Raw genomic sequence first — 49,989 nt, 5'->3', positions numbered from 1 at the left:
ACTCCAACAATGGATCATGGGTTTACCCAGCTATATCAGGGTTACCTACCTAATTTGAGCTGCGAAAGTTGAGTAAATATATATAGTTCAAGTCACACTCCTAATGATGTATAATGTTCGTGGGCAGCATCCGCTTGCCCCAACCACACACGAAATCCATGCTGCGGCATGGGAGAGGTTCGCGAACTCCCTCTATAAAAAACTAAGGTGGGAAACAGTACCTTTGGTATTGTTTTGTTTTTTTGTGAGCATGTTCAAGAACTCTCTTTCTTCCACTTAAAAAAAAGGAGATGGAGAGCATGAAACAAGAAAAGGCCGTCGTTGTGTTCAGCGGAGGTCAGGACAGTACAACCTGCCTCTTTTGGGCCAAACAACAATTCGGCGAAGTAGAAACCATCACGTTTGACTACGGGCAACGCCACAAGCTGGAGATCGAATGCGCCCAGCAAATTGCCCGGGAGCTTGGCGTGAACAACACGGTATTGGATATGAGCCTGTTGAACCAGCTCGCACCCAATGCCCTCACCCGCACCGACATTGACATCACTCAGGAAGAAGGCCAGCTGCCCTCCACCTTCGTCGACGGTCGCAACCTGTTGTTCCTCTCGTTCGCAGGCGTCTTTGCCAAGCAAAAAGGCGCACGCCATCTGGTGACTGGCGTATGCGAGACGGACTTCAGCGGGTATCCGGACTGCCGCGACTCGTTTATCAAATCGCTCAATGTGACGCTCAATCTGGCGATGGATTACCCGTTTGTGATCCACACGCCGCTGATGTGGCTGAACAAAGCACAGACGTGGAAGCTCGCCGACGATCTGGGTGCCTTCACCTATATCCGCGAAAATACACTCACCTGCTACAACGGCATCAAGGGTGACGGCTGCGGGGAATGCCCTGCCTGCCACCTGCGAAAAGCCGGACTGGACACCTACCTATCCGAAAAAAATGAACAAGGGACCACTGTCTGATGAGCGCCAACTTCGATTTTCGTATCGTCGACCGCATGCAGACTTTGGGTACCCATATTGATAGATCACAGCTTCGCTACCACAACAAGCGCGTTCTTGTGAGCAAGGAGTTTACCTTCGACGCGGCACACCACCTGCACGCCTACGAAGGAAAATGCAAGAACCTGCATGGACACACGTATACCGTCGTATTTGGGATCAGCGGCTATCCGGACGAAATCGGACTGGTCATCGATTTTGGCGACATCAAGCAGATTTGGAAGGAACACATCGAAATCTACCTGGATCACCGCTATCTCAACGAAATGCTGCCTGCGATGAACACCACGGCAGAAAATATGGTCGTCTGGCTGTTCGAACAGATGGAGCAGCAGCTGCAATCAGAAGCTTATCGCGACCGCTACAACGGAGCTCGTGTCGAATTCGTTCGCTTGTTCGAGACGCCGACCAGCTATGCCGAAGCGAGACGGGAGTGGATGATGGAGTGAACCCTATTCCTGTTTTGGAGATTTTCGGGCCGACTATTCAAGGCGAAGGCATGGTCATCGGGCAAAAAACGATGTTTGTGCGCACCGCAGGGTGTGACTACCGCTGCAGCTGGTGTGATTCCGCCTTTACCTGGGATGGCTCTGCTCGGGATGAGATCCAGCTTCTGTCCGCCGAAGCCATCTGGCAAGAGCTGTACCGGCTGGGCGAAGACCGTTTTTCTCATGTCACGATCTCTGGCGGCAACCCCGCGCTGATCGAAGGCATCGGGGCATTGGTGTCGCTGCTGCAGGAAAAAGGGATTCGTACAGCCGTGGAGACACAAGGCAGCAGATGGCAGGATTGGCTCATGCAAATCGATGACGTCACGATCTCACCCAAGCCGCCAAGCTCCGGAATGAAAACGGATTTGGACATGCTCGATCAGATCGTCCATCGGCTCGTCGATGGCGGTCATGTTGGGGTCAGTCTGAAAGTCGTTGTGTTCAATGACGAGGATTTTGCCTATGCGCGCATGATCCACAGCCGCTACCCTGCGGTGCCTTTTTACCTGCAGCCAGGCAATGGCGATCTGACGGACGCCGACACCGACCTACTGCGCGAAAAACTGCTGAAGTCTTTTGAATGGTTGATCGATCAGGCCATGTCAGCAACAGACATGAACGATGCCAAGGTTCTGCCGCAGCTGCACGCCTTGGTCTGGGGCAACAAGCGTGGCGTATAGCGATGATAATCAAGGAAGAAACGAGGGAATAAGATAGATGGCAAACCACGAAGAACGAGACTTGTCTTCATTGACTCTCCTGGGCAACCAGGGAACGACCTACAACTACACGTACGATCCGGGTGTATTGGAGACCTTTGACAACAAGCACCCGTACCGGGATTACTTCGTCAAGTTCAACTGCCCGGAATTCACCAGCCTCTGCCCGATCACCGGGCAGCCTGATTTTGCTACGATCTATATCAGCTATGTCCCGGACATCAAGATGGTGGAGAGCAAGTCGCTCAAGCTGTATCTCTTCAGCTTCCGCAATCACGGGGATTTCCACGAGGATTGCGTCAACATCATCATGAATGACCTGATCAAGCTGATGGAGCCCCGTTACATCGAGGTATGGGGCAAATTCACTCCACGTGGTGGTATTTCGATCGACCCGTACTGCAATTATGGCAAGCCGGGCACGAAGTACGAGGAGATGGCGCAATTCCGGATGATGAATCATGATCTGTACCCGGAGAAAGTCGATAATCGGTAACGAACGCGCATGAGGCTGACCCTGGAGGTCAGCCTCATGCGCGTTTATTGCTGTGCTTCAAGCAGGGATTCCTTGAACTTTGCCAGCGTGCTTTCCTCAATCCCGCAGCCTTCGCGCAAATAGACGGCAACAGACCCGTATTTTTTCAGCATAGTCTGGTAGACCTCATCCAAAAATCGCTGATGAGCCGTTAGGATCAGTTTCGTGCGCGCAGGCGAAACCCGCTTCAAGGTAACCCCATTCACAATCTTAGCTACCGTTTCCAAACGGGTCTCGTAGTAGTGATTCGTCAACAGGTATTCCTGTAAAACCGTCTCATACGGCACACCTGCGAACAATTGGATCAAAGCGGCGATATATCCTGTCCGGTCTTTTCCAGCTGTGCAGTGAATCAAAGCCGGCAGATTTTCCTCTTGGGCGAGCAAAGTAATGAGAGCTTTGATCTGAGAAGTGCTTTTGAAAGCCATATGCTGATAATACCCGCTGCTAAACTCCAAAAAACGCTCCCCGCCCGACCTTCTGAAAAAGAAGTCGAGTATCATCCTCCTGCTGGCTTGAGTCTCATCTTGGTGAAGTGGAAAATTGAACAAATGGAAGCTTTCATTGGATGCATGCCGTAATCGCTTGGATCGATGCCTTTTGGGCGTGCGCAAATCACAGACGACCTTGATGTTATAGGTACTCAGCTTCTCTGTATCTTTTTGGCTCATTTTCGAGATATCATCTGACCGGTACAGAAGCCCTGCTTTCATGACTCTACCATCAACCGTCTGCAGGCCGCCGATGTCTCTGAAATTAGCCAGCTTCTCAAAATGGTGAAGATCTTCTCTCAGCCGTGTATTCATGTTTATTCCCTCTAAACGCCAGGAGCTCTCAGGCTGTTTTGGATTTCCCTTTCAAACAGCATGCTCCTTTTTTCTTCAAAATGAATCTTCTATCTGTATACCACGCGATTCCAATAGCGCCGATCAGAGTCAACAGCAGGTTGCCGTATGTCTCATAGGGAAGCGCATTTCCCTCAAGCTGGTAATTTTCCGCCCGAAATTCCAGTCGTTTTACTGCATGCAGGGCTGTGAGCAAGTCCTCTTGCTTGGCTAAATCCTCAAACTGAGCCTCGAAGATAAAACGATTCGGATCACTGTGCACCAGGAGTGGCTCCAACCCATTTCCGATTTCCTTCCACCCCTCGATTTCATCTGTTGCGAGGGTCGTTGCTTGAGTACCGGGAACGATCATTTTATCCAACGCAGGGAGAGTCGCCCATTCATAGCGCGGCAGCAGATTCAGACCATGCTTCGACACGACTGGCTGACCTGCGCTGGTAGCCGATAGGATCCGAGTCGTTCCGGTGTCAGAATAAATATCCAGGACCGATGCAATCGCCATCTCTTCGACACCGTTGTAGAGGAGCATGCCCGCTTTTGTCTTATTCCACTGAAATGCGTTGTTCAGGATATAGGTCGAGTATTTCATGTCGATGGAAAAAGGCTCAACCTTCGGATTCTTCACGAAATCATAGGATGGGTAGTTTAGGTCTTTCGCTATTTTTTCTGCCATTGGTTCCCCTAGCTGCTGGCTGATAACGTAGAGTGTGGCATCAATTCCTGAAGAAACTCCCGCAGAGGAAATGATTTTGCCCTCATCATTCGTGATGTAGCGTCGATCCGTCACCCAGTTCACGTTTGGATACAGCCTTATCAGATCAGCAACCGTCTGCCAATGAGTCGTGACCGTCTTTCCGTCCAGCAATCCGGTGGCTGCCAGATTACCGGAACCAGCGCAAATGCTGAGCAGGGTCGTATCCTTATGCTTTTGAATCCACTCTCGAATCGGTTCAAATTTTTGTGCGTCCTGGGTCATCATAAATGGAATCGCGATTATATCCGCGCTTTTTCCCAACAACGCATCCAGCTCCGCAAACGAATAGTGAGGAACGATATCAACACCGCCTGTTAGCGACCTCACCTGGTTATCCTCCGCAACAGCATAAACATTGTACGCACCTGTCATGGATAAAAGCTGATAGGGAATGGTGAAATCCATGCTCTCTGTCGCTTCATTTCCCAGTAAAACAGCCACCGTAGGTTTATTGGGATCATGCACAGGCTTCTGGATCCCCTCCAAGGAAGGAACGGGCTCCTGGCGAATCGAGCCCCAAAACAGCCCTTGGGAATAGACTAATCCGGAAACTCCTATTCCCCCTACTAACAGGATGATGATCATTGCATAAACGACTGAGCGCAGCAAAAATTTCCACATGGTAACCGATCTCCTTATGATTTATTGTCACTATGATCATAAGAAGAAAAGGGGATCTGCAACGCGCAAACATCGGTCGGTGTCACGCAAAAATCTGCGCTCAGCACGCAAAAGCTGGTGTGCCACGGCAAAGGGATGCCAGAGTGGCTAAAATAAATCCTCAGCTGGGAGAATCCCTAGCTTTTTGGCTTTCTTGATCACCTCAACGCGTGAACTCACCTGCAGCTTCTGGAATAGCTCAGTCAGGCTGTATTCCAATGAACGCTGACTGATCATGAGCGTTTTCGATATTTCCTTGTTGCTCTTTCCCTTGGCCAATTCACGCAAGAGCTTGTCTTCTTCATGGGTAATTGTGGTTTCTTCGCGCCCGGCTTCCCCTTGGACTACAATTTCCTGACGTCTCAGCTGCTTGAGCAGATGCATGGGAACGATCGCCTCTTTCCTGGCGGCACAGCGGATCGCTTGAATCAGCTGTTCTCTTGTGGAGGTTTTGGCGACAAAACCTGAAACCCCGGACTCCATCAATAAATTGAAATGGGGAACGATCTCAAATCCTGAATAAATCAAAATGACGGCATCCGGGACATACTGGAGCACTTTGCGCGCCAAGTCAGCACCATTGATGTTAGGCATATATAAATCAAATAAGATCACATCGAATTTATGGAGACGAATCAGATCTGTGACACCATACACATCCGTCTCAATCATTACATTCATATCCGGCTCTGATTCGATCAGCATTTTCGTACCCTCTACGACCGAACGATGATCGTCAACCAATAAAATTTCCATCGCATTCACCTTGCCATCATCATTTTGGGAAAGCGTATTGTCACGTGAAACCCCTCTTTTGGGGCTGTATGAAATTGCACAATTCCTTCCAGACTTAGCACCCTCTTTTCGATGCCCGCTATCCCCATGTGCTGGAACGATCCCTCAAAGGCGGTGAGGTCCATCCCAACCCCGTCGTCTGAATAGGAAAAGGTGATGTGCTCCTCTGTGCTGCCTAGTGTCATGGCCACTTGGGTGGCATGAGAATGTTTGGATGCATTGTTTAACAATTCCTGGACAATCCGATACACCCCCAGAATCTGTTCTTCATTCAGGTGGACATCCAGCTGATCCGTGGAAAAGTGAATCTCGTAATTCGAAAACATCCGTGCATAGGAAAACAAGCTTTTGAGCGATTCCACCAAACCCATTTTCAGCAAGAACGGCGGACGCAGCTCATTGCAGGTAATGCGAATTTGATGAATCACGTCCAGCAATCCTTCCGTAATCTGGAGTAAAGCCTGATTCATATCTTGGGAAAACGTATTCGAGGACTGCAAGGTTTCGAGCTTGCGATACCAGATGATCAGATCCTGCAGCACAGAATCATGCAAGTCGCTGGAAAGGGAAGCTCGCTCCTTTTCCGAAAGCTTGAACAGCAGTCTCAGCATCCATTTGGGCGTCTCATTCTTTGCGACCATCTCCTCAAGGCGCTTCATCAAATCTTCGAGCAGATGGAGATTATCGTATAGAATCGTCACGTAATGAACCGCCGTTTCCAGCCATTCTTTTTCCATTTTCTGAAGCGAATGCTCCGTCATGATCCGCAGATAGACCGGATGTTTCTTTTCACCGATTTTGATCCATATGTCATGCTCGTTCTTCTCGTCTTGCTCCATTCCTCTCGGTACTTCTTCGATCGATACCTGGCTGATCGGAAGAATCGTCCCTGCTTCCTCGATCAGCCTTTCCTCCAATTCGGATACCTTCATCACGTTGGCTAGATCTGAAGAGAAACGATTCAAGCTTTGCTGAAGCGCTTTATACCTTTCTTCGCTTTTAATCAGTTCTTGCTCGTCTCTTTTCCTTTTCGTAATATCCTTTACGATTCCATGAATGCCATTTAATTTCCCAGAAAGAAAAATCGGCACGAAGGTGATGCTCACAATTTTTTCCTGGTTCCCGATGTACGCCAGACGACATTCAATATCCCTGGGCTCCCCCTGCTCCATGACCTGAAAGAGCGTTTCGTAGACAGCGACATGATCCTCATCGTAAATCAACCCAAGAAAGCAGCGATCTGGCAGTTGGTCCAACGTGATGCCCGTAATCGCTTCAAAGGATTGATTCGCATTCACGAAATAAAAATGGCTCAATTCAATGGAAAATACGCCATCCAGGTTATGGTCAAAGAGCGACTTATACCTTTGCTCACTCTCTTCCAAAGCGAGCTCAGAACGTTTCTTATCCGTGATATCCAGCACGATCCCATCCAACCGCTCAACCGCACCCGCTGCATCCACTGAAGGATGCACCATGAGTCTGCCCCACCCCGTCTCCCCTTCTCTATGGATAAAACGAAATTCTTGGTTGATCGGTATCCCCAGGTCGAGCTTTTCCTTTATTTCTCCCATAAGAATGACGTTGTCCTCAGGGTGGATGTGGTCGTGCAACCGAATGGGATTATGGATGATTTCCTTTTTGGGGATGCCAAATATCTTTTCGATGCTTTCGGAGCAAAACGTGTATTGACGAAAATCCTTGTCAGTTGACCATACGGCTGCATTCACATTATCCAAGATATTATCCAGCAGCTCCTCGGACTTTTTCCGTTCAGTCACATCTCGCACGACTGCCACAACGTATTTGACCTCTCCCTCATCGCCCAGCACCGGTTTTACACGAGCCTCCAGGTGAATCAGTGAACCTTGCGCATGGAAGATCCGATACCCGATATCCACTGTTCGATTGGACTGAACCACCTCGATGTAAGCGTCACGGACTCGTTCCCTGTCAGCCGGATGAATGATATCAAAGGCATCCATCCCTACATATTCTTCGACGCTGTACCCCGAGAAATCTTGAAAAGAAGGAGAGACGTATCGGGCAACGGCTTGGTTATCCACCAGAACAATCGTATCGTACGTGTTGTCCGCAATAATTTTGTATTTCTCGTCAAAGGTGTCCGACGTTTCTTCCCGTACCATGACCGTATACCCGATCGTCTGACCGTCTTCGCTTAGTATGGGAATGGGATGCTGCTTCGAGCGAAGAGCCTCATCGTGACTCACTCGATCCAGTGTCCCAAAACGAATCTTACATGCCTCGTTCTGCCAAAGGACTCGGTCGTGCAGATCGATCACATAGATGGGGTCTGGCATGTGGTGAAGCAGCAGCTTTGCACCTCTAATCACATCGCAATACGCATCCATTATCCTTTCTCCTTCATGGCAAAAATTCGTCCTTCTCATTTTCAAATGAATTAAAGTCTCCTGGGCCTATCGAGATTTCTCTTATACGTGTTCGTGAACGCAAAAATCAGCGGAAGAAGCACCACGGTTGGCAAGAGCCAGATCCATAAGCTAGCAGCTTCAACCTGCAATAAACGCGGTATACCAAAGACCAAAAAAGCTGTCAGGGTGGAGATACAGCATGACATCATGCCTACAATATGTTCCACCACCCAATGAGACTTCTTCACCGGTACGGTCAGCCAATACAACAGCTGGGTTCCGCCAAGGAAAATTCCAAGCAATGGAAAGAACTGAAGCAACGCACGTTCGATAACCAAGCCGTACAGGGAAACGCCGATCCCTGAGCCAAAAAGGATGAGTGGGAACAGCAGATCACTCCATTTCCGATGAACCACCTGCCTCTTTTTATGATAGAGTACGCGTATGCCATACCAAGCGGTCGCGGAACTCAAAACAGCCACGAACAGCAGGAACCAGGAGTACGGGATGGCATCCGGGTCTGGACCAGCATCCCAAGCAATGCGATACATTCCCATAAAAAAGGCTGTCAAGGAGACGATTCCCATCGCTATCACATACAGCCAGCCTACTCTATGATGGGTTCGCCCTCCTTTCCTGGTCACGATCGGAATCCAAAACACACATAACGCAAAAAACCCGCTGACGATGTGAAGCCAGCGCATGATGTCAAAGCATAGCTGCACCTCTTCCCCTCCTGTCCAGATCTTCAGATAGGATCATGATAAGGCAAAAGAAGATGCGAAGCCGCGCAAACATTGCAGGCTATCCCGCAAATTTTTGCGGAGTCCCCATAAAAACAAAGCTCTGACCTTCCCTTGCTGTCCAGCTTCGCCAATATTTTCTTCAGCGTTTCGTGGATCATCAATAAAGCCATCAGAACAAAGCCAAGCATGATGAACGTGATGATTTCCTGTGTAAAAATCGAGACCACAGCCAAAATGATGGCATAGATGATATTCAAGCTGTTTTTAAATAGATCCATTTGTACAACTCACCTTTCTGCTCTCTTTTTCTGCTCTTGAATCTCGTGTTCTTCAACATAGTTTCGATTGGCGCTTCCTTCGTAGTAGTTCCTGATGTCAGACACAACTTCCAGATTTCACAGGGCACTCTACCTCATCTATCTGTTTTACGGTGGGGTCCTGATCGGCAGCTACGGTTAGCCGTTGAACCTCTTTTCCAAATAATCCAGTATATTGGCTCATCGTCTACTCCACATCCATTTCCTGCATCAACTCTTTGTCAGGATTATTCAACTGTACGGTGACCACATCTTCGCCATCGATGACGGATGTATGGACTACGGACACAGGTCGGTCGTCCTCGTAAGTTACGTCAGAAATCTGACCAGATAGATTTCTCTAACGCTAACCATCATCGCCATTGAGCGTATTACTGTCATTTTCTCATCACACGATCCTGGAAAAAAAGAGAGGAGCAGCTCGTTTCGAAGCCTGTTCCTCTCTTCGTTATGTTACCATAGAAAAAGCCTATCTCTCACAATGCGAGGTGACTTCCCATGAGTCAATTTGAAGCAGGTACATTTCTTGCCTATTTGGCGTTTTCCATCTTCTTTTTGGTAGCCTACAAGCTCCAGCAAATCTCCCTGTTCGCCCTAGTCATGCTTCTGGTTGCTACAGCCGTCGTCATCGGTATCTTCTACACGCTGGTCATGCAGTACTGGTACGCCTAGCCATTCTCCCTATTTGCCGGTACGGCTGGTTTTGAACAGCTCTTTTCCAAGTTCATCCAGATAGCCGAAATGCTGTTTGGTGGTAAACACGAAAGGCGGGGAGTCAACACCTGTCCAGAAGCTTTGCAAAAAGACGTGATCGGTTGCTTGAATGGATTCATACACGGGCTGCGTCATCGGGTTCAGATCCGTCGAAAGCAGTCCGTAAAGCCCCGTCTGCCGATCCTGAACCGCGATTGCCCGATCTTTTTCATCATAGGAGGCGACCAGCTGCATAGAGCGGTAATTTCCGTTTGTCTTTTTTTGCAGGGTATCTGTGTAGGCATCCCATCCACTGTCGTGCTTTACCAGAATGACGCCGAGCTGGGCGATTGTGTCGAAGCTGAATACTGCCTCCTCCAGCATGCGCAAGCCCTGTTCCCCAGCATCCGCCCACAAATCAAATCTTCCATCTGCTCGTGTCACGATCAAGAGCTGCTTATCTTTCAAAGTCCGTACCTGAATGTCTCGATAATCAAAAGGACTGATAGGCGTGAGCTGATCTCCTTCCAACTTCAGCAACGCCAACCCGGTCTGATTCTCTTTTTTTCCAATGCTGTAGACCTCGTCTCCGATCTTGACCAAAGTAACAGGCATTCCGTATGGCGAGTCCGGTTGTGCCAATACCTTCATTTCCTGCGTGAGGAGCTTGCCACCAGCCGTGAACAAGTCTGCCAGGTCCGAATCTGCATTCATTCCGACTACGAGATTGGACTGCTCATCCAGATAGAGAGCGCGCGTGTAGGCTTTGCCGATCTGCTGATCCGTCTCGCGGTCGATCAGAACAGTTTTGTTGTCCAGCGATACCCTTTTGCTGAGACGATCTGTCAGGTCTTGAACAAGCCACTTATTTGGATCAACCAGCTTTCCGTCAAAGCCGTAGTAGAGGATTTTCCCATCCGGTTCTGTGACTCTTACCTTGCCGTTATTTTGTTCATAGTGAATCACTCGATTTTGCTGTGGAGACAGGAGCAGTCCCTTTGTTTCCGAATAAAGACCGATTTTGTTTCCGTCCTGGATGCTGAGCATGCTGTAGCTTCCGAGGGTGGTCAGTGTATCAAACCAGAATTGCGGCTCCTCCATCGGCAGCTCATAGGCGGGAAGGAGTCCTTTTTTTCCATCTTGGCGGACGAGCAGTCGCGCCGCCGGAGGTCCTTCCACGCGTGGATATTGGAACGGAATGACCACATCTCCGCCTACTTTGACCACACCGTACATACCTGTTTGCAAATCTTGCCCGAGGACATAGTCATTGTGCACGATTTCAGCACCCGGCTTGAACGAATACGACCATGTTTGTGACGAGGAGTGATACGTGACCTTCCCAGCGCTCTTCGTACTAAACACTTCGTCCGTACCGGATTCAATCCCGACCTCGGCATAAAGCGGCTCAGCCAGCATTCTGCCATTGCGCCACAAACCAATGCCTTGCTCACCTTTTACTTGCACATACCCGTGATTCCAAAAAGTAAGCTTCTTGTATTTCGGCTCTAGCACATAGGTACCGCTGCTGTCTACCAGTCCTTCCTTGCCTGCTACTCGTACCCGGATGTAGGCTGACTTCGCTCCATCTTGAGGTAGGTATTCCGCATGGTTCAGGGTAAATTTCGGCTGCAGGGTGACGGGATCGTACAAGGTCAATTGATTGGCCGTTTGGGTCAAAACGTAGCGCACCTGTTTTTCTTTCGGCTCGTCCTCATTCTCTACGAAGGTCAAATCGGCGAAGGAAATTTTGCCTGCAAAAAGAGGAATCAGCACCTTGCCCGAGGGATCCAGCATCGTTGTTTTCTGTCCCCCCATGACAACGGCATCAGGGTAGGCTTCCGACAGAAAGTACGTATGGGCACCGACGAATTTCTCAGCAGAGAGCTGCTGGGTGGTCAGATTCAGATGTTGGAACCATCCTCCTTTTTGGACAATGGCGATCTTTCCGTCATTCGCCAGCTCGATGGAGTCCCAGATGACGGGGGTGAGCGTCTTGCCAGTCTTTCCATCCAGAATCCCATATTTCCCTGCTGTGCTCACCACTACATAATGCTTATATGGATGGATGCTATCGTAAATGGCTTTGGTGACCAGCTTTTCTCCATTGGTAAAGCCAATTTTGTTGTTGCTCAGGACATAGGGTTGAATGGTAGAAAACTCAGCCGCTTGCACAGGGAAGGTCGATACCTGTGCGAACAACAGAGCAGTCACGCCAATCTTGGCTATGCGGCTTTTCATGCTTTGCCTCCTCCTTCTCGTTGCTTCCAATACTTTTCAGACGTCGAGAAAAGGAAAAGGTTTCATAGGAGCGATTCCTATGCTACAAATCTTTGATGCGGTACCAATACGGATACACTTCCTGGTAACCCAGCTTCGCATAGAGTCCTAAAGCGGGCCGGTTATCCGCTATGACCTGCAAATAGGAAATCTCGGCTCCGTTATCCCTTCCCCATTGCAGCAGATGCAGAACCAGCTGCTCACCAAATCCCTGCTTGCGACAACATGAATCGGTGACGATATCGTAGAGACCGATATATCCGCTATCCAGCACGCCCAATCCGCATGCGACCACTTCGTTCTCATGATACAAAGCGATATAACAAGTTCGTGGAATGATCTTGCGCAGCGTCTGGGACATGGTTTGCTTTTCGCTACCGCTTTTTTCAGACAATCGGCAAAAGGCTTCCAGCCATTCATCCGTACATGCCTCGTACATCCGCACAGTCTGCGAGGCAGGCACTGCGACATCTGTCAGCGATAAGGCTTGGACACTGGTACGCCCATCTGCCCGGTATCCTTTTTTCGCCAGATAAAAATCCAGTCCCGCAGGCTGCGAAGACGGTGTCAGCTTGAAGATCGGCGGCAGCTGTTTGCTTGCGTAGCTGCTTTCACAGGCTTTTATTTTACGCTCCAGCTCTTCTTCGACCGGATAAAGCGGATAGACGGAATTCGCTCGCTTCGTATAGCCCGCCGCAAACCGCATGACCCAGCCGTCAGCGATGATGGTTTCCAAAGCAGGCCATGCCCGTATGGACAGCTCCTCTAGTTTTGTGATCATGCAGGTTCATCTCCTTCTTTTATATAAATTCATTCATCCGTATAAATATACACACTATACCATCATAAACCCTTCCATTTCACTCTGGAAGGGTTTGTTTGTTATTGATGATCGTACGCCTTCACCACAATGACGGCGTTGTGTCCGCCAAAACCAAAGGAATTCGATAACCCGATATTCAGTGAAGCTTCACGCGCTTCATTGGGTACATAGTCCAAATCACATTCCGGATCTTTCTGCTCCTGATTGATAGTCGGAGGAATGATATTTTGCTGAACGGTTTTCACCAATGCAATGGCCTCAACTCCAGGCTCTATCCGTTTTTCTGAAAGCAAAACGGGCCAAGCTCCTGCCTGAATCAGTTGGTTTGACTCCAGGCACCCGTCGTCGAACACCGGGGCTCAGACGAGAAGAGGTCGCCCAGCTGGCAGGCGTCAGTACAACCTGGTATACGTGGCTGGAATAAGGGCGAGACATCCGAATGTCACCCTCGGTATTGGACTGCATCGCAACGGCCTTACAGCTGACCATCGATGAACGGAAGTACCTCTACGCTTTGGCATTGGAATCCGGTACAGGCGTCACAGACAAAGAGGAAGAACCACCTACTGTCCTACCATCATCACGGACAGACGAACTTTTATTGTCGGATGGAATGAGGCTGCCGCCAATGTCTTTTTAGATTTTGGGCAAGTTCCCATGGAACAGCGCAATCTGATCCGACTGCTGTTCACAAGAAAAGAGCTTCAGCGGTTGGCGGTAAACTGGGAGCACTTTATTCGGGGCTATCTGGCCATCTTTCGCGCTTATTACGGCCAGTACGTGGAGGATGACTGGTATGATGCATTCATTGAAGAGATGAAGGCGGTTCATCCCGATTTCGAGCCTCTCTGGCAGCAAAGTGAGGTACAGTCTGCTCCTGAGGTACTGATTGAATTTCGCCATGCAAAAGCTGGCAAGATGCTGTTTCATTTAACCTCTGTGCAGGTTCAAGGAAGCGCTGATCTGCGTTGCAGCATTTACACCCCTGATCCCGATTCCCCGACAGAGGGCAAGCTGCGAAAATTAATGGAGCCAAAAGCATAGAGCAGCCCCGAAACACATCGTGTACTCGGGGCTTTTCTTATTCGTTCATGGTACGTAACTTCTATGGGTTCCAGGAGCCCTGCTGCTTGCCAATCACCCTGATCAGCCTCTTCCTTAAAAAAGGTAGCCTCATTCGTCTCCAGCTGGTCAACCGATTCTGCCAGAAAACGCTTCAGCCATCTTTCATTCCAAAACGTCAGGTGAGCCAGCAGCTCCCAGATGGAATGGTTAACCCCTTCCTTCCATTTTGCCTGCTCGGCTGTGAGTCCTTTTACGACTTCACTGACAGGCGGGTACCAGCCCTTTACATTGTGAAACAGCATGATTTGTTCCGCAAAAATGTGACTTTTTTTACTCGTCATCCGCATACTCCTCTGCTGGTTTGTCTACCGTCTTCACTCTAGCATATTTTGGTAATTTTTTGTTGATTACCCGAGATTGGATTCGCAAGCAGCAAACCCAGTAGCACGTCTCGCAGCTCAGCTGGATTACTGAGCATCGGCAAGTGACCCGAATTCAAATGAACGACCTGGTCCGGTGCGAAGTGACGAATCATTTTATCCTGCAAGGCCAACGAAAATTCCTTGTCCTGCCCAAGCCTGACGTAGTATCGAGGTACCTGTGGCAGTGGAGCGTCGATCCCATCCGTGTAGACCCGGACAGACTCGGGCACAAACCCTCGCACCACCTCTGCTGTCTGTTCTGCAGTCAAATCGTTGCATATCCCCGCACGGATGACAGACTCGGGCGGTCTCGTTCCGAGCTTGCGCAGGACCAGGGAGAAAATCATTCGCTTGATGAGGGGCAGTGTCGATAAAAAAGATCCTCCCCGCTGTGGAATTGCAGCACCAATCGCCACCAATCCCACCATGCGCCCCGCATATGCTTGTGCCACCTGAAGGGCGAGTGCTCCGGCCAACGAATGAGCCACCAGAATGAAGGTTGTAACACCCCATGCCTCGATCTGTTGTTGAATGCAAGAAACATAGTCATCGGCAGTGAGCCCTTTTCTCGTCACATCGTCGCCATCTCTCATGGGCAAATCGACCAACAGCACAGGATGTTCCCATCCGTCCACTACCTCCTTCCAAACACTTCCCCGTAGCCCTGCTCCATGAATAAAGACCACACCGATTTTCTCTTGACCTGACATTTCCATATCCGTTACCCCCTATCGAATGCTCCAAACGGAGTTGTTACCGTCACTATACCGTTTAAACAAGACAGATTTCGTCTTATTTACATGATAAAATGAAAAAAACTCCTTGAAGGGATGCGCGGAAATGCCAAAATCGCAACGGCTGATCCAATTAATCATGATGATCAACGCCAAGAAGAGTTTTACGGTGCAAGAACTGGCAGATGAGCTGGGCTTGTCCACTCGCACCATCACGCGAGACCTTCTGGAACTAAGCGAACTGGGTGTCCAGCTCTATTCGGTCCAAGGTCGGGGAGGAGGGTATCGCTTGCTGCAAGAGCGAATTCTGCCGCCGATCTCCTTTACCGAGAGTGAAGCACTCGCCATGTTCATCGCTTGTCAGTCCCTCGAATTTTTCGGATCGCTGCCTTTCGACGAAGGAGCCAGATCCGCTCTTCATAAGTTCTATCACTACCTGCCTGCCGATGTTCAGGAACAGATCGATCTGCTCAGGCACAAAGTGGCGATCTGGAGTCCGCAGCGTCCCATGCTCCCCGAAAATCTGCGTGTTTTGCTGCAAGCCCTCACACAAGGAGCTGTTGTCACGATCGAGTACAGCTCGAGCGAGGGTACATCCAAGCGTGATATTCAGCCTTTTGCCCTGTACGCCAGTGCCGGATACTGGTACTGTCCTGCGTATTGCTTCAAGCGACAGGATTATCGACTGTTCCGCGCAGATCGCATTCATTCTGCTCAATTGAATGAAGAAACAGCGGGTCTAGAAGAAGTGCACAAGCGGACATTAGTGGATATTCCTGATGAAAACTCGGAACAAGTCACGTTCGTCGTACATCTGACGAAAAACGGTGTACGCTTACTGGAATCCGATTCTTGGCTAGGGCAAGCGATCATACGCAACACAGATGGCAGTGGCAAGGCGGTGGTGCAGGTCGCTAAGAAACATATCCCGTTTAACGCTGATTTCTTCTGGAAAATGGGCACTGATGCCCAAGTGGCAGCGCCAGAAGAAGCCGTTGCCTACATCAGGCAGAAAATCCGTGACATGGCTGCTCTCTATGTTGCAAAGGATGGGCCTCATCCCTGATGGAATTGGATGTTCCCTTCCAAACAGCATGAGCCCTTCCTCCTTGCCTGATCATTAGCCATATCCTCGACAAAAATAACCCCCGATCTCAAACAGATAGAGGGTTAAAGGAATGTATTTCATTTTCAAATTATTGTTTCTTCAATAGTTCTTCCCACTCATGGAAAGACAACTTATCGGTAATATGTTTGAGATGATCGGGAACTTCAATATAACACATCAATTCAAGACTGTTTCCATCTGGGTCATCAAAATAGACGGAAGCATTCCCTTGATTCGGACGAATAAATGGGTCAATAGTGCTTCTTCTCCCAAATGGTACTGCCTTTACTTGAATGGATTCCAACCACTTCAAAGATTGCTTTAAATCGTCGTATGTTACCTGAAAAGCAATATGCCGCAAAGAAGGATGGTAAGAAGTCTGATACTCTTCCCCTTCCCATAAACCGATCCAGCTTTTTCCTTCCTCAATCCAAAAGAAGGCCGTGTCATCATCTCGCCAAGCAAATTTCAGTCCCAGTCTTGTGTAAAATTCAATGGAGACTTCCAAGTTTTTTACAGGTAAATGAGCCTCGTACAATCCTCTGATCAAGTAACATCCCTCACTTATCACTAATAGTTGTCAAGCTTTGTTGTTCCTCACCCTTATTTTTATCTGGATATTGTAAGGACCGATGATTGAAATTTTGTATCAAACACATTCACTCCCAGGTGTTTCGGGCAAATGAATGAGACTTACTTGCTTCACATAGTGCAACCAGATTACTTCTACATCCTGTGGGCTTGTTCTCCAGTTACTGAAAGCTGCCCGATCATTTTCACTGCAAGTTCTTTCTCGTCATCTAGGAGATGACCCAAAAAATCAATATATGCTACAGTCGGGTAATAAGTTCCTTTTTGCGCTCTCAGTTTTGGAAAAAGCTCATTTCCCGCAAAAGCAATGAAGTGACCGGCTGTGTGAAAACGGGCATTGGCCACCCTTAATAACGGATTTATTTCCAAAGCAACGTCATGTCCAAGTTGGAGATGTCCGATCGTAATCTCGCCATCGTGAAGAACGATACCATCTCTATTGCGACAGCGTTCACTTCAAATTCTGTTTGAACTGATACGTATCATACAGATAGCATATCTCCGTCTTCGTAGGAAAGAAGTTACCTTATTTATTCCAGATATATTCGTACGATGGCGGTGCATCAATGGGTACATGAAGTTCCTTTGCTGCCGTTTTTGGCCAGTAAGGATCTCTTAGCAATTCTTGGCCAATAAATATCAAATCAGCATGCCCTTGAACCAATATATCTTCGGCCTGTAATCCACTTTTGATAAAACCAACTGCCGCTGTATGAACCTGTACTTCTTTTTTAATCTGTGATGCAAAGGGAACCTGATACCCTGGACCGGGTTTTTCCGGAAAGTTAGGTGGAACGACCCATCCCGAACTGCAATCGATTAAATGAACACCCTGTTCTTTCATCATCTTTCCATAGAGAATATAGTCATTTATGGAACATCCTTCAGGGTGGTAATCGGTCGCTGAAATCCTAACAAATAGTGCTCCGTCCCATACCTTTTCAATTTCCTGGATGACTTCTTTCAGAAATTGGTACCTTTTTTCAGGATTGCCTCCATAGTTATCATCGCGTTTGTTCGATAACGGAGATAAAAATTGATTAATTAAATACCCGTGTGCAGCATGGAGCTCCAATACATCGAATCCAGCTTGTTTTGCTCGTCTAGCAGATTCTTTAAAGGATAAAATCACTTCATGAATTTGTTCTTCCGTCATCGCTTCAGGGACGATGCTGTTTTCATCGTAAGGGATTGCGGAAGGAGCCACGATCTTACCTGGTATTTTAGATTTTCTACCCCCATGACAGAGTTGAATCCCTATCTTGGCTCCTTGTTCATGCACCATTGTTACAAGCTCTTTTAAACCTGAGATTTGTTCATCTTCCCAGATCCCTAGATCATCCCGATCTGTTCTCCCATCGAGTGACACTGCGGTTGCCTCCACCATGATGAGTCCTACCTGTCCAACAGCCCTGCTTGGGTAATGAATTTTATGCCAATTCGTAACTTTTCCATCTTCTGCTTTGCAAGCATTCATGCCCATTGGTGACATGACTATTCGGTTTTTTAGAGATACACCACCAATCGTAATTGGCGAAAAGAGGATACTCACGTTACCACCTCATAAGTTGAACTGTATCTATGTTCAAAAAAAATTGAACTAAAGTATTAGTAACATAGTTCAGGAAAAATTACAACTATTCCCTATAATCTACATTTAATGAAAAACGTACGTTTCTAGCATCAACTTGACGTCATCAAAAACTCCCGTTCGTACTCCATATTTATCTTGGTTTGAAAAAGGAACATGATGGAGAGTGATTAAACCCGCTGTTCGCAACAAAGACAAATGATAATGCACGTTACTTTTCGACAACTCCGTTAACTCAACCAAGTCAGAAAAGCTTCTATTTCCTGATGCAAGGATTTTCAAGATACGGAGTCTCTTTTCGTCTGATAACGCTTTCGTCATTCTCATTAAGCCACTTGGAGGCATAAAATCGGTTACTTCCCTTGTCTCAACTGGATATAGAATGATCATGAACCCTTTATAATCATTAAATATGACATTCGCTGGTTTGGTATAATAGACAGGAACCAAGTATACTTCTTTCAACTCCGCGTGCTCTTCTACTACTAATCCATTGCATAGCATTTCTATCGTTTTTTCAGGGCCGAAATTCCTTAAGTAGTCATCAAATCGAACTCTTTCTTGAAAAAGAATTTTTTGGATGTCAAACTCCTGATCTTTGTAGTAGTTTGCATACCATTGGTTAAAAACAGAGATAACATTCTTTTTGATTTCCCCAATGTCATTTGGAACGTTGTCGAGTAAAAAGGGGGAAACTTGTTCAAATACCTCACCTGCTGTTAAGGAATCTAACCATTTTGTAACAGCATCCACTTTTGAATGGTCCGGACACCTCCAGATGAATAAAGCAATAAGTGGAAATGGTAATGATAGGCTATCCAATTCCGCCACAAAATCTATATCTAACTCATTCTTCACTTTTTTTACCCATTGACTGTCCAAATCAAATGCTTTCGAACATTTGTAATAGACCATCAAACTTGAAAGAAGATCATAAACAGGGCTTATGTTCAGTTTTAATTGGTACGACATGTTCTCGACCTCCTCCTTCTCATTTATCATATCAAAGTTATTTCAACTGATGAATGGGTAAAGTTCAATGGCATTATGGAATGTCTGCGATCCTTTCTTATTTTTCAAAGTGCTTGAGAAAGATTGCAGGATCTCGTTTCTTTACTGATTGCATTGTGCTATGGAATACACGTTTTACTATTTTTCTCTGATCGTTTGATAAAATTTTTAAAAGATGTATCGAATCCTCGATATATTTGATTCCCTCAGCAGACGAGAAAATTTTAATGATATTCCATCTCACATGTTCATTTTCTGAATGAATCCAAGTATTTAATCTATTGATAAGTTGTTTTGGATAGTATTTTAATAATCCATCCCCGATTGCAAACGCTCCTAAGTTCTTTTTCACATATATGTCTTCATCACTTAATAAGGGCTCGATCAAATCAATTAGTAGCTCTGCATATTGATCTTCCATTTTCCTTGCCGTGTATTTTACCGCTACTACTACAGCTCTTCTCACATTTGGTGAATCATTTTTCGTCCATTCCAGTAGAGTGGGATAAAAGTTTTTAAAGTTATGGGTTAAAACAATTGCACAGGCACTTGCAACCCACTCCCTTACTTCCCAGTCGGTGCTATCAGCTAGACGTAATAAAACCGAATTTACTTCTGCAGGATTAACAGCGTAGTGAGTGGCTACTATGATGGCCCCTAACTCTTCACCTGTCGGGCTTTTCGAATTCGAAAGTTGAATACCTACCTCGTAGATTGCCGCTGGTTGTTGTAAAATCTCTTCCATTATTTTTAATGCCATATTTTTCACTGATTGATTTGGAGTTGTTGCATGTTTTGTGACTTGCATATGCAAAATATCAAGCATTTCAGGAATATCACTTCTTACGACTGCTTCTTGAAATCGTTCTTTCCACAATGGACATCGCCTACTCTCTACTTGTTTAATGATAAAAGACAAGACCCTCCTGTCACAGGGGGGCCTTTGTCGTGTTGGTGAAGAAAGAACGGAAGAATCATGCTTTATCGTTCTTGCATTCTCCTATTAAAGCACTTGATCTCGCTGGCTGCCTTCAGTCATCTCTGTTCTGTTCGAGGCTGCCCTCTTCCAAAGCCAATACGCCAATGTGATCAGGATCATCCAAGGAACGCCGACGAGCAGCGTCATCTGGAAAGCATCCGTAAACCAAGTCGTGAACATAATGGCCAGCATGAGTCCAGCACCCAAGAGCGTCAGATACGGGAAGCCGATCATGCGGACAGGCAGTCTGCGCCCACCGGAAGCTTCCCATTTTCTGCGGAAGAAAAGGTGCGTGACAAAGATCATGAACCAGGTAAACATCGCGCCAAACAAGGAGATACCCATCATCAGAATAAACGATTCATCGGGGGCTACAGCCTCCAGAATCGCCGCAAGGGCAATCCCGATGGTAGACAAGGACAAGGCTGAAGTCGGAACTCCTTTCTTGCTCAAGGTACCAAAGCGCTTAGGCGCATAGCCTGCACGCGAAAGAGAAAACATCATGCGGGTCGTAATGTACAGCTGACTGTTCATGGCGGAAAGCGCGGCAATCAGCACGACGAAGTTCATGATGCCACCTGCTCCCGGAATGGAAAACAGCTCCATTACCTTCACAAACGGGCTCTTGTCCACCCCTGCACCCTTCCAAGGTACAATCGCCAGCATCAAGGTGAGAGTCAGCAAATAGAAGACAATCAAGCGGACAACCGTAGAGCGCAATGCTTTTGGCACAGCTTTTTCCGGATCCTGCGCTTCCCCTGCTGTCACCGCAATCATTTCAATACTGAGGTAGCTGAACAAGGCTACGATAACCGCAACCCACATTCCCCACCAGCCATTCGGCAGGAAGCCACCCTGGTCCGTATAGTTATGGAAGCCGATTTCTGGACTGCCACTGGTGCCGAATACTACATAAGCTCCTAATAAAATGAAAGATACAATAGCTACAATCTTAATCATGGAAAACCAGTATTCGACTGAACCAAACATTTTGACACTCGTTGCATTTACATAAATGAGGACGGCAGAAAAAAGAACGATCCAGATCCACCCGGGTGCTGTAGGAAACCAGTACTTCATGTACACCGCTACTGCCGAGATCTCTACCCCTACAGCCGCCACAATACATGCCCAGTAAGAATAACGTACGGCAAAGCCTGCCCAAGGATTGATATAGTGTTCAGCAAAAGCGCCGAACGATCCAGACGTCGGGTGCGCCACCGTCATTTCGGCTAGACATCCCATTAACAGAAAGGCAATGACCGCCCCAATCGCGTAGCTGATCAGTACGCTTGGACCAGCGAAGCCAATGGCAAAGCCACTTCCCAGGAAGAGGCCAGTCCCAATCGCGCCACCGATGGCAATCATCGTGAGCTGACCAGTCGTCAAACCGCGCTGTAGCCCACCTTCGCGATCCATAATTTTTTGAAATTGATTTGCATCTCCAGCCATATGAACCTCCTCCATGTGTGGGGGTAAATAACTGCTACTCATTTTTTCTAGATCACCCCTTTCCTTTTGTGTGTATTTTCTGTAAATTAAGATTATTACATCGGTGACTCCGTGTCAATGACATCTAATCGGCGAAATTTCAAAGGTGGAAGGTTCGCTGCCAAATCGTTGTCGCATTAGGGTTTTAGCTATTATTCCAACAAAAGAAAGGACATCCAATGAAAAAGTCCAGTGAAAAACTCCCTTCCCGTAAACTGCGCTCTCTGGAAACGAGAAAAAAACTGTTGGCTGCTGGACGTGAGCAATTCATCGAAAGCGGGTTTCAAAAAACAACGATTGCCCAGATCATCAAAAAGGCAAATACCGGCTACGGGACCGCCTATGTGCATTTCAAAGGGAAAGACGACCTCCTGATGCAGCTGATGGAGGAGGTCATGGATCGCTTTTACGAAATCGCTGAGCTGCCTTTTAAACCCCAATCCAAGCAAGAAGCCTACGACATCATTGAAAAGCAAGCCATCCTGTTTCTGGAAATGGCGAATGAAGAACGCAGCATGATGCAGGTGATCGAAGAAGCGATTCGACTGTCGGAGGATGTCAACCGCAAATGGAAGGATATCCGGGAGCGTTTTATCAAGCGCATTGCCCAAGATATCGCATATTCCCAAGCCAACGGTCTGGCCCGCTCCGATGTCGACCACAATCTGGTGGCCAGAGGCTGGTTTTTTGCGAATGAGATGTACCTTTGGGAGATCGTGAAGAACGAATACGGGTTTACCGTAGAGGAAATTGCTCATAATTTGACGGCGGTGTATACGGGTGGGATTTATGGCTAAATGGAGGTGCTGCCCCTAAAGCCATATTCGGATTTTTGCGCCCAGCTTTTAGGAAGTTTGAACACTAATAACGAACAACCCGTCCCACTCTTGATAGTGAAACGGGATGTTTTTCGTTCATTTTTCTGGTTCAGATACTGGAATTACCTTTGAATCATGAACATTATATACACCAAGGTGTTTTTCCAATGCATCACTTCTGATTTCAGTTGTGCTAGAGACGGCTTAGAGTATGACAGGTGTTCAACGTTTTTAGCATCACAGCTAATTTCAGTTTCAACCACTCGCACCCGTCGATCACGCTACGCTAGTGCTCAACGCTTTTCAGCATCACAGCTAATTTCAGTTCGGGTGCGATTGATGTGCAAAATATTCGGGCACAAGCGTGCTCAACGCTTTTCAGCATCACAGCTAATTTCAGACGACGGGCTTTCTTCCCGCATGGCATCTATGGCCTGGAAGTGCTCAACGCTTTTCAGCATCACAGCTAATTTCAGGTTAAGATTTGGCCAGATCTTCAAAAAGCCTTCGAGAAGTGCTCAACGCTTTTCAGCATCACAGCTAATTTCAGCCCTTCATATATGTATCCTTCTCTACATCGCTAATGTGCTCAACGCTTTTCAGCATCACAGCTAATTTCAGCAGATATGATGTATTGGGTATCACCAACGCCAATACGTGCTCAACGCTTTTCAGCATCACAGCTAATTTCAGGAGTGTGCATCGAGAAGAGACATGATAACAATAGCCTGTGCTCAACGCTTTTCAGCATCACAGCTAATTTCAGAAAACGGCAAGGAGATTTATGAGGGGGACATTGCCCTGTGCTCAACGCTTTTCAGCATCACAGCTAATTTCAGGACTGGACACTCAACGACGCTAAAACAATCAAAGTGTGCTCAACGCTTTTCAGCATCACAGCTAATTTCAGTTGTCTCCAGGAGGAGAAGTGATGTTTATGGATCTCACCCGTGCTCAACGCTTTTCAGCATCACAGCTAATTTCAGTGAGAGAATCTCTTTTATGCGTGATCAATCACTAAAAGTGCTCAACGCTTTTCAGCATCACAGCTAATTTCAGAGCAAGTCGAGATTGCCAAGACGGGCGGCGTTGCTGTTGTGCTCAACGCTTTTCAGCATCACAGCTAATTTCAGAGAATCGACAACCTACTATCCTTACAATGACCATTCTTGTGCTCAACGCTTTTCAGCATCACAGCTAATTTCAGCTGCGGTCGTCTTGCCCTCGTAGATCGTAATTTGTGCTCAACGCTTTTCAGCATCACAGCTAATTTCAGCCTCGTTTGCAGTTAGGAATTGCCAGAGTTCGTTTACTAGTGCTCAACGCTTTTCAGCATCACAGCTAATTTCAGTTGACGTTCCTGCACAAGCAGGGTGTAGATCTCTTGTGCTCAACGCTTTTCAGCATCACAGCTAATTTCAGGCATCGAACAGACGAGTGAGACGGACCTCGCCTTCCTGTGCTCAACGCTTTTCAGCATCACAGCTAATTTCAGATAAAGCAGGCCGTCGCCGCTGTCTGCTGGGATTTGTGCTCAACGCTTTTCAGCATCACAGCTAATTTCAGGTCTCTTTGTCGTGGGGGGGTCCCTTTTTTGTTTTTTGTGCTCAACGCTTTTCAGCATCACAGCTAATTTCAGCATCACATGGGGTGAGGAGTACAAACTCAGCATATATGTGCTCAACGCTTTTCAGCATCACAGCTAATTTCAGGTAGATCATACAAATTTACATAATCGAAATCTTCATGTGCTCAACGCTTTTCAGCATCACAGCTAATTTCAGACTGATCAACACTATGCCACCTTATTATAGGCGATCGAAGTGCTCAACGCTTTTCAGCATCACAGCTAATTTCAGAGTACAAAGCTGACTGTACCTGATTCCGCGCTTGATAATGGTGCTCAACGCTTTTCAGCATCACAGCTAATTTCAGCCGGAGAATCGACCATCACACTCACCAATTAGTACATTCGTGCTCAACGCTTTTCAGCATCACAGCTAATTTCAGGCTTTGCGCCATTATCGGACTTCGGGAAGAATGGGCAGTGCTCAACGCTTTTCAGCATCACAGCTAATTTCAGGCCAATCCGTTAGCCTATGCGCTTTCTAAGCGTTGTGCTCAACGCTTTTCAGCATCACAGCTAATTTCAGAGCACCCCCCTAAAACCATTACTATAATCGCATTCTTTACGATCAGATTCAAGCACTCCGAAGTATATGCTTGCTCAATCCTTTAAATCTCCTCTATTGTCCCAAACCAACCGTAAACCTATTGATAAATCAACACTCTTTTAGATTCAAGCATCTATCCGACCACATAAAGCGATGAAACCCTTGCCAGGCAAAGGACTCTGCTCATTTGAGAGGTTATTTAGAAAAGAAGGTACCTGATGCTTGAATTATCCATAGCAGCCTAAAACAATAGAAACCGCTCTTTCTCTACTTCCCATTTCTCATTCATATTAAAGACAAACACATCTTTCAATGCTTCCGGAAGTATCGGAGCAATCAGCAATCGATCTTCCTCTTCCAATAATTTAACCAGTTTCCAACGCATTTCTGCTAACTGTTTATCAGTTAAATGACATTTAAATACAGAGTATTGAACACGCTCACCATACCCTTTAACGAGCTTGTGACACTTACGCCATCTTTTCGCATCAGCGATATCATAACAAATGAGATATACTTGACGTTTTGGCATACCCTTCCACCCCCTTATCGCAATCGATTAAGTGCAAATAAGCCAGGGTGACCGGACCATTCTTTTTCTAGTAATCTTACCTCTAATTCCAATAGTCGCGCATAGGAAAGGGAGTATCCAATAACAGGGTGCTTCCATTTGTCCTGTTTGCGTCTTTCATAGAGAGCGATCGCTTTTTTTCTTCCTGTCTCATTCAGCCATACATGCTCTCCGGCGATCTCAAAATCAGTATCAACATCCCACTGCCCACGATGAATGGAGCCAAGCACGACCATATCGCTCAATGCTACCCGGAATAATTCCATCAGATCCAAGGCTAGTGGGTATGCAGAAGAACGAGGCTGATGATAGAAGCCAATAGTAGGATCCAGACCAACAGTCAGTATGGCCTGAACACAATCCCGATACAGCATGGAATAAAGAAAGGAGAGCAGAGCGTTCGCAGGGTCTTTCGGCGGTCGTCTGCTCCGATGGACAAAGGACATGCCGGATGATACATCATCTTGCGTCAGGGAACGCAGGCATGAAAAGTAGGCACGGGCGGCATTCCCCTCATAGCCAAGCAATTCCTCGTTACTTTTTGCTTGATGACTTTTGCGCAGCATCGTCTTGATCATCTGCAGGTCTTCTTCCAACATTACACGAGATTCGGTGCCCCGAGACATGCGCAGCATATACCGTAATTGACTCTCTATCTTTGCGGACACCAACGCAACGGATAATCTATGGGGTAATACCGGATCGGTCAAACCCTTATATTGTCTCAACCGTCTTTGCACGCCGCCAGCTGCGTTTGCCAGGCTCCCCATATACTTGCCTCCCCCTGTCATCCAATGAACGGCGACACCTCTCTGTGCACACAGATGCAAGGTTTGGGTTGTGATCTGTGAGGGGCCATGCAACGTCAACGATCCGACCTCGGCAAGGGGTATGCTGCTTTTGTTTCCATCTCTCGTCTCTACCACAATCGTTTCACCGCTTTTTCGAACTGTAGATCCAGGTGAAGTAACATGTACGTCTCTGGTCTCCTTATCCTCTGGGAACAGACGCAACGTTTCACGCTCTGGAGAAATGAGTAATCTCTCTTCTTCCGGCAGGCAGACAGGTGCCAGTGAACAACGGTTACAAAGGCGCTCGTTGGAAGTGATATCCGGTCTCAGCGGTGTTGCACGCAACTGTCGTGCCCGATCCACCGTATCGCGTACCCAGTCTCGTTCTCTCTGTGTAATGGGTACTTGAACTGTCCTTCGGTCTGTTCCGTAGTAGATACGACCTTCCCTGATGGATTGCTTGTGATGCTTTTCTAGGAGTAGGGCGTAAGCGGCAAGCTGCAAGATATCGGAAGGCCAGGCACCAGGAGTACCGTCACTTTCCTTGCGGGCTCTCCCTTTTTTGTACTCGAACGGAATCCATTCTCCCTTTTTGGAACGAACACAATCGATTTTGCCCATAATACCGAGTTCTTCATCTTCCAGAACAAATCGTTCTATCTCTGAATACTCCGGCACTAGCTCATGAAATCTTCTGCCATCGTAGACGCGAGCATCTGCTACCCGTATCTCCTCTACTTCTTCCAGATAAAAAAGTCTCTCGCAATATTCCAAAGCATGCAATGCCATGACGCGGATCAGCGGCTCTTTTTCCTGAATTCGTGAAATCTCCTGCATCTCCTACACCCCTTTTACCAATAGATGAAACATTTGTACTAGTTTCGCCTGTTTCGGGGTGTAGCAAACATCCTGTCAATCAAAAATTATGGTAGTTCTTATGGTGATACAATTTGTACCCATTCCCAATCAGTGCTGCCTGGCAGCTCGTTCAGCTCTGCAGAGTGCTCGTCTAACTGAAATCTTTGCCACCTGGTCTTGGCACTTCCGACATGATCCACCCATACTGGCAGTTCCATTTCTCCATCTGCTTTAGGAAGTAGGCGATGCCATTTGCCCTCTAATGATCGACACACTCTCACTTCATTCACCATGTCATCGCTTAGTCCGAGACTGAGAACACCATACCGCGAAACCGTTTCAGGACGATGAATAGCTTCTTCCAATCTGGCTTGTAACGTCTCTTCGTGCGTACCATACTCCTCAGAGGAATCGACCCAGCATACTAACTCTATTCCACAAACCGTTTCTACAAAATCCGGCTTACTTCCAAGAGTTTCCTGTTTCTTCGCTTCCCCGTATTTATACCGACTTAATTTGCGAAGCGTTACTGCTACCTGTGGGATTCTACGATAAGCAAAAGCCAGCTTGACACCTTCATGGGCACTGCGTAGCTTTTCTCCAACCAACGAGAGTAACATACCGTACACAGTAGCTGGTGGTGGCAACAAATACGTCTCGGCATAGGAACGGGCAAAAGACTTGCGAAAACTGGCATATGGAACATCGATGTAAATGGCTAACACTATAATCCCCTCGTTCCTATCGCTCAAGTACGGAATAGGCTTGATCTAAACGGACAATACGTCGTCTCGCTTCATCTGCTGCAGCCCGAGTCCCCCCGAATACTTCTACACCAAGTGTTTGCAACTGTTTTCCTTCCTCACGTTCTGCTATTTCACCACCGACGATCAGCTCGTTTGGCGCAATGTCTCCGCTTTCTACACGACGAATCAGCTTTTCAACCGTATAGGAACGTGTATCTTCATTATGCTCAAAACAGTTATGAATTTTGGAAGAATGGGCACTGCTAACACGAAGCACAAGTGAAGCCGGAGAAAAATCGTAGGCAAAACGGGCGTGGTTCCCTGCAACGGCTGGCATATCCACAATTGCATCCAGAAAATGCGAAATGTTTTCCTTGTTCAATACATCTCCGAGATTTAAGCCGAATGTATATTGATACTCAGTCGTGTGCATCTCAGCATTGTACAAGGACAGCTTTCCTTTCTCCTTTTCTCCGCTCACTGCGTTAAAAGTGATTTCTCCACGATACGGTCTAAGAGACACAGCTCGTCCGATCGCCAAGGGACTTTGGCGACGTGTTGTCTTTCCCTTGCCTTTGGTCTTACTTTTCGTGTCACTACTCTCTTCTTCTTCACGGTCTGCTTTTGCTGCTGCCGCATCCATGAATCCCATCAAATCATCATCGATGAAAGGAGTTCCTGTACCATTCCAATAGGTTCGTTTTTCGTTTTCATATAACAGTTTTCCCAGGCTGGAATCATAGCTTCGATTCACAGGCAAGCCTTCAAGCTGAAACCGATAACGAATCGCAAACCGAATCGCTTCCGCTGACACACTCGTGTGCAGATCATCCTGATGAAATACTTTTTGCAGCGTAGTCGTATTCCCTATATTGTCACCGCGGTTATTGGCTGCAACACCCTCTCCGGTCAATATCGTTCCATACAAGTAATGAGTTGCCATTTTTTATCTCTCCTCTTCTTGAGCTTGATTTGCTTCATCTTTTGTATAACTGAGCAGGGCAAAAAGGCACAGGTTTTGAAAACGTTCATAATTGCGAGCGTCTGTTATAAAGGCATGAATTTCTTTCATATTTGTCTGAAAACTGGACAAGGTCCCTCCACCTGTTGCGGATGCGCAAAAACGCAAAAACCAGTTTGCCAGTGAGTCTGAAGTCTTTAGTCGTAAAATGGTGTTGCGAATTTTTTCTTGTTCTACCTCCAGTTGTCTAGTAAAATCCAGTCCTTCACGCCGTGCACGCTCACCCATCTGTCCCATCGTTCGTCTCCACGCCTCATGAAATGCCTCAATGATAATGCGATCTTGCTTGTTGCGAATCGCTTCTTTCATCGCTTGAAATCCTCCTTTCAGGGGTAGCAATTTCCGAAAATCCTTCTGTTCCTTAACCAAATCCAGCAACCCAGCACACCAGTGACGCTCACTGGCCAGATTGGAAGCTACTAGAGCAGGAACCGAGGATGAAGGAATCGCGAAGATACCCTGCTTTTTCGTTTTCAGCTTGGTGACTCCACCCAGTGCGGATTGGTAGGCAGCCAAATAAATGTCAATCTCTTCGTAATTCGTGCCGATATGGTAGGTAGAGCTTCTGTTGATCTGATTATTGTCCCAAGAGACCTTTCCCATCGTTACAACCATACATCCACCTACACCACCCCATTCGGAGTTGAGCGTTTGCTCCAGTGACAATTCCGTTACAAAGCGAATCCCCGCCTCCTGTGCACCACCTACAATTCGCCGGTCATAATCGGCATAATGTCTCGCTTTTTGTGGCGACCGAGCGAACTGTTTGATCGTAAATGTATAATCGATCAGATTAGTCACATAAGGAACAATAATCGCTGTCTGTAATTTTTCTTGCTGTATTCGCGGACGCAACAGATAGATCGGGCTTCCCACTATGAGATACAGCAGTAAATATACTTCTTTCCACGATGCCTGCAGATCACCAGAGCCAGCTGTCGAACCGGGAATCAACGATTGGGGAATAGTGGCTATCTTGGACAGTCCCCCTTTTTTCGTAAATAAATCTGTCCCCTGCGCTGTTTGATGCGCATAGCTATAAAGTCCTTTGTAGGAAACCATTTGAACGTCATCTTCCTCCATCGCGACATTGACGGTTCTGTTTTCCTTCTCTCCTGGCCTCATTTTGTTATGTTGTAAAAAACTTCCGGTGATTCCGTTGTGAATCGCGACCCGCAGCCCATCCTGATTATCCTCCAGCCCCAGACCTGGAAGATCAATCAACTTGTTGCTCGTCAAGCGAAAAGAAGCCGCCAGCAGGCGCATGATTGCCTCTTTGTCGGACACTTCCTCTCCCCAGCCGATAGATACGCTCTGTTCGTCATATTCGTACTTAAGATCAAGTGGAGCAATATCAGATCGATTGGTTTGCCAGGCGTGAATCGTCGCTGCCAGACCGCCTAATGCTGCACGATGATACACGGTGTATCCCTTGTCTTGGAGACGATACATTAGTTGATACTCCACGTCGCTCCCTCCCCCCTACTGGTCATTACGTCGAAGTTATACTGGATAGCCCCGGTTGGAGCCACAGGTATGCCGCGTACTTTTTGCCACAGAAATATTTCTTTCCGATTCGGCATCTGAATCTCATGTTCCCGGATCCAGTCCCGGTGCGGTTCTTTCCCAATTTCCCTGCGATATGCGAATACGTCCGATTCGAGAAGTACTGGCACGGTATACCCAGGCTCGCGTAATGAATGGGGACTCGTTTCCCACATACCAGAAAAAAAGTTCGTAATTTGTTCCACTTCCGTTAGTGAAATCTTCCTTTCCTGTTCATGCATGGCTGAGATTTCTTTCAAATCTTTTTGAGATATAGTCCGATTTAATTGAATCAGGGATGCAATCCACGCCTGCGCACACTTCAGCTCCTCCTCCTTGTACGGGTTGCAGTTGTTTCCTTCCAGCGGGAGAATCAGTGCTGGTTTGGGAAGTACAGTCTGGTCAGGAGTTGCTCTTCTGTTCACACGTCCCAGCCGCTGGATCAAAGCTGGTATAGGCGCAATATCGGATATCAGCAAATCCGCCGAGAGATCCAGAGACATCTCCGCCACTTGGGTGGCGACCAGAATTATGGGCTTGTTGTGTTCCTTGAACTGATCGATGACCTTGCGATGGCGTTCACTTCGATCCTTGTAACGAAAGCGGGAGTGATACACCTCGACATCACACTCCGGGAATAATTTCTGGCACTCCCGATAGGTTTCCATCGCCCATTCCACCTGATTGCGTACCCATAACACCTTGCCCCCGTCAGCGAGCGTTTGTCTGATCCAAGACTGCACTTCCTCTGATTGCACATCTTGAACCAACTGGTATCTCTGTAATTCTTCCAGTTCTTGAGGGCCGCTGATCACATGCAGATCATTTCTTACCTGATAGAGTAATTGTTTTTTCCAATCAGGCAGGGAAGCGGTCATAAGGAGTACAGGAAGATTCGGGAAGTATTTCAAAAAAGCAAGTAGAAGTTTGAACATACGCTCGTCCAAGGCGTGAATTTCATCTATAACGAACAGTCCGTTCATTATAGCTGGAAAACTATAGAGTGCACGTCTGGAGTTAACTAACAACCCTAATACCGTATCTACCGTACAGACGACCAGAGGAGTGCTCCAAATCGCCAACGATTCGACGACATCCTGTTGTTTGTGAAATCTTTCGGATGCATCCAGCCCATCTTCCTCTACCTGATCGGCTAACAGTGTTCGGATTCGCTCCAAATCGACATTTGCTTTGGAATGTATTAGCTTCGCCCCTACATCTCCGTGCAACGCATAATCCAGATACTGTTCCGTCGCTGTACCCATCGTCGGCATACAGAAGAACAATCTACCCGGATGACTACGGCACCAGGACTTTGCCCACAGATAGGCAGCCAGACTTTTACCTGAACCACATCCCGCTTCGATCAGTGTTACAGTACTCGTAGACGTGGCGGCTTCCTTTTGAAACGACCTCAATGAGATCGCTTTTCCATGAGATCTCATGCTTTTCTCAAGCAATTCGTCCAGATCTGTCTGCGTCAATCCTGTTCCAACCAGATGATCATCAATGTATTCCTCTATCTCATCAGCAGACTGTCCTAATTCTCCAAGTGCACTGGCCACGACATCTCCGGCGATGCCCAACGTTTTGGTCAGAGCCAAGCGTTTCTTTACATCGTTGTTCGTTCTAAATTTCAGGGCCCATTTTTCCAGTTCTCTTTGCAGTTTGGTCAATTCGTCTGCTGCTCTAAGAGCCAAGTCGCGCTTGGTAAATGACATGACAAGATTTTGACTGGATGGTACCGGATCGGGTAGCTGGAAATGACTGCTGATTTCCTGCAAGATCTCCAACCATTCAGGATTCGACGTCAGTACTTGCATTTCTGTAGAAGGTCTGGCTGTTACTCCTCTGTCAAATTTGATATGGTGTCCAACAACAGCGCTCAATAACAGGTATCGAGTGTCATCTGGAAACAAATGCAGCCACTTGCACAAATTCGGTTCCAGGTTCATTAGGATGCCTGAAACTGCTTCATGCCTTAACATTTGGACAGTAGTTGGATGGCCTGAATGGATGAGGATACTCTGGAAATGGCTATTCGCTTTTCCCAGATCATGCAGCCATCCAAACCACTCTAGATGTTTTCGCAACTGAACAGTGTCTACTGCCATCCCCATGTTGTGAAAAGCCCTCTCGCCTACACAATCCGCCAACTTGACACATGCACGCGAAACGTTGGCAGCATGCACGATGAGTAAATGTGCAGCGTTCTCAAGCGATGAGGTATCAGCACCGGATCCCTTTGCCATCAAACGATTACGCTTCAATTGAATCCACCACATGCAAGGAAGCGTCGGTATCCCTCTGACTCCTCGTCCACTCCCCGGGCATAAAGAAGCTACATCCGTACTTCATGCGTGAACCAATGGGAATTGCCTGTATCTGCAAAGACAGTTTGTCGTCGCAAATATCGGTTATAGCGACGCCAAAACCGTAAATCAGCTTGCCGTGCAACTTGAGTACGCGCCTTCTGAGGATATGCAGGTTGTATTCGTGTTGTAGAATGGCTCCAAAACGGGTACTGATTTCTTTTCGCAGATAGGAGTGCATCTCTTCTTCCGTCTGTTTTCCTTTTACAACGACCACTCTGGCCAGAAGATTGGAAGCAGGAGTAAGTGAATGAATGGTAGGGATCCCGATGTACAGGCGATTTTGTCCGATCCTAATAGATTTACCTGCCAAACGAAGAAGATGAGGAATAGAGTAAGCAGTTGCCTGAATATAGAAGCTTCCTTGATCGGCGAGAACCAATCGTTTCTGTGTTGTATACATCCCTTTTACAGGAGAAATGCGCACTTCGGCTGAGGCATGTACATACGGGCAAATTCTCGATAAAGCTCCATATAACGCTTCAGCATGATCGAGTGGCACATCGATAGCGCCCGTCAAGGGAAACCGGATACGAACTACTGATTCAATCTGATCAATAGACATCTTTTCACCTCTCTATTTGGATTTTATTTAATAGAATTAGGTAATTTATCCTACATATTTCCAATATACCCTATTTTCCGAATGATAACACCTGTAACTCTCAAGATTCGACATTTTTCCATTTCATTTACATTTTATCTCTGATTTCCCCTATAAAAAAACAGTCCGGAACAAAATCCTCGTTCCAGACTGTAATCATATGCTTTCACTTTATCCTCTACTGTCACCGAAACCATCCCACTGCCTGCTTCAAATCCTCCGCCCGCTTCTCCAGCGACAGCGTTGACGCCGTCACTTCCTCGCTGGCACGCACCTGCGTCTGTGTCGCGGCCACGATCTTGTGCGTCTGCTCCGCTGCTCCTTTGACCACGTAAGCAGTCTGCGCTGCGGAAGCCGATAGCTGCTCGACGCTTGCGGACATCTCCTCCGTGATCGCGGAGACCTCCTGTACCTGACTGGTGATTTGCCCCATTCCCCGTGTGATCTGATCGAATGCAGACTCGGCTGCCTTGACGACTGCTGCACCGTCGTACACATCTTGGGACATCTTCTTCATAGATTCTACCGCCTGTGAGGACTCTTCCTGTACGTTCCCGATCAACACTGCGATCTGCTTGGCAAATTGGTTCGAACGTTCCGCCAGCTCCCGTACTTCCTCCGCTACGACAGAGAAGCCTCTGCCCTGTTCCCCAGCACGCGCTGCCTCAATGGCGGCATTGAGTGCAAGCAGATTGGTCTGGGATGCGATCTGGGTAATCATCTCTACGATTTGCTGAATCTGCTGTGAGCTTTCACCTAGCTGCTGAATTGCCGTCGTAGACTCGTCCATCGCTACGGTGATCGCCTCCATCTGGGCTGTTGCTTTTACCAGCGAATGAATCCCGTGTTGGGCTTCCTGCTCGGCCAGCAGAGAAGCCTCTGCAAGTGTAGCAGTAGATTCGGCGACACGCTGAATGCCAATGGCCATCTCTTCCATCGCCCTGGCGCTCTCTTCTGCGCTGGCCACTGTAGCATCCGTACCCGCAGAAATTTCCTGGAGCGAAGAGGCGATCTCGTTGCTTGCTGATAGGGTCTCCCCTGCATGACCACTCAACTCTACCGAGGACCGGGTGACATGGTGCGCCGTTTCATTCACTTGCGCAGTGAATTCTCGCATCTTGTTTCGCATTTCATCGACATGCTTCGCGAGTTCGCCAATCTCGTCCCTGTTTTTGATATGGAGCTGCCCGTGTCCGATTTGTCCTGCTGTCACCAGCTTCACTGCCTGCACGACCTGAAGCAGCGGGGTACGGATATGCCGAGTCAGCAGGATGGAAAGCAGCAGGCTGATCAGCAGAGCTACTCCCATACTGATCATGGTTTCCATTCTTCCCGTTTCATGCACGGAAGCTGCTTGGGCCGTGGCAGCCGCTGCACCCTCCTCACTCAAGCGCACCAGGTTGGTCAAATACCCCTCCATCACCTGAAACATGGTGTCTGCTTCGCGCTGCAAATCCTGAAGCGATATTCCCCCATTCTGCTCTACCATGCTCTGATACGCCGCTTGGTAGTTGGCCCAGGAGGATTTCAAAGAATGGAAAAACTTCTCTTCCTCACTGCTCAGCTGCAGCTGCTCGTAGCGCGAAAACTGTTCCTGGATCTGCTCCATCGTCTCTTGTGCTTGCTCATGAAAAAAGATTTGTTTTCTTTCATCGTTGGTGCCCACGTATTGAAGCTGTAAGGCAAAGAAATGCTTGGTCAAGTATTTCACTGTCATGATAGCCGTCGTCTTGGGGAGCCAGTTTTCGTTGATCTCTTCCGCCTTGCTGTTGATTTGATTCTCCGTGCGCAGCCCTAGCCAGCCTAATCCGGCCATCAGAATCAGCATGCATAAAAAACCTGCAAACAATTTGGTTCCAACAGTATGCCGCATACCCTACCCTCCATGTCAGGTGAGAAATAATAGGGAGAAAAAGAAACTGAGCTAATACAGGGACCTTTTTCTCCACGTAGCCTACTGCGCTTTTCTGGTTGTGTGTGGATGGGACGAAGGAGCGATCTCATCCTCATTTTGTGGAAGATTGTAGATCGTATCCAGCAGATGATCGATGGCAGCTCGTTCTCTTTCCCGATCCGCTTCGCTCCAGCCCAGCTTCTCGCCCATCAGGCGAACCACCGCATCTGCCTTGGCTTCAGCTTTCTTGACCTGGAAATACGTCCATCCCGTACGCAGTCGCAGAAAATCGACTGCTGTCGTGGTCATTTCCTCTTCGATGGCATAAGACAGCTGCGCTCGGAGAAGCTGCTCTTCATTTAGCTTCTGACCTTTTTCTCGAACCGCTTCCAGACGATTGTAGATATGCTGGGTATTGGTCCCATAGGTATCGATCCACTCCTGTACGGTGGAAGCATCCACACCCTTGGAGACGCCGGTTTCCAGCAATTCCTGTTTGCACGCCTCATAATCGGTATGACCCAAGCGCTCTCCACCGCTGACCACGACCTGATCCGTCTTGCACGTATCAAATGGACGGCCTTGCGCTTTGGACAAATCCTCCGCGACCAAATCCACCACTTTTTCCGCCATCTTGCGGAATCCGGTCAGCTTTCCGCCTGCAATCGTGATTAACCCGGAATCCGAGATGAAGATCTCGTCTTTGCGAGACAGCTCGGACGGTCCCTTGCCTTCCTCGTAAATCAGCGGGCGAAGTCCTGCCCAGTGCGAAACGACATCTTTTTCTTCGAGCTTCACGTCCGGGAACATGGCATTTACTGCACGAAGCAAATAATTGCGATCTTCCTTTGTGGTGCGAGGCTGATCAATCTCCTGCTTGTAGCTGGTGTCGGTCGTCCCTACGTAAGTGATCTTGCCACGAGGAATGACGAACACCATACGGCCATCCGGCGTATCGAAATAAGCGGATTGCGTCACAGGCAGCTTCTCTTTTTCCACGACGAGATGCACGCCCTTTGTCAGATAGAGACGCTTTCCTTTCAGCGAGTTATCCAGCTTGCGCACCCCATCCACCCAAGGGCCCGTAGCGTTGACGATTTTTTTCGCGTAGATGTCGTAGCTCTCACCCGTGTGGCGATCGGTTACCTTGACACCGACAGCTTTGCCGTTGCGATAAATAAATTCGGTCATATTTGCGTAGTTGACGATGTTTGCTCCCTTGCTCCATGCTGTCTTCATGATGTCCAGCGTAAGTCGGGCATCATCTGTCCGATACTCGTAATAAAATCCGGCACCCTTCAAGCCTTCCTTTTTCAGCAAAGGCTCAAGGCGCAAGGTTTCTTCTCTGCTCAACATTTTGCGCCGTTCTTTTCGCTCTACGCCTGCCAGCCAATCATAGACGTACAGCCCCACCGAAGAGGCCAGGTATCCATACGTTCCGCCTTTGTAAATGGGTAAAAGCATCGGTGCAGCAATGACCAGATGTGGGGCGTTTTTGTACAGAATCGCGCGTTCACGGCCAACCTCCTGTACTAGCTTGACATCCCCTTGCTTCAAATATCGAAGCCCGCCGTGAATCAGCTTCGTCGAACGGCTGCTGGTGCCCGATCCGAAGTCGCTTTTTTCCAAGAGCCCGACTCGAATCCCCCGTTGGCTTGCATCCAATGCGATTCCCGCACCTGTAATACCTCCGCCAATGACGAGCAGGTCCAACTCCTTCTCTGCCATTCTGGTGAGGACAGCAGTCCGATTATGTGCAGAAAAATGTGTGTCCATCTCCGCTCTCCCTCTCTTCCAGCACATGCTGGTTCTTTACCGAAATAGAAAAAACCCCCATGGAAAAGAGCAACTTGATCGAATACAAGTTGCAGCTTCTCCATAGGGGGTTCTCCTGTTCTCTTCCCTATTGAAAATGCTATGGAACTAAAACCACAATTCAGTTGTTCCGACAGAGACAGCCAGTGCTCCGGCGGCTAAAGCGTCGTTAATCTCTTTTTTGGTATCGATCAATCCGCCAGCAATGATCGGCAGCGGTGTCAGGTTCGTCATCTCCTGGATGACACGGGGCATCACACCTGGCATCACCTCGACCGCATCGGGTAGGGACTGTTCGATCACCTTTATTCCTTTGATCACAGCATTGCGATCGATCAGAAAGATACGCTGAATCGCCATCAGGTTCATCTCTTTCGCCACCCGGATCAGGTTGCTGCGCGTCGAGATGATTCCCGTAGGTGCGATATTTTTGGCGACGTAAGCCACACCGCTTTTATCTGCTGCAATCCCTTCAATAAACTCCATATGCAAAAATACGTGTTTACCGACGGCCCTCACTCGATCCACCAGTTCCTTGATGTTGAAAATGGAACCAGTGAGCAGAAAAATGATGTTCGCCTCGCTTTGGATCGCAATCTCCAAATGCTGTTCGTCCTGAACTGCGGCAATTGTCTGGCAATCAACCAGATCAACAATCGGGTACATTCCGTTAACCTCCATTACACTGGAATTCATCCCCATTATAGCATGGCTGATTACAGGTTAACGATTTCTTTAATGCTATTCAAAATATAGCGTGGACTATGCTCGCTGGTTCTCGCCATATCGCGCGTGCTGATTCCCGTCAGTACCAGGACGGAGTTCATTCCGGTGTCATTCCCCATTTTGATGTCTGTTTCCAGACGATCTCCGACCATATAGCAAGCGGAATAATCCAGACCCAGATGTTGTACAGCCGCTTCAGCCGCGATCGGAGAAGGTTTGCCGACAACCAGATCGATCGGGGCACCCGTCGCCCCTTCCAAAGCACCGATCAAAGCACCCGTATCCGGTATCGTTCCATCCTCCAACGGGCAGGTGCGATCTGGATTGGAGGCAATCACGACAGCTCCACGGATAGCGGCCTGATACAAGTCATTGAGTCGGTCATACGTAAAATGGCGGTCCCAGGATAGGACGACGTATTTCACTTCCAGCGGATTCTCGCTCATCGTGATGCCGTGCTCGCGCAATTCATCCCGAATCGGTTCTTCCCCAACCACCAGAACCTTGTCTCCCAGCTGGCAAACCTTTTGCAAATAACGTGCAACGATCAGCGATGAATTCAGGACATCCTCTATGCCAGTCGGAATTCCCATCTTCGTCAATTTATGTGCGTACGACTGTCTGGTTGCAATCGGCTTGTTGGAGAGAAAAACGACTTTATCCCCTCTGTCGCGCAAGGCTTGTATGGCTTCCACTGCACCGTCGATCAACTGGTCACCCAGGTAGACGGTACCGTCCAGATCAAAAATAAATCCCTTCATGTCTGACTCACTCCTGTCATTCCTGTTCCGTCATCCCATTAATAAAGCTGATCCTTCGTGATTTTCTTCGCCAGTGACTGGAGAATGATAACAATCACGATAATCAAGATCGCCATCGCACACGCTGTATAATATTCACCGCGCAGCAGGTTTTGGAATACGGCCAAGCTCATTGGTGCCCAATCTGTTGGTGCGAGAAGAATCGAGATACTGGTTTCTTTAATGACCGTGACAAAAACCAGAATCGCTCCCGCCGCAATTCCCGGCAGCATCAATGGTCCGATGACCGTAATCGCAGCCACGAGATTCGATGCACCCAAGCTGACTGCCGCTTCTTCAATGTCTTTGCGGATCGCCATCATCGAGCTCATCGTCGAACGAATCATGTATGGCATCCTGCGAATCGTATACGCGATGATCAAGAGCAATGCCGTACCTGTCAAATGGAGAGGCATCGTGTTAAAGGTTTGGATCAACGCAATCCCGAGCGCAATCCCCGGTACGATCAACGGAATGGAGGAAACGAAATCAAGTCCACCCGAACCGCGACGTACGACAAAGTAGGAAACGAATGTAGAGATGACCACGCTCAGAACCAGCGTACCGCCAGCCAGCACCATACTGTTCCAGATGTTTTTGCCGGAAATGCTGAAGATCGTCTTGTAGTGATCCAGGGTGTAGCCGTCTGGCAGGGCCTGGTGTCCCCATGTCGTCGCAATCGAGGAAAGAAAGACCGAACCCAGTGCAAGCATCGGGATGAGTATAATCAGAAACGTATAAATCGTCAGGCCAGTGATCGTGCCTTTGTGATCGTTCAGCTTTTGCTTGGTCGGTTTTCCGGAGATGGTTCCGTATTCTCTTCCTTTGATCACCAGGCGCTGCAGCCAGAAGAAGAAGGCAGCCACGATCAGCATGATCACAGTGAGAACCGCTGAACCTGCCCAATTAAAGAATCCGGCAATCTCGCGGTAGGACTCCACCACGATCAGATTCAAATCCTTCGGTGCCAAAATAATCGGCGTACCGAAATCGGAGAAGCTGACCGTGAAAATCAAGAGCATACTGGAGACAATGCCCGGTACGGCGAGTGGCAGCGTGACGCGCAAAAACGTGTACCAGCTTCTCGCACCCAGATTTTGCGAAGCCTCTTCCAAGGTAGCATCCGAAATCTTGAACGCTGCCACCATCGGCCACAAGGCATACGGAAAAAAGAAAAAGACTTGAACCAGCACAATCCCCAGCATGGACTGTACATCAAACAACACACCTTCTCCGCCAAAGCTATGGTAGATTTGCGTCACCCAGCCTGTTTTCCCGAACATCAGGATGAAGGCATGGGACGAAATGAAGGTAGGCATGATCAAAGGAATCGTGCACAGTGCTGCAAAGAAAGCCTTAAACGGCATAGCCGTACGCGCGAAGGCGTAAGCGATAGGCAATACGATCAGCGTAACCAGTACAGCTACGCCCGTTCCCAGCTGCAAGCTGTTGATCAGGGCTGCAAAGTAGCTGTTCCCCTCGCTAAAGATCGAGGTGTACGCCTCCAGCGACATATTCGACAGCTTCTCCATCGTCGAGTTGAATATTTTGGCGCTGGTAAAGCTGCCGAAAATATTCACCGGCTGTCCTGTGAAGCTGACAATCAGGATGGAGAATAGCGGAACGAGCAAGAATACAAAGAAAAAGAGATAAATAAGCCACTTGAGAACCGTAAAACCGTTTAATTGGGATGCCAAGCGTTTCATCATAGCGCCACCACGCGATTCGGATCAATTTGCAGTTTCACTACTGTTCCTGATGGCAGGATTGGACTGCCCGCTTCAAACACCGTATCAACCTCAAAGCGCAACTCGCCAACCTTAACATCATATCGGATCGTCGGCCCCAGATAAGTGGATAGTTCAATCGTTCCATCCAAAATGTTCTCATCGCTTGCGGCTGTATCACCCGTCAACAGACGAATGCTCTCAGGTCTAATGATGACTTCCACGTCCTTCTTGCTGGTAGGGTACGTGGAGCGAAGCTGTTGATTTGCACCGATCTGAATCAGGGTTTCACCAAATTCATTTACCCCTTTAGTTGAACCATTATAAATATTGGAAGACCCTACGAAATCTGCGACGAACTTCGTGCCCGGATTGCTGTACAGAGCAGTCGGCGTATCCACCTGCACCAGACGTCCGCCGTGCATGACCGCTACCCGGTCTGCCATGCTCATCGCTTCTTCCTGATCGTGTGTTACGAAAATCGTCGTGATCCCAACTTTTTGCTGGATCTGGCGAATCGTGACGCGCATCACGTTGCGCAGCTTTTTATCCAGGTTGGAGAGCGGTTCATCCATCAACAGAACGGCAGGCTCCATCACCAGGGCACGAGCCAAGGCCACGCGTTGTTGCTGACCGCCGGACAATTGACCTGGCAGACGATCAGCCAGATGTCCCAACTCTACAAAGTCGAGGGCATCGCGCACTTTTTGTTCTGTAACGCGGTCCACCTTGCCGAGTCTTCTGTTCAGCATATGTGCCAGCGTCGCGATCTTCGTTCCCATACCGCCCTCGTAAAAACGGCGAATATTCAAACTGTATGCAACATTCTCAAATACATTGAGATGTGGAAACAAGGCGTAGCTTTGGAAAACCATCCCGCAGTTGCGCTGGTTTGCCGGAATCTGGTTTACATTGCGATCCCCGATGTAAATATTGCCGGAGGTCGGTGTCTCAAAGCCGGCAACGCAACGCATCGTGGTCGTTTTCCCGCAACCGGATGGACCCAGGAGGGCGAAGAACTCGCCCTCTTGAATCTCCAGACTGACATCTTCCAAAGCGGTGTTTCCGTTATATTGTTTGTTTAAGTGTTCAATCTTCACCGATCCCATTGGAAGATCCCCCTTTTTCTGTGAAAAACGTCTCGACGTTTTTCATTAAACATAATGTGACCGCTAGCAGTCTGCCAATAAACGGTCATGACCGTTTATTGGAATTTTTGACGCCATTCGTTACGCACGCGGTCATAGTTTTGTACAACCCAATCCACATCCAGCTCCTGTGCGTGAGGAATGACTTTCTCCAGCGTCAATGGAGTCTTGGATTGAACATCCTTGGAGATTGGAATGTGGTACCAGTCAGCCAGCGTCTGTTGTCCTTCGTTGGAGAGCAGGTAATCGATGAGTGCTTTTCCGCCGTCTGGGTTTGGTCCGCCTTCTACCAGAGATACAGGGTTTACGATAATAGGTGTTTTTTCAGGAACGATAAAGTCTACTTTTTCGCCTTTTGCTTTGTTTTCATACGCCATAAAGTCAAAGCCAATACCGATCAGTGCTTCCCCTTTTGCAACCGCTTTCGTAGGTGCGGAACCAGAATCCGGGATTGCGCTCATCTGATCTACCAGTTTCTCGAAATATGCCCAACCTGCTTCATCGCCTTTTTCCATCAGCTGGCTCAGAACCAAGAGGGTAGCTGTACCCGATGCTGCCGGGTTAGGCATTTGAATTTTGCCTTTCCATTTTGGATCGAGCAAATCATCCCATGTTTTTGGCAGATCTTCTGGCTTCACCAGGTCTGTGTTGTAGACGAAGCCCAGTACGAATACTTCTGCCCCGATCCATTTCCAATCCTTGTCGCGGATTTTGATGCCATCGCGTACCTCTGGCCAATCCTTGATTGCTTCCGGTGTATAAGAAGTGATAATGCCTTTATCCTTTGCAGACTCGAACGGCAGGAATCCACCACCGCCATACCAGAGGTCAGCCATCGGATTGTCTTTTTCCGCGATCATGCGGTTTACGAGCACGTTGGTACCCGCGTATTGCACGTTAACAGAAGAACCTGGGTTTTGCTTTTCAAATGCTTGTCCCATCTGTTTGGTCATATCAGGTGTCTCTGGTGAATAAAAAGCAATGGAACCTAGCTCTTTCTTGCCTCCAGCTTCTCCCCCGCCAGTGGTAGGCGAACCTGTGGAAGAACCCTCAGAGGAAGAGCAACCTGTGAGCACGACAGATGTGAGCAATGCTGCCGCCGCAACTCCATGAAACCAATTTCTTTTTTTCATTTTTCTGACCCCTCTCTATTGTTTGGATCAACTATGCAATCGACACATTCGTTCAGCACAAGTGATCGGCATAGAAAAAAGGAAAAAAACCTTACACACACATAAACACACTTCTCCCCTAGGGACATGTGTTTACGGGTAAGGGTTTTCTCCATTTTCTCCGCCTAACCGTATGTGAACTGTTTATTGTCGATTAACAAGTATTCTAAAGGGAATTATAGGGATACTGTCCAAATTTGTCAATGAAAACACTTTCATTTTTTTCACAAAATCTTAACGTTGTTTTTCGTACCACTTGATCAATGCCTGTGTACCGCTGTTTTCCTCGCCCTCTGCCGCCATTTCGTCGTAGAGCGATTTTGCCAATTCCAGCCCTGGTGTCAAAAGACCCAGCTCTTTTGCTGTTTCCAGCGCGATCGCCATGTCCTTGATCATATGCTTGATGTAAAAGCCAGGAGCGTAGTTGCCTGCAATCATACGCGGGGCGAGATTCGTCAAAGACCAGCTGTTCGCCGCACCTGACCCGATGCTCTCCAGCACACGGGTTGGATCGAGGCCTGCCTTTTTCGCATAGGAGATCGCTTCGCAAACGCCGAGCATATTGCTGGCAATCGTGATTTGGTTGCACATCTTGGTGTGCTGGCCAGCGCCCGGTCCGCCTTGCAGGATGACGTTGGTACCCATGATTTTGAGCAGTGGAGCCATCTCGTCAAAGGCCTGCTGATCTCCTCCAACCATGATCGTCAGTTTCGCATCACGAGCGCCGATATCGCCTCCCGATACAGGGGCATCGAGCGAATAGAGCGAATGTTTCTTCGCTTCTTCGTAGATGTGCTGTGCCAACGTCGGCTTCGAGGTGGTCATGTCGATCAGGTACGTACCTGGCTGGGCATGGTTGATAATCCCCTCTTCACCCAGATACACTTCCTCTACATCATGCGGATAGCCCACCATCGTGATGATGACATTGGCTTCGCTGGCCAAATCGGCGACCCGCTCCTTCCAGACCGCACCTTGAGCAAGCAACTCCTCCGCCTTTTCCTTGCTGCGGGTATAAACAAGTACAGAATAGCCTCTTGTCAGGAAGTGGGAAGCCATGCTTTTTCCCATCACACCTGTCCCGACAAAGCCGATCACTTTTTTCTCTGTCTGTACTGCCATTTTCGCCACTCCTCGTCGTTATTGTCGCTAATTCTCAGAGGTATATTTCTGGAATGGCAGTCAAAAGTCCTTCCGACTCTTTTTTCCTTCTCTGGAATTTGATCAAAGACCCCGTGCGATCAATTGCCCTTTGCGTTATGATCAAGACGGGTTGGAAAGCTCCTGTGAAAAGGAAGTGAGCGCATCCGGGTTCATTCCCAATAGTGCCGGGTGGACGAACAGACCGTCCTTTCGAATCAACACGTCGTCAAACCAGATCTCACCGCCGCCGTATTCGGGCCGTTGGATGCTGATCAAATCCCAATGCACCGTGCTTCTGTTGCCATTATCCGCTTCCTCATACGCGCGCCCCGGAGTCAAATGAAAGCTGCCGGCGATTTTTTCGTCGAACAATGTATCCCCCATCGGATGCAGAATCAACGGATTGAAGGCGATAGCAAACTCACCGATGTAGCGTGCTCCTTCGTCGCTGTCCAGGATTTCATTCAGCTTGGCACTGTTGTTGGCGGTACCCTCTACGATTTTGCCGTCGCGGAAAGTTAGGCGGATATTTTCGAACAGTGTTCCTTTGTAGGAGCTTGGCGTGTTGTAGCTGATGACTCCCTGTACAGAGTCACGTACGGGTGATGTGTACACCTCTCCGTCAGGCATATTGCGCTTGCCAACTGCGGTGCGAGTCCCAATTCCTTCGATAGAAAAGGTCAGCTCTGTCCCCGGCCCCACGATCCGCACGCGATCTGTCTTGTCCATCAGCTCGTAGAGTGGCTGGCAGGCGTCTGCCATCCGCTGGTAATCAAGCGAACATACGTCGAAATAAAAATCTTCAAACGCTTCTGTCGACATATTCGCTTTCTGCGCCATCGACGGGGTTGGATAATTGATCCGAAGCCCTTTGGTCTTGTTGTCGATGTAGTGTGCAATATGCTGGAACTGTTCAGAGTACAGTCTTCCTTTTTCCTGCGGCACATCGCTCATCTCGCTGTCGTTGGTTTCTCCATGTATCCCGATATACCCTTGCAGACCGAAGTACAGCGATTCCTCCATGCGCAAAGACTCTACAAGCTGCTCTCTGGTCAAGCCCTTCATCCATTCGCGCTGCAGCTTTGGACGGGTGAAGCGTATATGAGGATAGGCCCCTTTTGCATACATTTGCTTGATCAGCTCAACTGCCAAAGGCTCTCCTTGGTCTACCACATTGATCAAAATATGTTCCCCAGGCTGTACATCCAGGCTGTAGTGAAGGATGTTGTGCGCCATTTTTACCAAGCGTTCATCTTTCATCGTCAACAGCTCCTTTTCCTCGACTTTTCCTCAAGTGTACAGTCGGATTGTCAGAAGAAGATCAGAGGCGGGAAAACTTCCTGCGATAGTAGATCGAGAAGCCGATGATGAGTGGAACCATGATGATCGCCGGCATAAACCACAGCAGAATCGATACCGAATCAATAGCCAAAAGGCGGGGAGCGCCAAATACGGTGAACGCTGTAACGGTAGCAATGCAGCAGCCAAGCATGCCACCCAAATGCTCGAACCACCAGTGCATTCGCTCCTTGGGAGGACGAAGCCAGTACCCCAGCTGAGTTGCCCCAAGCGCAATCCCGATCAACGGAAACCAGCTCAGCAAAGGAAAATCGATCGTAAACCCATACCAGGAGATCGCGATACCGGAAACTAGCAAAAGCCCGGAGACAAACAAATCGGCATACTGCCGGTGAGCGGACTTGCGCTTCTTGTAGCGCAGCACCCGGATTCCATGCCACGCTGTAGCGGAGCTCAAGATCGAGATAAAGATCAGAAACCAGGCAAACGCAACACTGTCTGCCGTACGCTCCGGATCAAAAAAGATGCGCCAAATGCCCATGTACAGGGCAGATACCGCCACGACTCCCATCGCCGCGACGTAGAGCCAGCCCACGCGAAGATGAGCTTTTCCCCCTTTTTGGGTCACGACAGGAATCCAGAACACGAGTAGAGCGACGAATCCGGCAACGATGTGCACATACTTAAAAAGAGAAAATAAAGACATAGATGACCAACCTTTCATCATCGCTTGCTGCTTGGATTTTGATCACAACGTCACTATACGGGATCAAAACCAAAAAACCAATACCTGACAAATATAAATTTTTTCAAATGGAAAAGAGAGGGCATGGACGCCCCCACTCTTCCTTCCTGGTTTTCAAGATAATGAGATGACCTTTTTTTCTACAAGCTGAAACATGTCATGCTTACAGCAGGGACAGCCTTGATTTTTCAGCACCTCAATCGTCGGAACATCGCCTTGAATTCCGACTTGTAGGAGATGATCGCACTGTTTGCAGCGATAGGTCCGCAGCGTCCTCTTCACTTCTCCTGTATACAGGGCATCTGCAAAGCAATCCGTAATGTCCGGATGAGTCAGTCCTGTCGTTTTCAGGACAATCATTTGGCTTCGATTGGCGATCATCTCTGCCCCTTCATACTCGTTGAAGCGCGGTAGGGTAGCATCGACAGTCAGCCCCATGCGTACAAATTCCCGATGCATCGACAACATGAAATCAGGTGACTTGTGGGCAAAGGACAAAAAGATCGGCAGCCCCTTCAGTTTCCTCAAGGTGGTAATTCCCCGGGAAACAAACAAGCTCATGCCTTGCAGCGTGTAGGGTGGATCGGTAAAAAAGCAATCGTATTTCTGATACAATCTGTTCGGGAGAGGCTGCCGCAAGTCCCAGTGATGGCAGTGAATAGGCAGATTTTCTCGGTTTGCGATCTCCAAAATATGGCCAATGAACCGCTCTGCGCAAGCTGGTCTCCGGTGTGCATTTCGACTGATCGATCTGTACATTTACCTGTGGCCTCATCCTGAAGATGTCTTCGAGGATCGCCAGAATCTCTGCCAGCACAGGATGACCGCTCAAGTCATCCATGCTGATCTCCATGATCTCCAGATAGAACAGCTTGTTCAAACCGCTATACCCCCTAACCTGTTCGATCCATTCCCTGGCTTCGCTCGTACATTGAACCCCGTTTTTTTGTATCAAAGCTCCTGCCCGTATCAGTTCCTTTTTGATCGCAGCTGCTACAGGAACAGGCAGCAGTGTTCTGCGTGCCAGCTCCTTGGTGGCAATACCCGGATCGAAATAACACGACAGCAGCAGCCTCTCGATCACATGATTTCCTTCTTCCAGCCTGACGCGAGTACCTGTTTGTTCTATAAAGTCCTGCATGGCATCACTCCTCTGACTTGGTTTCGATTGAAAGGCCTTCGACATATTTGCGGCCCATCATTTTTCGCCTTTTCCGGTTTTCCTTTGTTTCAAAAACGATGTCCAGATCGTAATTTTCAGGGTATAAATCCTTGCTTTCGATGTGCAGGACAAGCCGTTTTTTATTGATCTTGTATTTCTGGTTCTGGATCAGGACGCCTACAATGCCCTTCGCATCCTCTTTTTCATAGACGATTCCGGTCCTTCCCAGGTAAGAAACATAGACGGCATCCCCGCGCTCAAAAGGCTTTTCAGGCAGAGGCGCTGCTTCGACTTCGGCTGCCGGTTCCGTTGACTCAACCGTTGGAATCGCTAGTGGCTCAGCATGCTTTTCAGGGGCTAAAATCACGGGTGACTCTTGTTCTAGCTCTGCCTGGTCATGGCTTGCAGCTGCATCGGATTCTAACTGGTCTGGTGCTGAATCGATAACGTGAGCAGGCTCTGCTCCTCTCGCGGTAAGCTCTCTGGATCGTTCGATGATTTCGTTGGGCAAGCCGATTTTTAGGGCAATGGAAAAAGCGTAGCTCTGCCCCGCCTCTCCGATCCGCAATCGATACAGCGGTTGAAGCGTCTGCGTATCGAACTCCATTCGCGCATTTTCAAAGCCCTTCGTTGCCGCAGCAAAGTTTTTGATTTCATTGAAATGCGTCGTTGCTACTACCGTCGCACCTCTCTTGTGCAGCTCTTCCAGTATCGCAATAGACAAGCCGACTCCCTCACCCGGGTCGGTACCGGAGGCCATCTCATCGATCAGGACAAGCGTCGAAGCGTCTGTGATTTTCAAGATCTCAATGACGTTGTGAATATGAGCGGAAAAAGTGCTCAAGGCGTGCTCGATGCTTTGACCATCCCCTATATCTACCGCGATGTGATTGAACGTAGAGAACAGGCTTCCTTCCTGCACCGGTACCAACAGACCAGACTGAACCATGACGGTTAATAGTCCTACGGTTTTAAGCGTAAGTGTTTTCCCGCCTGTATTCGGCCCTGTGATGATGAGCGATTTGTATCGATACCCGATCTCAAAATTCAGGGGAACCATCTGTTTGCCCAGCAATGGATGTCTCGCTTCCTTCACACGGATGAAACCCTGTTCGTTCAATTCCACGTTTGCGCCTCCGATGGCAAGCGCATATTTCGCTTTGGCAAAAAGAAAATCATAGACACCTACCGTCTCCACGTTCACTTGCAAATCAGCGGTAAACTCCTCTACCAATGCAGATAAGACCATCAGGACCTTGGTGACTTCCCTCTCTTCCTCACCCTTCAGTCCATTCAGCTCAAACTGCAAATGGCTCACTTCCGTCGGTTCCATGTAGACGGTTTGCCCGCTGGCCGACTCGTCCAGGACCATCCCGGCTACTTGGCGGCGATATTCTTTTTTGATCGGGATCACATACCGCCCATTTCGCGTGCTGATCACGTTCTCTTGCATGATCGAACGATATTTGCTCATCAGGGAGTCGAGCTTGCTTTTCAGACGTTCTTCAAAGACTACGATTCGTTTTCGCACTTTCAATAAATCCTTGCTAGCGGTATCGATGACTTGCCCATGCCGGATGCTCTGCTCGATCTCGGATTTCAATTTGTTCATCAAGGACATCGAGGAAGCATATGCGCTGACATGAGGGGCTGCATCGGATTTCGCTGCCATGTATTTCACGAGCTGTGCGCAGCTGGTCAAAAATTGATACAGATGAGTAAAATCCTTCTCGCTAAACACATACCCCTTGCCCAACAGGTTGAGGATATTCTCCATTCCTTCCAGGGAAGGGATGGGCACACTTGCTCCGTATTGGAGTAATTCCTTGGCTTCAGCCGTCTCGTCGAGCTTTTTGCGCAGAAGCTTCATCGAGGTCATGGGACTCATCGCCTCCACCTGCTTCTTGCCCATGTACGAGATGGCGTATCCCATCAATGTCTCTTTGATTTTATCGTATTCCAATCGTTGCAAAGCTTTTTGATTCATGTTCGATCGCTCCTTTAGCGCTTTAGCGCACTTAAACTTTCCGATAGTATAAAAAAGGGCAGAGAATGAACGAGTGTCATTCTCTGCCCTTTTGAAAAATAGATGTGACCGCAACTGGTCATGCAAAAACAGCAATAACCGTTCCTGCACCCTAAAAAGTGTGCGCGACAAAAAGAAAACCGCGCTGAACTCAGCACGGATTTTGGGCGCAATGATAGGGTTTCACCTAAGGCATTGTATGATATCCGTTGTTCTTAACTAATTCCAAGGCCTTCAATAAGCCACAACAAAATAAACCTTGCTTTGGACAGCAAAATTTCAGTGGATTACCAAAACCTCTGTATGGAATTTGATTAGTTAAGAACGATCACCGACATCAAAATCTCTCCTTTAGATGAGGATACCCACACTATAGCGTAACCATCGCTCTCCAGTCAAGAATAAGGATAGGAATTTTGTGTAAAGATATCCACAACATTCAATATCCATAAGCAGGGTGTTCGTATGAAGAAGAGAACGTATTCGCACAGGAACAAAGGCCGATTGCCCGATTCACAGACCGAGTCGATTAACGACGAAGCTTCAAGCCTGTCCTTATGGTCGTCTGGTTGACCAGTCTTTTTATCAAAATCAGTCTGTACTTGTATGTAGCAGTCATCGTGCTTACCCATACCTTTGAGTTACATGACCATAAACTGTTTACTTTTTCCATGACAGCCATGATGATCGGTCTTTCTTTATTCATGGGACGGATTGTAATATGAAGTGCGACACCTAACCAAAGGCAAAAAAATGGCCCATGATTGATTCGTGTAAAATGA

At 48.1% G+C, this 49,989-nt stretch carries 42 protein-coding genes, 2 pseudogenes, 1 CRISPR repeat array and 1 riboswitch; of the genes and pseudogenes, 8 read left to right on the top strand and 36 right to left on the bottom strand.

What is annotated here, in order from left to right; translation table 11 throughout:
• Nucleotides 1-168: 168 nt before the first annotated feature.
• Nucleotides 169-212, top strand: a riboswitch (PreQ1 riboswitch).
• Nucleotides 213-290: 78 nt separating this feature from the next.
• Genes queC through queF form a run of 4 tightly spaced genes read left to right on the top strand, consistent with a single transcriptional unit; the run spans nucleotide 291 to nucleotide 2,713 of the window.
• Complete coding sequence (queC, locus tag JZI27_RS18305; RefSeq protein ID WP_280208580.1) at nucleotides 291-968, top strand: 7-cyano-7-deazaguanine synthase QueC; 678 nt, start codon at nucleotides 291-293, stop codon at nucleotides 966-968.
• Nucleotides 968-1,456: a 6-carboxytetrahydropterin synthase QueD gene (gene queD / locus JZI27_RS18300; RefSeq protein ID WP_280208579.1), complete on the top strand. Its 489-nt coding sequence runs from the start codon at nucleotides 968-970 to the stop codon at nucleotides 1,454-1,456. The genes queC and queD overlap by 1 nt, the downstream gene beginning before the upstream one ends.
• Entirely contained in the window at nucleotides 1,453-2,178 is a 726-nt protein-coding gene (gene queE / locus JZI27_RS18295) for a 7-carboxy-7-deazaguanine synthase QueE (protein ID WP_280208578.1), read from the top strand. Before queD ends, queE begins: the two co-directional genes overlap by 4 nt.
• A 37-nt stretch (nucleotides 2,179-2,215) precedes the next feature.
• Nucleotides 2,216-2,713: a preQ(1) synthase gene (gene queF / locus JZI27_RS18290; protein ID WP_122910446.1), complete on the top strand. Its 498-nt coding sequence runs from the start codon at nucleotides 2,216-2,218 to the stop codon at nucleotides 2,711-2,713.
• A gap of 44 nt (nucleotides 2,714-2,757) precedes the next feature.
• On the opposite strand, the gene JZI27_RS18285 is transcribed toward queF, so the two are convergent.
• The 6 genes from JZI27_RS18285 to JZI27_RS18260 all read right to left on the bottom strand — a co-directional run bounded on the left by JZI27_RS18285 (nucleotide 2,758) and on the right by JZI27_RS18260 (nucleotide 9,223).
• Complete coding sequence (locus JZI27_RS18285) at nucleotides 2,758-3,558, bottom strand: tyrosine-protein phosphatase (RefSeq protein WP_280208577.1); 801 nt, start codon at nucleotides 3,556-3,558, stop codon at nucleotides 2,758-2,760.
• Nucleotides 3,559-3,586: 28 nt separating this feature from the next.
• Entirely contained in the window at nucleotides 3,587-4,972 is a 1,386-nt protein-coding gene (locus JZI27_RS18280) for a DJ-1/PfpI family protein (protein WP_280208576.1), read from the bottom strand.
• 147 nt (nucleotides 4,973-5,119) lie between these two features.
• Nucleotides 5,120-5,767, bottom strand: a complete 648-nt coding sequence (locus JZI27_RS18275) for a response regulator transcription factor (protein WP_280208573.1) — start codon at nucleotides 5,765-5,767, stop codon at nucleotides 5,120-5,122.
• Nucleotides 5,768-5,772: 5 nt separating this feature from the next.
• On the bottom strand, nucleotides 5,773-8,178 hold the full coding sequence (locus JZI27_RS18270) for a sensor histidine kinase (RefSeq protein ID WP_280208571.1): 2,406 nt from the start codon (nucleotides 8,176-8,178) through the stop codon (nucleotides 5,773-5,775).
• Between the two features lie 50 nt (nucleotides 8,179-8,228).
• Nucleotides 8,229-8,924, bottom strand: coding sequence for a DUF2306 domain-containing protein (locus JZI27_RS18265; protein ID WP_280208569.1), 696 nt, complete (start codon nucleotides 8,922-8,924; stop codon nucleotides 8,229-8,231).
• Between the two features lie 23 nt (nucleotides 8,925-8,947).
• On the bottom strand, nucleotides 8,948-9,223 hold the full coding sequence (locus tag JZI27_RS18260) for a hypothetical protein (RefSeq protein ID WP_280208582.1): 276 nt from the start codon (nucleotides 9,221-9,223) through the stop codon (nucleotides 8,948-8,950).
• 537 nt (nucleotides 9,224-9,760) lie between these two features.
• On the opposite strand from JZI27_RS18260, the gene JZI27_RS18255 reads away from it, so the two are divergent.
• The gene (locus JZI27_RS18255) at nucleotides 9,761-9,934 is read left to right on the top strand and encodes a hypothetical protein (protein ID WP_183185177.1); all 174 of its coding nucleotides are present in this window, start codon (nucleotides 9,761-9,763) and stop codon (nucleotides 9,932-9,934) included.
• A gap of 9 nt (nucleotides 9,935-9,943) precedes the next feature.
• On the opposite strand, the gene JZI27_RS18250 is transcribed toward JZI27_RS18255, so the two are convergent.
• The 3 genes and pseudogenes from JZI27_RS18250 to JZI27_RS18240 form a co-directional block, all read right to left on the bottom strand.
• Nucleotides 9,944-12,196, bottom strand: a complete 2,253-nt coding sequence (locus JZI27_RS18250; protein WP_280208567.1) for a WG repeat-containing protein — start codon at nucleotides 12,194-12,196, stop codon at nucleotides 9,944-9,946.
• Nucleotides 12,197-12,278: 82 nt separating this feature from the next.
• Nucleotides 12,279-13,016 (bottom strand): GNAT family N-acetyltransferase, encoded by a 738-nt coding sequence (locus JZI27_RS18245; RefSeq protein WP_280208566.1) that lies wholly within the window; start codon nucleotides 13,014-13,016, stop codon nucleotides 12,279-12,281.
• 101 nt (nucleotides 13,017-13,117) lie between these two features.
• A pseudogene (locus JZI27_RS18240) lies at nucleotides 13,118-13,324 on the bottom strand (beta-ketoacyl-[acyl-carrier-protein] synthase II); the annotation flags it as partial.
• Here JZI27_RS18240 and JZI27_RS18235 point away from each other — a divergent pair.
• Nucleotides 13,306-14,102, top strand: a pseudogene (locus JZI27_RS18235) (helix-turn-helix transcriptional regulator). The pseudogenes JZI27_RS18240 and JZI27_RS18235 sit on opposite strands and share 19 nt — an antisense overlap.
• Here JZI27_RS18235 and JZI27_RS18230 read toward each other — a convergent pair.
• Nucleotides 14,036-14,464, bottom strand: coding sequence for a DinB family protein (locus JZI27_RS18230; protein ID WP_280208565.1), 429 nt, complete (start codon nucleotides 14,462-14,464; stop codon nucleotides 14,036-14,038). The pseudogene JZI27_RS18235 and the gene JZI27_RS18230 overlap by 67 nt on opposite strands.
• A gap of 38 nt (nucleotides 14,465-14,502) precedes the next feature.
• Nucleotides 14,503-15,261 carry an alpha/beta fold hydrolase gene (locus JZI27_RS18225; RefSeq protein WP_280208564.1) on the bottom strand — a complete coding sequence of 253 codons (759 nt, stop codon included), beginning with the start codon at nucleotides 15,259-15,261 and terminating at the stop codon, nucleotides 14,503-14,505.
• Between the two features lie 124 nt (nucleotides 15,262-15,385).
• On the opposite strand from JZI27_RS18225, the gene JZI27_RS18220 reads away from it, so the two are divergent.
• Nucleotides 15,386-16,345, top strand: a complete 960-nt coding sequence (locus JZI27_RS18220; RefSeq protein WP_280208563.1) for a helix-turn-helix transcriptional regulator — start codon at nucleotides 15,386-15,388, stop codon at nucleotides 16,343-16,345.
• A 130-nt stretch (nucleotides 16,346-16,475) separates the two neighbouring features.
• Here the strand turns inward: JZI27_RS18220 and JZI27_RS18215 are convergent, their stop codons facing one another.
• The 5 genes from JZI27_RS18215 to JZI27_RS18195 form a co-directional block, all read right to left on the bottom strand.
• Nucleotides 16,476-16,937, bottom strand: coding sequence for a VOC family protein (locus tag JZI27_RS18215; protein ID WP_122910410.1), 462 nt, complete (start codon nucleotides 16,935-16,937; stop codon nucleotides 16,476-16,478).
• A gap of 567 nt (nucleotides 16,938-17,504) precedes the next feature.
• Entirely contained in the window at nucleotides 17,505-18,530 is a 1,026-nt protein-coding gene (gene namA / locus JZI27_RS18210) for an NADPH dehydrogenase NamA (RefSeq protein WP_276330128.1), read from the bottom strand.
• Nucleotides 18,531-18,635: 105 nt separating this feature from the next.
• On the bottom strand, nucleotides 18,636-19,541 hold the full coding sequence (locus JZI27_RS18205) for an ArsR family transcriptional regulator (RefSeq protein ID WP_280208562.1): 906 nt from the start codon (nucleotides 19,539-19,541) through the stop codon (nucleotides 18,636-18,638).
• Between the two features lie 97 nt (nucleotides 19,542-19,638).
• Nucleotides 19,639-20,457: a HEAT repeat domain-containing protein gene (locus JZI27_RS18200; protein WP_280208561.1), complete on the bottom strand. Its 819-nt coding sequence runs from the start codon at nucleotides 20,455-20,457 to the stop codon at nucleotides 19,639-19,641.
• Nucleotides 20,458-20,583: 126 nt separating this feature from the next.
• Complete coding sequence (locus tag JZI27_RS18195; RefSeq protein ID WP_122910406.1) at nucleotides 20,584-22,011, bottom strand: amino acid permease; 1,428 nt, start codon at nucleotides 22,009-22,011, stop codon at nucleotides 20,584-20,586.
• 218 nt (nucleotides 22,012-22,229) lie between these two features.
• Here JZI27_RS18195 and JZI27_RS18190 point away from each other — a divergent pair, with 218 nt between their 5' ends.
• Nucleotides 22,230-22,847 carry a TetR/AcrR family transcriptional regulator gene (locus JZI27_RS18190; protein WP_251244488.1) on the top strand — a complete coding sequence of 206 codons (618 nt, stop codon included), beginning with the start codon at nucleotides 22,230-22,232 and terminating at the stop codon, nucleotides 22,845-22,847.
• A gap of 310 nt (nucleotides 22,848-23,157) precedes the next feature.
• Nucleotides 23,158-25,021: a CRISPR direct-repeat array (repeat unit 36 nt; unit sequence GTGCTCAACGCTTTTCAGCATCACAGCTAATTTCAG).
• Nucleotides 25,022-25,283: 262 nt separating this feature from the next.
• On the opposite strand, the gene cas2 is transcribed toward JZI27_RS18190, so the two are convergent.
• From cas2 to JZI27_RS18090, 20 genes are all read right to left on the bottom strand, one after another.
• Complete coding sequence (gene cas2 / locus JZI27_RS18185) at nucleotides 25,284-25,574, bottom strand: CRISPR-associated endonuclease Cas2 (protein WP_122910404.1); 291 nt, start codon at nucleotides 25,572-25,574, stop codon at nucleotides 25,284-25,286.
• Nucleotides 25,575-25,588: 14 nt separating this feature from the next.
• Nucleotides 25,589-27,241 carry a type I-MYXAN CRISPR-associated endonuclease Cas4/Cas1 gene (locus JZI27_RS18180; protein ID WP_251244487.1) on the bottom strand — a complete coding sequence of 551 codons (1,653 nt, stop codon included), beginning with the start codon at nucleotides 27,239-27,241 and terminating at the stop codon, nucleotides 25,589-25,591.
• A 98-nt stretch (nucleotides 27,242-27,339) separates the two neighbouring features.
• Nucleotides 27,340-27,987, bottom strand: a complete 648-nt coding sequence (gene cas5, locus JZI27_RS18175) for a type I-MYXAN CRISPR-associated protein Cas5/Cmx5/DevS (protein WP_122910402.1) — start codon at nucleotides 27,985-27,987, stop codon at nucleotides 27,340-27,342.
• A 16-nt stretch (nucleotides 27,988-28,003) separates the two neighbouring features.
• Nucleotides 28,004-28,951: a DevR family CRISPR-associated autoregulator gene (locus JZI27_RS18170; RefSeq protein ID WP_122910401.1), complete on the bottom strand. Its 948-nt coding sequence runs from the start codon at nucleotides 28,949-28,951 to the stop codon at nucleotides 28,004-28,006.
• 3 nt (nucleotides 28,952-28,954) lie between these two features.
• Complete coding sequence (gene cas8a1 / locus JZI27_RS18165; protein WP_251244485.1) at nucleotides 28,955-30,496, bottom strand: type I-MYXAN CRISPR-associated Cas8a1/Cmx1; 1,542 nt, start codon at nucleotides 30,494-30,496, stop codon at nucleotides 28,955-28,957.
• Nucleotides 30,481-32,844 (bottom strand): CRISPR-associated helicase Cas3', encoded by a 2,364-nt coding sequence (gene cas3 / locus JZI27_RS18160; RefSeq protein ID WP_251244484.1) that lies wholly within the window; start codon nucleotides 32,842-32,844, stop codon nucleotides 30,481-30,483. The genes cas8a1 and cas3 overlap by 16 nt, the downstream gene beginning before the upstream one ends.
• Nucleotides 32,834-33,511 (bottom strand): type I-MYXAN CRISPR-associated protein Cas6/Cmx6, encoded by a 678-nt coding sequence (gene cas6, locus JZI27_RS18155; RefSeq protein ID WP_122910398.1) that lies wholly within the window; start codon nucleotides 33,509-33,511, stop codon nucleotides 32,834-32,836. Before cas6 ends, cas3 begins: the two co-directional genes overlap by 11 nt.
• Before the next feature lie 223 nt (nucleotides 33,512-33,734).
• Entirely contained in the window at nucleotides 33,735-35,423 is a 1,689-nt protein-coding gene (locus JZI27_RS18150) for a HAMP domain-containing methyl-accepting chemotaxis protein (RefSeq protein WP_280208560.1), read from the bottom strand.
• 81 nt (nucleotides 35,424-35,504) lie between these two features.
• Complete coding sequence (locus tag JZI27_RS18145) at nucleotides 35,505-37,220, bottom strand: glycerol-3-phosphate dehydrogenase/oxidase (RefSeq protein ID WP_280208559.1); 1,716 nt, start codon at nucleotides 37,218-37,220, stop codon at nucleotides 35,505-35,507.
• Nucleotides 37,221-37,367: 147 nt separating this feature from the next.
• Nucleotides 37,368-37,925 (bottom strand): glycerol-3-phosphate responsive antiterminator, encoded by a 558-nt coding sequence (locus tag JZI27_RS18140; RefSeq protein WP_122910395.1) that lies wholly within the window; start codon nucleotides 37,923-37,925, stop codon nucleotides 37,368-37,370.
• A 50-nt stretch (nucleotides 37,926-37,975) separates the two neighbouring features.
• Nucleotides 37,976-38,746: an HAD-IIA family hydrolase gene (locus tag JZI27_RS18135; RefSeq protein ID WP_122910394.1), complete on the bottom strand. Its 771-nt coding sequence runs from the start codon at nucleotides 38,744-38,746 to the stop codon at nucleotides 37,976-37,978.
• A gap of 38 nt (nucleotides 38,747-38,784) precedes the next feature.
• On the bottom strand, nucleotides 38,785-40,491 hold the full coding sequence (locus tag JZI27_RS18130; protein WP_122910393.1) for an ABC transporter permease: 1,707 nt from the start codon (nucleotides 40,489-40,491) through the stop codon (nucleotides 38,785-38,787).
• Nucleotides 40,491-41,621 (bottom strand): ABC transporter ATP-binding protein, encoded by a 1,131-nt coding sequence (locus JZI27_RS18125; protein WP_122910392.1) that lies wholly within the window; start codon nucleotides 41,619-41,621, stop codon nucleotides 40,491-40,493. The genes JZI27_RS18130 and JZI27_RS18125 overlap by 1 nt, the downstream gene beginning before the upstream one ends.
• 95 nt (nucleotides 41,622-41,716) lie before the next feature.
• The gene (locus JZI27_RS18120; protein WP_122910391.1) at nucleotides 41,717-42,793 is read right to left on the bottom strand and encodes an extracellular solute-binding protein; all 1,077 of its coding nucleotides are present in this window, start codon (nucleotides 42,791-42,793) and stop codon (nucleotides 41,717-41,719) included.
• Between the two features lie 273 nt (nucleotides 42,794-43,066).
• Nucleotides 43,067-43,954, bottom strand: a complete 888-nt coding sequence (locus JZI27_RS18115) for an NAD(P)-dependent oxidoreductase (protein WP_122910390.1) — start codon at nucleotides 43,952-43,954, stop codon at nucleotides 43,067-43,069.
• A 141-nt stretch (nucleotides 43,955-44,095) separates the two neighbouring features.
• On the bottom strand, nucleotides 44,096-45,235 hold the full coding sequence (locus tag JZI27_RS18110) for an aminopeptidase (protein ID WP_122910389.1): 1,140 nt from the start codon (nucleotides 45,233-45,235) through the stop codon (nucleotides 44,096-44,098).
• Nucleotides 45,236-45,296: 61 nt separating this feature from the next.
• Complete coding sequence (locus JZI27_RS18105; RefSeq protein ID WP_280208558.1) at nucleotides 45,297-45,980, bottom strand: DUF2306 domain-containing protein; 684 nt, start codon at nucleotides 45,978-45,980, stop codon at nucleotides 45,297-45,299.
• Between the two features lie 153 nt (nucleotides 45,981-46,133).
• Nucleotides 46,134-46,778 (bottom strand): bis-aminopropyl spermidine synthase family protein, encoded by a 645-nt coding sequence (locus JZI27_RS24925; protein WP_348521370.1) that lies wholly within the window; start codon nucleotides 46,776-46,778, stop codon nucleotides 46,134-46,136.
• A 386-nt stretch (nucleotides 46,779-47,164) separates the two neighbouring features.
• Nucleotides 47,165-49,168, bottom strand: a complete 2,004-nt coding sequence (locus JZI27_RS18095; protein WP_280208557.1) for an endonuclease MutS2 — start codon at nucleotides 49,166-49,168, stop codon at nucleotides 47,165-47,167.
• A 568-nt stretch (nucleotides 49,169-49,736) separates the two neighbouring features.
• The coding region (locus JZI27_RS18090; RefSeq protein ID WP_280208556.1) for a hypothetical protein at nucleotides 49,737-49,989 on the bottom strand (253 nt) is incomplete at its 5' end.

Source organism: Brevibacillus sp. AY1 (genome assembly GCF_029870785.1).
Taxonomy (GTDB): Bacteria; Bacillota; Bacilli; order Brevibacillales; family Brevibacillaceae; genus Brevibacillus; species Brevibacillus invocatus.
Note: the sequence above shows the minus strand (reverse complement) of the source record. Positions and strands in the feature narration are given on the sequence as shown.

Bases quoted from the DNA above. Each gene is read 5' to 3' on its own strand.
- JZI27_RS18220 (WP_280208563.1), top strand. From the start codon at position 15,386: ATGCCAAAATCGCAACGGCTGATCCAATTAATCATGATGATCAACGCC.
- JZI27_RS18150 (WP_280208560.1), bottom strand. From the start codon at position 35,423: ATGCGGCATACTGTTGGAACCAAATTGTTTGCAGGTTTTTTATGCATG.
- JZI27_RS18105 (WP_280208558.1), bottom strand. From the start codon at position 45,980: ATGTCTTTATTTTCTCTTTTTAAGTATGTGCACATCGTTGCCGGATTC.
- JZI27_RS18230 (WP_280208565.1), bottom strand. From the start codon at position 14,464: ATGACGAGTAAAAAAAGTCACATTTTTGCGGAACAAATCATGCTGTTT.
- JZI27_RS18260 (WP_280208582.1), bottom strand. From the start codon at position 9,223: ATGGATCTATTTAAAAACAGCTTGAATATCATCTATGCCATCATTTTG.
- JZI27_RS18130 (WP_122910393.1), bottom strand. From the start codon at position 40,491: ATGAAACGCTTGGCATCCCAATTAAACGGTTTTACGGTTCTCAAGTGG.
- JZI27_RS18205 (WP_280208562.1), bottom strand. From the start codon at position 19,541: ATGTCGTACCAATTAAAACTGAACATAAGCCCTGTTTATGATCTTCTT.
- JZI27_RS18145 (WP_280208559.1), bottom strand. From the start codon at position 37,220: ATGGACACACATTTTTCTGCACATAATCGGACTGCTGTCCTCACCAGA.
- JZI27_RS18110 (WP_122910389.1), bottom strand. From the start codon at position 45,235: ATGAAAGATGAACGCTTGGTAAAAATGGCGCACAACATCCTTCACTAC.
- JZI27_RS18125 (WP_122910392.1), bottom strand. From the start codon at position 41,621: ATGGGATCGGTGAAGATTGAACACTTAAACAAACAATATAACGGAAAC.
- JZI27_RS18140 (WP_122910395.1), bottom strand. From the start codon at position 37,925: ATGTACCCGATTGTTGATCTGGTTGATTGCCAGACAATTGCCGCAGTT.
- JZI27_RS18195 (WP_122910406.1), bottom strand. From the start codon at position 22,011: ATGGCTGGAGATGCAAATCAATTTCAAAAAATTATGGATCGCGAAGGT.
- cas2 (WP_122910404.1), bottom strand. From the start codon at position 25,574: ATGCCAAAACGTCAAGTATATCTCATTTGTTATGATATCGCTGATGCG.
- JZI27_RS18135 (WP_122910394.1), bottom strand. From the start codon at position 38,746: ATGAAGGGATTTATTTTTGATCTGGACGGTACCGTCTACCTGGGTGAC.
- JZI27_RS18280 (WP_280208576.1), bottom strand. From the start codon at position 4,972: ATGTGGAAATTTTTGCTGCGCTCAGTCGTTTATGCAATGATCATCATC.
- JZI27_RS18115 (WP_122910390.1), bottom strand. From the start codon at position 43,954: ATGGCAGTACAGACAGAGAAAAAAGTGATCGGCTTTGTCGGGACAGGT.
- JZI27_RS18255 (WP_183185177.1), top strand. From the start codon at position 9,761: ATGAGTCAATTTGAAGCAGGTACATTTCTTGCCTATTTGGCGTTTTCC.
- JZI27_RS18170 (WP_122910401.1), bottom strand. From the start codon at position 28,951: ATGGCAACTCATTACTTGTATGGAACGATATTGACCGGAGAGGGTGTT.
- queD (WP_280208579.1), top strand. From the start codon at position 968: ATGAGCGCCAACTTCGATTTTCGTATCGTCGACCGCATGCAGACTTTG.
- queC (WP_280208580.1), top strand. From the start codon at position 291: ATGGAGAGCATGAAACAAGAAAAGGCCGTCGTTGTGTTCAGCGGAGGT.
- JZI27_RS18225 (WP_280208564.1), bottom strand. From the start codon at position 15,261: ATGGAAATGTCAGGTCAAGAGAAAATCGGTGTGGTCTTTATTCATGGA.
- JZI27_RS18190 (WP_251244488.1), top strand. From the start codon at position 22,230: ATGAAAAAGTCCAGTGAAAAACTCCCTTCCCGTAAACTGCGCTCTCTG.
- cas6 (WP_122910398.1), bottom strand. From the start codon at position 33,511: ATGTCTATTGATCAGATTGAATCAGTAGTTCGTATCCGGTTTCCCTTG.
- JZI27_RS18270 (WP_280208571.1), bottom strand. From the start codon at position 8,178: ATGGATGCGTATTGCGATGTGATTAGAGGTGCAAAGCTGCTGCTTCAC.
- JZI27_RS18250 (WP_280208567.1), bottom strand. From the start codon at position 12,196: ATGAAAAGCCGCATAGCCAAGATTGGCGTGACTGCTCTGTTGTTCGCA.
- JZI27_RS18120 (WP_122910391.1), bottom strand. From the start codon at position 42,793: ATGAAAAAAAGAAATTGGTTTCATGGAGTTGCGGCGGCAGCATTGCTC.
- JZI27_RS24925 (WP_348521370.1), bottom strand. From the start codon at position 46,778: ATGTACAGATCGATCAGTCGAAATGCACACCGGAGACCAGCTTGCGCA.
- JZI27_RS18285 (WP_280208577.1), bottom strand. From the start codon at position 3,558: ATGAATACACGGCTGAGAGAAGATCTTCACCATTTTGAGAAGCTGGCT.
- JZI27_RS18275 (WP_280208573.1), bottom strand. From the start codon at position 5,767: ATGGAAATTTTATTGGTTGACGATCATCGTTCGGTCGTAGAGGGTACG.
- JZI27_RS18180 (WP_251244487.1), bottom strand. From the start codon at position 27,241: ATGCAGGAGATTTCACGAATTCAGGAAAAAGAGCCGCTGATCCGCGTC.
- JZI27_RS18245 (WP_280208566.1), bottom strand. From the start codon at position 13,016: ATGATCACAAAACTAGAGGAGCTGTCCATACGGGCATGGCCTGCTTTG.
- JZI27_RS18095 (WP_280208557.1), bottom strand. From the start codon at position 49,168: ATGAATCAAAAAGCTTTGCAACGATTGGAATACGATAAAATCAAAGAG.
- queF (WP_122910446.1), top strand. From the start codon at position 2,216: ATGGCAAACCACGAAGAACGAGACTTGTCTTCATTGACTCTCCTGGGC.